At 39.7% G+C, this 55,092-nt stretch carries 49 protein-coding genes and 4 tRNA genes; 30 read left to right on the plus strand and 23 right to left on the minus strand.

Annotated elements, in window-relative coordinates; genetic code table 11:
* Positions 1-240: 240 nt before the first annotated feature.
* Positions 241-1,404, plus strand: a complete 1,164-nt coding sequence (locus tag AC1M83_RS13430) for an acyl-CoA dehydrogenase family protein (RefSeq protein ID WP_481590888.1) — start codon at positions 241-243, stop codon at positions 1,402-1,404.
* Positions 1,405-1,456: 52 nt separating this feature from the next.
* Here the strand turns inward: AC1M83_RS13430 and AC1M83_RS13435 are convergent, their stop codons facing one another.
* A complete protein-coding gene (locus tag AC1M83_RS13435) occupies positions 1,457-2,059 on the minus strand; it encodes a TetR/AcrR family transcriptional regulator (protein ID WP_481590889.1) in 603 nt (200 codons plus the stop codon).
* A gap of 160 nt (positions 2,060-2,219) precedes the next feature.
* Between AC1M83_RS13435 and AC1M83_RS13440 the strand changes: the two genes are divergently transcribed.
* From AC1M83_RS13440 to AC1M83_RS13465, 6 genes are all read left to right on the plus strand, one after another.
* A complete protein-coding gene (locus tag AC1M83_RS13440) occupies positions 2,220-4,019 on the plus strand; it encodes an acyclic terpene utilization AtuA family protein (RefSeq protein WP_481590890.1) in 1,800 nt (599 codons plus the stop codon).
* A gap of 72 nt (positions 4,020-4,091) precedes the next feature.
* Positions 4,092-4,973 (plus strand): SDR family oxidoreductase, encoded by an 882-nt coding sequence (locus tag AC1M83_RS13445; RefSeq protein WP_481590891.1) that lies wholly within the window; start codon positions 4,092-4,094, stop codon positions 4,971-4,973.
* Between the two features lie 31 nt (positions 4,974-5,004).
* Positions 5,005-6,618 carry an acyl-CoA carboxylase subunit beta gene (locus AC1M83_RS13450; protein WP_035269519.1) on the plus strand — a complete coding sequence of 538 codons (1,614 nt, stop codon included), beginning with the start codon at positions 5,005-5,007 and terminating at the stop codon, positions 6,616-6,618.
* Positions 6,619-6,756: 138 nt separating this feature from the next.
* The gene (locus tag AC1M83_RS13455) at positions 6,757-7,914 is read left to right on the plus strand and encodes an acyl-CoA dehydrogenase family protein (RefSeq protein ID WP_035269512.1); all 1,158 of its coding nucleotides are present in this window, start codon (positions 6,757-6,759) and stop codon (positions 7,912-7,914) included.
* 14 nt (positions 7,915-7,928) lie between these two features.
* On the plus strand, positions 7,929-8,759 hold the full coding sequence (locus tag AC1M83_RS13460) for an enoyl-CoA hydratase/isomerase family protein (protein WP_035269505.1): 831 nt from the start codon (positions 7,929-7,931) through the stop codon (positions 8,757-8,759).
* A gap of 83 nt (positions 8,760-8,842) precedes the next feature.
* Positions 8,843-10,792, plus strand: a complete 1,950-nt coding sequence (locus AC1M83_RS13465) for an acetyl/propionyl/methylcrotonyl-CoA carboxylase subunit alpha (protein ID WP_035269495.1) — start codon at positions 8,843-8,845, stop codon at positions 10,790-10,792.
* Between the two features lie 45 nt (positions 10,793-10,837).
* On the opposite strand, the gene AC1M83_RS13470 is transcribed toward AC1M83_RS13465, so the two are convergent.
* The 5 genes from AC1M83_RS13470 to rplM form a co-directional block, all read right to left on the minus strand.
* The gene (locus AC1M83_RS13470) at positions 10,838-11,488 is read right to left on the minus strand and encodes a hypothetical protein (RefSeq protein WP_035269490.1); all 651 of its coding nucleotides are present in this window, start codon (positions 11,486-11,488) and stop codon (positions 10,838-10,840) included.
* 19 nt (positions 11,489-11,507) lie between these two features.
* The gene (locus AC1M83_RS13475; RefSeq protein WP_035269488.1) at positions 11,508-11,942 is read right to left on the minus strand and encodes a ClpXP protease specificity-enhancing factor; all 435 of its coding nucleotides are present in this window, start codon (positions 11,940-11,942) and stop codon (positions 11,508-11,510) included.
* 21 nt (positions 11,943-11,963) lie between these two features.
* Positions 11,964-12,617, minus strand: coding sequence for a glutathione S-transferase N-terminal domain-containing protein (locus tag AC1M83_RS13480; RefSeq protein WP_035269487.1), 654 nt, complete (start codon positions 12,615-12,617; stop codon positions 11,964-11,966).
* A gap of 870 nt (positions 12,618-13,487) precedes the next feature.
* Complete coding sequence (gene rpsI / locus AC1M83_RS13485) at positions 13,488-13,874, minus strand: 30S ribosomal protein S9 (RefSeq protein WP_035270019.1); 387 nt, start codon at positions 13,872-13,874, stop codon at positions 13,488-13,490.
* Positions 13,875-13,886: 12 nt separating this feature from the next.
* On the minus strand, positions 13,887-14,315 hold the full coding sequence (gene rplM / locus AC1M83_RS13490) for a 50S ribosomal protein L13 (protein ID WP_035270016.1): 429 nt from the start codon (positions 14,313-14,315) through the stop codon (positions 13,887-13,889).
* Positions 14,316-14,526: 211 nt separating this feature from the next.
* On the opposite strand from rplM, the gene AC1M83_RS13495 reads away from it, so the two are divergent.
* From AC1M83_RS13495 to AC1M83_RS13510, 4 genes are all read left to right on the plus strand, one after another.
* A complete protein-coding gene (locus AC1M83_RS13495; RefSeq protein WP_035270015.1) occupies positions 14,527-14,949 on the plus strand; it encodes a hypothetical protein in 423 nt (140 codons plus the stop codon).
* A 117-nt stretch (positions 14,950-15,066) separates the two neighbouring features.
* On the plus strand, positions 15,067-16,035 hold the full coding sequence (pdxA, locus tag AC1M83_RS13500; protein WP_481590903.1) for a 4-hydroxythreonine-4-phosphate dehydrogenase PdxA: 969 nt from the start codon (positions 15,067-15,069) through the stop codon (positions 16,033-16,035).
* 30 nt (positions 16,036-16,065) lie between these two features.
* The gene (gene rsmA, locus AC1M83_RS13505; protein WP_035270009.1) at positions 16,066-16,878 is read left to right on the plus strand and encodes a 16S rRNA (adenine(1518)-N(6)/adenine(1519)-N(6))-dimethyltransferase RsmA; all 813 of its coding nucleotides are present in this window, start codon (positions 16,066-16,068) and stop codon (positions 16,876-16,878) included.
* Positions 16,879-17,730, plus strand: a complete 852-nt coding sequence (locus AC1M83_RS13510; RefSeq protein WP_481590892.1) for a symmetrical bis(5'-nucleosyl)-tetraphosphatase — start codon at positions 16,879-16,881, stop codon at positions 17,728-17,730.
* A 75-nt stretch (positions 17,731-17,805) separates the two neighbouring features.
* Here the strand turns inward: AC1M83_RS13510 and AC1M83_RS13515 are convergent, their stop codons facing one another.
* From AC1M83_RS13515 to hflX, 3 genes are read right to left on the minus strand one after another with little or no spacing between them, the layout of a single operon-like run.
* Positions 17,806-18,483: an LrgB family protein gene (locus AC1M83_RS13515; RefSeq protein ID WP_481590893.1), complete on the minus strand. Its 678-nt coding sequence runs from the start codon at positions 18,481-18,483 to the stop codon at positions 17,806-17,808.
* Between the two features lie 9 nt (positions 18,484-18,492).
* Positions 18,493-18,864 (minus strand): hypothetical protein, encoded by a 372-nt coding sequence (locus AC1M83_RS13520; protein WP_092768555.1) that lies wholly within the window; start codon positions 18,862-18,864, stop codon positions 18,493-18,495.
* A 42-nt stretch (positions 18,865-18,906) separates the two neighbouring features.
* On the minus strand, positions 18,907-20,238 hold the full coding sequence (gene hflX, locus AC1M83_RS13525; protein WP_092768502.1) for a ribosome rescue GTPase HflX: 1,332 nt from the start codon (positions 20,236-20,238) through the stop codon (positions 18,907-18,909).
* 378 nt (positions 20,239-20,616) lie between these two features.
* On the opposite strand from hflX, the gene AC1M83_RS13530 reads away from it, so the two are divergent.
* The gene (locus AC1M83_RS13530; protein ID WP_481589550.1) at positions 20,617-21,411 is read left to right on the plus strand and encodes a lysophospholipid acyltransferase family protein; all 795 of its coding nucleotides are present in this window, start codon (positions 20,617-20,619) and stop codon (positions 21,409-21,411) included.
* A 40-nt stretch (positions 21,412-21,451) separates the two neighbouring features.
* Here AC1M83_RS13530 and AC1M83_RS13535 read toward each other — a convergent pair whose 3' ends face one another.
* A complete protein-coding gene (locus AC1M83_RS13535; RefSeq protein WP_481589561.1) occupies positions 21,452-23,014 on the minus strand; it encodes a phospholipase D family protein in 1,563 nt (520 codons plus the stop codon).
* A 171-nt stretch (positions 23,015-23,185) separates the two neighbouring features.
* Between AC1M83_RS13535 and AC1M83_RS13540 the strand changes: the two genes are divergently transcribed.
* Positions 23,186-24,196, plus strand: coding sequence for a metallophosphoesterase (locus AC1M83_RS13540; protein ID WP_035270000.1), 1,011 nt, complete (start codon positions 23,186-23,188; stop codon positions 24,194-24,196).
* A gap of 42 nt (positions 24,197-24,238) precedes the next feature.
* Here AC1M83_RS13540 and AC1M83_RS13545 read toward each other — a convergent pair whose 3' ends face one another.
* Positions 24,239-25,549: an MFS transporter gene (locus AC1M83_RS13545; protein ID WP_035267948.1), complete on the minus strand. Its 1,311-nt coding sequence runs from the start codon at positions 25,547-25,549 to the stop codon at positions 24,239-24,241.
* 141 nt (positions 25,550-25,690) lie between these two features.
* Entirely contained in the window at positions 25,691-26,329 is a 639-nt protein-coding gene (gene trhA / locus AC1M83_RS13550) for a PAQR family membrane homeostasis protein TrhA (RefSeq protein WP_092768508.1), read from the minus strand.
* A 103-nt stretch (positions 26,330-26,432) separates the two neighbouring features.
* Here trhA and AC1M83_RS13555 point away from each other — a divergent pair, with 103 nt between their 5' ends.
* Complete coding sequence (locus AC1M83_RS13555; protein WP_092768511.1) at positions 26,433-27,644, plus strand: class I SAM-dependent methyltransferase; 1,212 nt, start codon at positions 26,433-26,435, stop codon at positions 27,642-27,644.
* 21 nt (positions 27,645-27,665) lie between these two features.
* Positions 27,666-28,094, plus strand: coding sequence for a GNAT family N-acetyltransferase (locus tag AC1M83_RS13560; RefSeq protein ID WP_481590894.1), 429 nt, complete (start codon positions 27,666-27,668; stop codon positions 28,092-28,094).
* Positions 28,095-28,131: 37 nt separating this feature from the next.
* Here the strand turns inward: AC1M83_RS13560 and AC1M83_RS13565 are convergent, their stop codons facing one another.
* The 4 genes from AC1M83_RS13565 to AC1M83_RS13580 all read right to left on the minus strand — a co-directional run bounded on the left by AC1M83_RS13565 (position 28,132) and on the right by AC1M83_RS13580 (position 33,729).
* A complete protein-coding gene (locus tag AC1M83_RS13565) occupies positions 28,132-28,461 on the minus strand; it encodes a hypothetical protein (RefSeq protein ID WP_092768515.1) in 330 nt (109 codons plus the stop codon).
* Between the two features lie 113 nt (positions 28,462-28,574).
* Complete coding sequence (locus tag AC1M83_RS13570; RefSeq protein WP_481590895.1) at positions 28,575-30,707, minus strand: 3-hydroxyacyl-CoA dehydrogenase NAD-binding domain-containing protein; 2,133 nt, start codon at positions 30,705-30,707, stop codon at positions 28,575-28,577.
* A gap of 11 nt (positions 30,708-30,718) precedes the next feature.
* A complete protein-coding gene (locus tag AC1M83_RS13575) occupies positions 30,719-31,924 on the minus strand; it encodes an acetyl-CoA C-acetyltransferase (RefSeq protein ID WP_035267939.1) in 1,206 nt (401 codons plus the stop codon).
* A gap of 794 nt (positions 31,925-32,718) precedes the next feature.
* Positions 32,719-33,729 carry an AraC family transcriptional regulator gene (locus tag AC1M83_RS13580; protein WP_092768523.1) on the minus strand — a complete coding sequence of 337 codons (1,011 nt, stop codon included), beginning with the start codon at positions 33,727-33,729 and terminating at the stop codon, positions 32,719-32,721.
* Between the two features lie 210 nt (positions 33,730-33,939).
* On the opposite strand from AC1M83_RS13580, the gene AC1M83_RS13585 reads away from it, so the two are divergent.
* Both AC1M83_RS13585 and AC1M83_RS13590 read left to right on the plus strand, forming a co-directional pair.
* Entirely contained in the window at positions 33,940-35,058 is a 1,119-nt protein-coding gene (locus AC1M83_RS13585) for a CaiB/BaiF CoA transferase family protein (RefSeq protein ID WP_180028605.1), read from the plus strand.
* A 131-nt stretch (positions 35,059-35,189) separates the two neighbouring features.
* On the plus strand, positions 35,190-36,185 hold the full coding sequence (locus AC1M83_RS13590) for a DUF2804 domain-containing protein (protein ID WP_180028606.1): 996 nt from the start codon (positions 35,190-35,192) through the stop codon (positions 36,183-36,185).
* 53 nt (positions 36,186-36,238) lie between these two features.
* On the opposite strand, the gene AC1M83_RS13595 is transcribed toward AC1M83_RS13590, so the two are convergent.
* Positions 36,239-37,108 carry a metal-dependent hydrolase gene (locus AC1M83_RS13595; RefSeq protein WP_180028607.1) on the minus strand — a complete coding sequence of 290 codons (870 nt, stop codon included), beginning with the start codon at positions 37,106-37,108 and terminating at the stop codon, positions 36,239-36,241.
* 157 nt (positions 37,109-37,265) lie between these two features.
* The gene (locus AC1M83_RS13600; protein ID WP_035267930.1) at positions 37,266-38,141 is read right to left on the minus strand and encodes a metal-dependent hydrolase; all 876 of its coding nucleotides are present in this window, start codon (positions 38,139-38,141) and stop codon (positions 37,266-37,268) included.
* Positions 38,142-38,282: 141 nt separating this feature from the next.
* On the opposite strand from AC1M83_RS13600, the gene AC1M83_RS13605 reads away from it, so the two are divergent.
* The gene (locus tag AC1M83_RS13605; RefSeq protein ID WP_481590896.1) at positions 38,283-39,338 is read left to right on the plus strand and encodes an AraC family transcriptional regulator; all 1,056 of its coding nucleotides are present in this window, start codon (positions 38,283-38,285) and stop codon (positions 39,336-39,338) included.
* A gap of 62 nt (positions 39,339-39,400) precedes the next feature.
* Here the strand turns inward: AC1M83_RS13605 and AC1M83_RS13610 are convergent, their stop codons facing one another.
* Positions 39,401-40,738: a Na+/H+ antiporter NhaC family protein gene (locus AC1M83_RS13610; protein ID WP_481590897.1), complete on the minus strand. Its 1,338-nt coding sequence runs from the start codon at positions 40,736-40,738 to the stop codon at positions 39,401-39,403.
* Positions 40,739-41,089: 351 nt separating this feature from the next.
* On the opposite strand from AC1M83_RS13610, the gene trpA reads away from it, so the two are divergent.
* From trpA to AC1M83_RS13630, 4 genes are read left to right on the plus strand one after another with little or no spacing between them, the layout of a single operon-like run.
* Positions 41,090-41,893 (plus strand): tryptophan synthase subunit alpha, encoded by an 804-nt coding sequence (trpA, locus tag AC1M83_RS13615; protein WP_481590898.1) that lies wholly within the window; start codon positions 41,090-41,092, stop codon positions 41,891-41,893.
* A complete protein-coding gene (gene accD / locus AC1M83_RS13620) occupies positions 41,890-42,786 on the plus strand; it encodes an acetyl-CoA carboxylase, carboxyltransferase subunit beta (protein WP_035267924.1) in 897 nt (298 codons plus the stop codon). Before trpA ends, accD begins: the two co-directional genes overlap by 4 nt.
* Positions 42,783-44,072, plus strand: a complete 1,290-nt coding sequence (gene folC / locus AC1M83_RS13625; protein WP_092768531.1) for a bifunctional tetrahydrofolate synthase/dihydrofolate synthase — start codon at positions 42,783-42,785, stop codon at positions 44,070-44,072. Before accD ends, folC begins: the two co-directional genes overlap by 4 nt.
* Positions 44,059-45,021, plus strand: coding sequence for an SPOR domain-containing protein (locus tag AC1M83_RS13630; RefSeq protein WP_481590899.1), 963 nt, complete (start codon positions 44,059-44,061; stop codon positions 45,019-45,021). The genes folC and AC1M83_RS13630 overlap by 14 nt, the downstream gene beginning before the upstream one ends.
* 142 nt (positions 45,022-45,163) lie before the next feature.
* On the opposite strand, the gene AC1M83_RS13635 is transcribed toward AC1M83_RS13630, so the two are convergent.
* Positions 45,164-45,805, minus strand: coding sequence for a peroxiredoxin (locus AC1M83_RS13635; protein WP_092768535.1), 642 nt, complete (start codon positions 45,803-45,805; stop codon positions 45,164-45,166).
* Between the two features lie 330 nt (positions 45,806-46,135).
* Here AC1M83_RS13635 and secA point away from each other — a divergent pair, with 330 nt between their 5' ends.
* The 8 genes from secA (at position 46,136) to AC1M83_RS13675 (ending at position 52,470) form a co-directional block, all read left to right on the plus strand.
* Positions 46,136-48,850, plus strand: coding sequence for a preprotein translocase subunit SecA (gene secA / locus AC1M83_RS13640; protein ID WP_481589533.1), 2,715 nt, complete (start codon positions 46,136-46,138; stop codon positions 48,848-48,850).
* Positions 48,851-48,984: 134 nt separating this feature from the next.
* Positions 48,985-49,335, plus strand: coding sequence for a hypothetical protein (locus AC1M83_RS13645; protein WP_092768561.1), 351 nt, complete (start codon positions 48,985-48,987; stop codon positions 49,333-49,335).
* A gap of 169 nt (positions 49,336-49,504) precedes the next feature.
* Complete coding sequence (gene argJ / locus AC1M83_RS13650; RefSeq protein ID WP_481590900.1) at positions 49,505-50,725, plus strand: bifunctional glutamate N-acetyltransferase/amino-acid acetyltransferase ArgJ; 1,221 nt, start codon at positions 49,505-49,507, stop codon at positions 50,723-50,725.
* Between the two features lie 113 nt (positions 50,726-50,838).
* Positions 50,839-51,906 (plus strand): quinolinate synthase NadA, encoded by a 1,068-nt coding sequence (gene nadA / locus AC1M83_RS13655; RefSeq protein WP_481590904.1) that lies wholly within the window; start codon positions 50,839-50,841, stop codon positions 51,904-51,906.
* Between the two features lie 156 nt (positions 51,907-52,062).
* A tRNA-Pro gene (locus tag AC1M83_RS13660) sits at positions 52,063-52,139 on the plus strand.
* A gap of 47 nt (positions 52,140-52,186) precedes the next feature.
* Positions 52,187-52,263: transfer RNA gene (locus AC1M83_RS13665), tRNA-Arg, on the plus strand.
* Positions 52,264-52,300: 37 nt separating this feature from the next.
* Positions 52,301-52,376 (plus strand) — tRNA-His (locus AC1M83_RS13670).
* A gap of 17 nt (positions 52,377-52,393) precedes the next feature.
* Positions 52,394-52,470, plus strand: a tRNA-Pro gene (locus AC1M83_RS13675).
* Positions 52,471-52,580: 110 nt separating this feature from the next.
* On the opposite strand, the gene yfiB is transcribed toward AC1M83_RS13675, so the two are convergent.
* From yfiB to yfiR, 3 genes are read right to left on the minus strand one after another with little or no spacing between them, the layout of a single operon-like run.
* Positions 52,581-53,060 (minus strand): outer membrane lipoprotein YfiB, encoded by a 480-nt coding sequence (gene yfiB, locus AC1M83_RS13680; protein WP_481590901.1) that lies wholly within the window; start codon positions 53,058-53,060, stop codon positions 52,581-52,583.
* Between the two features lie 24 nt (positions 53,061-53,084).
* The gene (gene dgcN, locus AC1M83_RS13685; protein ID WP_481589531.1) at positions 53,085-54,302 is read right to left on the minus strand and encodes a diguanylate cyclase DgcN/YfiN; all 1,218 of its coding nucleotides are present in this window, start codon (positions 54,300-54,302) and stop codon (positions 53,085-53,087) included.
* On the minus strand, positions 54,295-54,810 hold the full coding sequence (yfiR, locus tag AC1M83_RS13690; protein WP_481590902.1) for a regulatory sequestration protein YfiR: 516 nt from the start codon (positions 54,808-54,810) through the stop codon (positions 54,295-54,297). Before yfiR ends, dgcN begins: the two co-directional genes overlap by 8 nt.
* Positions 54,811-55,092 lie beyond the last annotated feature (282 nt).

The raw sequence follows: 55,092 nt of genomic DNA on the forward strand, positions 1-55,092 counted from the left end.
GGGTTACCCATGTGAGAGTAAGTCATCGCCAGCTCATTATTCTAAACACCCCCTTCAATACAAGGGGGTGTTTTTTTATATATATATAAATCGAATTTAAAATAATTAAACCCTTGTAACTGAATAAGAAGCTCCAATCAGTTAATTTATGCCAAAAGATTGATGATTCTTGCAATTAAAAAAACAACAATAAATGTCAGTATGCCTATGAGGATTTAAATAATTTCAGGGACATAGTTGATGCAATACAATCCGATCTATTACACAGATGAACACTTTGCATTTGCAGATGCAGTAAAAAAATTTGTAGAAAAAGAAATTATTCCCTATGTAAATGAGTGGGACGAAGCTGAAACTTTTCCACGAGAACTCTACAAAAAAGCTGCAGAAGTTGGATTGATGGCATCAGGTTTTGATGAAAAATACGGTGGTATCCCAGATACAGATGCATTCTATACTTTATTGGGATGTGTGGAGTTGGCAAAGGCGGCATCAGGTGGGTTAATCGCTTCATTACTTTCACATATGATCGGTGCGCCACCAATTAATAGCTTTGCAAGTGAAGAGGTGAAAGCAGAGGTTTTGCCACAAATCTTATCAGGTGAGAAGATTTCGGCATTAGCAATAACAGAACCGGGAGGGGGGTCTGATGTTGCAGCACTTAAAACAAAAGCAGTAAAAGAAGGTGATTACTATGTAGTCAGTGGCGAAAAAACATTTATTACTTCTGGTATTCGTGCTGATTACTATACCGTTGCCGTTCGAACTGATCCTGAAGGAAAAGGACCCAATGGTATCTCAATGCTACTGATTGATGCCCATACACCAGGTATTACAAAAACGAAGTTAGATAAAATGGGATGGTGGGCTTCTGATACCGCTCATCTACACTTCGATCAAGTTAAAGTGCCTGCAAGAAATTTGATTGGTCCTGAGAATATGGGTTTCTTTGTTATCATGAATAACTTCAATATGGAACGTTTTTTCTTGGCTGCGAGTAGTTATGGTTATGCAAAAGTTTGTTATGAAGAAGCTTTAGATTGGGCTCAACAGCGACGTACTTTTGGTAAACGCTTGGTAGATCATCAAGTTGTTCGTCATAAATTGGTAGATATGGCAACACGTTTACAAACGACTCGCACTTTACTTGAAGATACGGCATATAAAATGGGTCGTCCTGAACTTCAAGGGAATGAAATGATTGCACAAATTTGTATGCTTAAAAACGTAGCAACGCAAACTATGCAATTCTGCGCTGATGCAGCCGTTCAAACACTAGGTGGTATGGGCTTTATGCGTGGCATGAAATCTGAACGTATATATCGCGAAGTTAAAGTGAATATGATAGGCGGTGGAGCTGAGGAAATTATGAAAGATTTGGCAAGCCGACAGCTGGGCTTCTAAAAGAAATAAAAAGGTGGATTAAGCCACCTTTTTTAATTGATCAGATATAAAGTTAAGCATTCATTGCCATATCCCAGACGATATTGGTTAACTCATCAAGTGACATTTTGCCTTCTGGATTGTACCAAGTTACGGTCCAAGCGATTGAACCACCAATCAGTCTTCGCCAAATAAAAGGATCGTGCTTAATTCTGCCTTTGTCATGTAATACCTTGATGACACTCAGCCATATCCCTTCATAATCATTTCTTAATTTTAATAGTTTCTTCTGATTTTCCTCAGAAAGTGAAAACCATTCATAGACCAATACAGCCATAGCGGAACCTGTATCCCCAGAGATCGCATCGAGTTCAGCTTTAATCAGAGCCTTGAGTTGTTGCTCTGGATGGTCTGAAGTGGATATGGCACTTTCAAGGCAAGCGTGATTGTAAATGATGGTTTGTTCCATCACATGCGCCAAAATATCGTCTTTGGTTTTGAAATGATGAAATAAACTTCCAGATTGGATACCAATAAACTGTGCGAGTTCACGAACAGTGGTTTTGGCATAACCTTGTTTATGGAATAAATAAGCTGCCCCCAAAAGTAAACGACCACGTGGTGTATCGTCAAAGCAGGCTATCGGTTGAATTTGGTCAATAGAGGTCGCAATCATCTTGTTATTTTATCCTATTTTGTTTTCTAAACGCGTTGCTTCCATGCAAATTTTAGCGCAATAAGCAGATTTGCAAATAATAATAACATTTTGCACTTTACAAACCAAGCGCTTGCTTGGTAGATTAAGCTTAAATTCTAAACAGAATAATGAGATGGTTATGACAAATATTCAGGATGAACAAAAAATTGTAAAAATTGGATGTGCTTCAGGTTTCTGGGGAGATACCAACACAGCTGCATTTCAATTAGTACATATGTCGGATATTAACTATTTAGTATTTGATTATCTTTCAGAAATCACCATGTCTATCATGGCAAAAGCCAAAATGAAAGATCCTTCTCATGGATATGCATTGGACTTTGTTAGTCGTGTCATGACACCACTCATCAAAAAAATTGCCGACAAGAAAATCAAAGTTGTAAGTAATGCTGGCGGTGTAAATCCATTGGCATGCAGTGATGCACTTCAAGAAGTGATCAAAAATGCTGGTTTAGATTTGAAAGTAGCGGTGGTACTTGGTGATGATTTAATGGATCAGCACACTGAACTTCAAAAACAAAATATAAAAGAAATGTTTAATGGTGAGGATCTTCCTCCACATGTCGCAAGTAGTAATGCTTATTTGGGTGCCGTAGGTATTCGTGATGCTCTGGATTTAGGTGCAGACATTGTGATCACAGGTCGAGTGGTGGATTCGGCTGTGGTGATTGGGCCTTTATTGCATGAATACAAATGGGATTTAAACGATTACGATAAATTAGCACAAGCTGCACTTGCAGGTCACGTGATTGAGTGCGGTGCACAATGTACTGGCGGTAACTTCACAGATTGGCGTTTGGTTGAAGGCTTTGACAACATGGGCTTCCCAATTGTTGAAGTGAAAGCAGATTCATCATTTATCGTCACTAAACCAAATGGTACAGGTGGTTTAGTTTCTAAAGGTACTGTGGGCGAGCAAATTGTGTATGAAATTGGTCATCCACAAGCTTATTTATTGCCTGATGTAACTGCTGACTTTAGCCAAGTCAAACTTGAGCAAGTCGGTGAGCACCGTGTATTGGTTACAGGTGCAAAAGGTACAGCACCAACACAACACTACAAAGTAAGCACGACCTATCCTGATGGTAACCGTGTATTGGTGAGTTTCTTACTTGCAGGTCAGGATGCTGAAGAAAAAGCGTATGCAGTATCAAATGCCATTTTAAATAAAGTTGAGCGTGTAATGGCACTGCGTTCGATTCCGCCATTTACTGAAAAATCAATTGAGATTTTAGGTACAGAAACGACTTACGGTGCAAACCGCCGTGTGCAAAAACCACGTGAAGTTGTGGTGAAAATTGCCGTTAAACATATGTTTAAAGAAGCATGTATGTTCTTTGCCTCTGAGATTGCACAAGCATCTACAGGTATGGCACCTGCATTAACAGGGATTGTGGGGGGGCGTCCAAAACCATCTCCAGTGATTAAATTATTCTCGTTCTTGGTAGAAAAATCTCAACTAAATGTTGAAGTAGATATCAATGGTGAGCGTCATAAAGTTGATGTACCACAGGGTGAGCCGCTTGCAGAGATTCCAACGATTCCTACAGGTGAAGTGGCAACTTTAACAGGTAATGAAATCGAAGTGCCATTGGTTGAAGTTGCACATGCACGTAGTGGTGATAAAGGTAACTACAGCAACATCGGTGTACTTGCACGTAAACCAGAATTCTTACCTTGGATTCGTGCATCTTTAACGGAAGCCAATGTTGCTGAATATATGAAGCATGTATTTGAAGGCGGTGAAGGTGGCGAAGTTCGTCGCTATGAATTACCGGGTTTAAATGCACTTAACTTCTTGTTAATTGATGCACTTGGCGGTGGTGGTGTAGCGAGCTTACGTATTGATCCACAAGGTAAAGCCTTTGCACAGCAATTGTTAGATATGCCAGTGAAAGTGCCAGCAGATTTACTGTAAGCACAGATTTAGGCATCGAGACGGTGCCCAATTCAAAATAATTTACATCAATTAAAAATGGAAGTACGCGCAATGGGTTATCAATCAATTTTTAGAAATGATGCATTCGCTGGCAAAGTCGTGATTGTGACAGGTGGTGGCTCGGGCATTGGTCGTTGTACGGCGCATGAGCTTGCATCACTTGGTGCGCAAGTGGTGATTACAGGTCGTAAGATCGAAAAACTGGAAAAAGTAATTGCTGAAATCACTGAAGATGGCGGACGTGCACATGGCATCGTGTGTGATAACCGCGAAGAAGAACAAGTTAAAAATATGATTAGCGAAGTGATCGAAAAATTTGGTCGCATCGATGGTTTAGTCAATAATGCAGGTGGTCAGTTCCCATCAACATTAGAAAGTATTTCTGCCAATGGTTTTGATGCGGTCATCCGTAATAACTTACATTCGACCTTCTATCTTATGCGTGAAGCCTATAACCAGTGGATGGCAAAAAATGGTGGTGCCATCGTCAATATGGCAGCAGATATGTGGGGCGGTATGCCGGGTATGGGGCACTCAGGTGCAGCACGTTCAGGTGTTGATAACCTGACCAAAACGGCTGCGGTGGAATGGGGTAAATCGGGTGTGCGGGTAAACTGTGTGGCACCGGGTTGGATTATCTCATCAGGTATGGATACCTATTCAGGCCCTGTCGCAGAATTCATTATCCCTAACCTTTCTAGCAATGTGCCTTTACAACGTATGGGAACAGAGTCGGAAGTATCTTCGGCGATTGTTTATCTATTATCTGACGCTGCTAACTTTGTTTCAGGGATGACAGTACGTATTGATGGTGCGGCTTCACAAGGTACACGCGTATTCCCATTATCATCTGCAGAAAATAGTGAGTCTTATAACGGCTTCCACCGTGCATTTATTCCAGATGTACTAAAGAAAAAAGACGAAAAGAATTAATCGAGATTATAAGGAACAAGGAGGAAACGGAATGGCAGTGATTCAGTCCGAAGTTGCAGTAGGAAGCGAAGTATTTGAACAGAATAAAGCGAAATTGCTCGAGCAAATCGAAGAGATTCGAGCGATTCAAAAAAGTGCGCTAGATCGTTCTTATAAAGCTAAGCCTAAGTTTGATAAAAAAGGAAAGATTTTACCGCATGAGCGTGTACGTATGTTGCTCGATGCAGATTCTCCATTTGTAGAGTTGTGTGGTCTTGTGGGTTACAAGATGCATGATGATAAAGATGGTTCAGAGGCAGGTGGCGGGATCATTGCAGGGATTGGTTTTGTAAATGGTACACGTTGTATGGTGGCTGCCAATAACAGTGCGATCAAAGGCGGTACGATTGCCCCAATGGGTGTACACAAAAGCCTTCGTTTACACCAAATTGCCTTAGAGCAAAAATTACCAATCATTACTTTGGCAGAAAGTGGTGGTGCAAACTTAAACTATGCAGCAGAAGTATTTACTGCCGGTGGTACAACATTTGCCAACCAAGCACGTTTATCTGCAAAAGGGATTCCACAAATCTCTGTAGTACATGGTAACGCAACAGCAGGTGGAGCATACCAACCGGGTTTATCTGATTACGTAATTACGGTACGTAAGCAAACCGAAATGTTGCTTGCAGGGCCGCCATTGTTACTTGCTGCAACAGGTGAAGTCGCAACTGCTGAAGAATTGGGTGGTGCAGAAATGCATGCGCAAGTGGCAGGTACAGCAGAATACTTGGCAGAAAATGATGCTGATGGTATCCGTATCGCACGTGAAATATTTAAGCATTTAAACTGGAAAGAACAAGTGAAACTTGATATTCCAGAATATAAAGAGCCACGTTACTCGGCAGATGAGTTACTTGGCATTATTCCATCAGATCCAAAACAACCTTTGGATATGAAAGAAATCATTGCTCGTATTGTTGATGATTCTGATTTCTTCGAATTTAAAAATGAGTATGACTCACATACGGTATGTGGTTGGTCGCAAATTGGTGGTATGCATTTAGGCATCATTACCAATAATGGCCCAATTACCCCACAAGGTGCAGCAAAAGCAGCGCAGTTTATTCAGTTATGTGAACAAACACGTCGCCCAATTTTATTCTTGCATAACACCACAGGCTTTATGGTGGGTACAGATGCAGAACAAAATGGCATCATCAAACATGGTTCTAAACTGATCCAAGCGGTTGCCAACTGTACAGTGCCGAAGATATCAATCATTGCCCATGGTTCATATGGTGCAGGTAACTATGCGATGTGTGGTCGTCCACTTGGCCCACAATTTATCTTCTCATGGCCGAACTCTCGTGTTGCGGTAATGGGTGGTGCGCAAGCTGGTAAAGTTCTTCGTATTGTTGCAGAAGCAAAACAGCGTGAATCTGGCATGGAGCCAAATGAGCAAATGTTAGATTTCTTAGAACAATCGACAGCAATGAAATTAGAGTCGCAATCGACTGCATTATTCAACACAGCGATGTTGCATGATGATGGCATTATCGACCCACGTGATACACGTAAATTGCTAATTTTCTTATTGCAAACGATTAATGAATCACAAGCACGTGAGTTGAATCCAACACGTTTTGGTGTGCCAAGATTCTAATAAATCCCTCTTGCGGAATATATTCCTCATCCCTGTGAAAAGTGAGGAATTCCCCCTCTTTTTAAAGTGGTGAGAAGCATGGCTTCGCAAGGGAGATTAAAGATTAAAAAAAATATTGAAATTTTAAGGAAGACAAAAATGAAATTTACTGAAGAACATGAAGCGCTACGCCGTACAACACGTCAATTTGTAGAAAACGAAATCAACCCATTTACAGCAGAATGGGAAAAAGCGGGTCGATTCCCAATTCATGAAGTATTCAAAAAAATGGGTGATTTGGGTTTATTAGGTATTTGTAAACCTGAAGAAAACGGTGGTTTGGCACTCGATTACTCTTATAACTTGGTGGTTGCAGAAGAGTTAGGTCGTATCAACGTGGGTGGTGTTGCACTTGCGATGGGTGTACAAACTGATATGGCAACACCTGCGATTGCTCGTTTTGGTTCTAAAGAATTACGCGATGAGTTTTTAACACCAGCAGTTGCAGGTGAAAAAGTTGCAGCGATTGCGGTATCTGAAGTCCAAGCAGGTTCTGACGTTGCAGCACTTAAAACTACAGCTGTAAAAGATGGTGATGACTACATTATTAATGGTCACAAAATGTGGATTACGAACTCGCTTCAAGCAGACTTTTTCTGTTTGTTAGCGAATACCTCTGACGGTAAGCCACACTTTAATAAGTCAATGATTGTGGTTCCAGCAAACACACCGGGGATTACATTCTCTGAGCCATTAGATAAATTAGGTATGCGTTCTAGTACCACTGCACAAGTATTCTTTGACAGCGTACGTGTGCCACAACGTAACTTAGTGGGTCAAGAAGGCATGGGATTTATGATGCAAATGCTTCAGTTCCAAGAAGAGCGTATGTGGGGTGCTGCAAACGCAATGGGTGGAATGTTGCAATGTATCGAAAAAACAATTCAATACACGAAAGAGCGTACCACATTTGGTCAGCCGTTAATTGACAACCAATATATCCATTTCCGTTTTGCCGAATTAATGACTGAAATTGAAGCGCTGAAAGCATTAACCTATCGTGCTTGCCAATTACATATCGAAGGCGAAAACGTAACGCAAATGGCGTCTATGGCAAAACTGAAAGCAGGTCGTTTAACACGTGAAGTTGCAGATAGCTGCTTACAATTCTGGGGTGGTAATGGCTTTATGGCAGACAACCCAGCAGCACAATTCTACCGTGATGGTCGTTTAGTTTCGATCGGTGGTGGTGCAGACGAAATCATGCTTGGCATTATCTGTAAGATGATGGACATCCTTCCTGGTAAGAAAAAATAAGCAGGAGATCTGATATGACATTATCAAGCTCAATTGCCAATTTAGAAGTTGATGGCAGCATCATCCTAGAGCAAGACGGTGGCATCTTAACTTTATGGTTAAACCATCCTGAAAGTCGTAATGCGATGAGCCTAAAGATGGTCCAATCGATGCAAGCGGTATTTGCTGCGATCAAAGATGATGTATCTGTACGTGCAGTGATTTTGCGTGGTAAAGGCGGTCACTTCTGTGCAGGTGGTAACATTAAAGATATGGCAGCGATCCGTGCTAAAGCAATGGAAGTGGGCAACAACACACCTTATACCGAATTTAACCGTACGTTTGGTGCGCTGATTGAGCAAGTGGATCAAGCACCACAAACCGTAGTTGCTGTACTAGAAGGTGCGGTACTCGGTGGTGGTTTTGGTTTGGCATGTGTGTCTGATGTGGCACTTGCGCATGCAGAAGCACAATTTGGCTTACCAGAAACTGGTCTAGGGATTTTACCTGCACAAATTGCACCATTTGTAGTGACGCGTGTTGGTTTAACTCAAGCACGTCGCTTAGCATTATTAGGTATGCGCTTTAAGGGTCAAACCGCTTTAGAGGTGGGGATTGTGCATCAAGTGGTTGCAGATGAAGTTGAACTTGCATCAGCACTTGAAGAAACCATTACCCAAATTAAACGCTGTGCGCCATTGGCATCGCGTGCAACCAAAGCATTATTACATCGTACCACCAAAGAAGAATTGGGGCCGCTACTTGATGATGCAGCACGTCAATTTGCAGATGCCGTGGCAAGCGCAGAAGGGATGGAAGGCACAATGGCGTTTATTCAAAAACGCCAACCAAGCTGGGCAGAATAAACCACATTCCAACGCCTGTATGAATGTGAATTAAAAAGGATACGCTCCTCAAAACAAGAGGAGCCTAAAAAATTGGTGGAACTATGGCGTTTACAAAAGTATTAGTTGCAAACCGTGGTGAAATTGCTGCTCGTGTGATGCGTACAGCAAAAGCCTTAGGTTACGAAACCGTTGCTGTGTATTCTGATGCCGACAAAAATGCGCGTCATGTAAAAGTAGCAGATGAAGCGGTTTATATTGGCCCTTCAAAAGTATCAGAATCTTATTTATCGATTCCAAATATTATCGAAGCGTGTAAGAAAACGGGCGCAGATGCTGTGCATCCGGGCTATGGTTTCTTATCTGAAAATACAGATTTTGCCGCAGCATGTGCAGAAAATGGTATTACCTTTATTGGTCCCCCAGCAGGTGCGATTGAGCTCATGGGTAGCAAGCGTTTGTCTAAAATCGCCATGATTGAAGCAGGCGTACCATGTGTACCGGGTTATGAGGGCGACCAACAAGACATCGACTTTTTAGCAGATCAAGCGAAAAAAGTAGGTTTCCCATTGATGGTGAAAGCATCAGCAGGTGGTGGTGGACGTGGTATGCGTCTTGTACATCAAGAAGCTGAATTGCTTGAAGCGTTAAAAACAGCACGTTCTGAAGCAGAAAATGCATTCGGTTCGGGTGAGCTGATTATCGAGAAAGCAGTGATTGCACCTCGCCATGTAGAAATCCAAGTCTTTGGTGATACACATGGCAACTACGTGTATTTATTTGAACGTGATTGCTCGATTCAACGTCGTCACCAAAAAGTGGTTGAAGAAGCACCATGTCCAGTATTGACACAAGAAACACGTCAAGCCATGGGTGATGCAGCAGTTGCAGCAGCCAAAGCTTGTAACTATGTGGGTGCAGGTACGGTTGAATTCTTACTAGATCAATCAGGTGAGTTTTATTTCTTAGAAATGAACACACGTTTGCAAGTAGAGCATCCTGTAACAGAGATGATTACAGGTCTTGATCTTGTGGAATGGCAGCTTCGTGTGGCAAACGGTGAAACATTACCGCTCAAGCAAGAAGAATTGACTATGAATGGTCATGCCATTGAAGTGCGTTTATATGCAGAAGACCCACGTCAAGACTTCTTACCACAAACAGGCAAAGTATTACGTTGGCAACCTTCGGATTTAGAAGGCGTACGTATCGATCACGGTATGATGCCAACTGATGAAGTTAGCCCATTCTACGATCCAATGGTGGCTAAAATCATCGTACATGGCAAAACACGTACCGATGCGATTCGTTTACTTGCACGTGCTGTAAATGATTCTGTACTGTTAGGTGTAAACAGTAATAAGGAATTTTTAGTTAACTTATTACGTCATCCACTTGTGGTGGAGGGTGATGTGAACACTGGTTTTATTCAACAGCATTTCCAAAGTGATGTGAGTTTGAATAAACAGAGTCTAAATTTAGAAAGCTTAGCATTGATTGCAGCGTTGTTGATAAATGCATCTGCGCAAACAGATTGGAACACAGGAGTTTCTTCAGCATTACCACTGAAACTTCGATATGATGATCAAAAGTTAGATCTCATTGTGCATCGTGATGGTCGTTCAGTGAGTGTTGAAACCTGTGGTGAAAGCCAGTCGATTGAGGTTGTAGCGCAAAATACACAGCAATTGATTTATAGCATTAATGGAATTCGACGTCGAATTGACTATGTTCTTGATGGTAATTTTGTTTATTTAGATCGCGCGAATGGCAACGTCATGGTGGAAAATATTACCTATTTACCACCTGAGACTGCCGATGTGGCAGGGGATGGTAAAATTCGTGCCCCAATGGATGGTGCAATTATAAATGTCATTGCTCAACCTGGAGAGCGTGTAACTAAAGGGCAAACATTATTGATTCTTGAAGCGATGAAAATCCAACAGCAAATTAAGTCAGATGTCGACGGTGTTGTGGGTGAAATCGTAGGACAAGTTGGTCAGCAAGTGAAAAAACGTCAAATCTTGATGAATATTGAGGTTGATGCTGAATAAGCAATAAAAAAAGCCATCTAACGATGGCTTTTTTTATGACCGGATTTATGCAAATACTGTTTGTACGGCACAGTAAAGCACCCAAAGAATTGCAATCGCAACTACAGGTTCTAAAACTTTTGCCCAAGTTGGTGTAGCCACTACTTCTGGCTCAGCAACATCGTGGTGATCATGTTGAACTTGATTGACCATGTCATGAAACTCCTTCATCGTTTGGTCTAATGATATCTCTTCTTGAATGACAGGTTGAGAACCAATCAACTCATTTAGGTTATTTGTTAGCCAAACCCAATCTTTTGCTTTACCAGAGAGATGTTCAACTTGACCCTGAAGTAATTCATTCATGCCTTGTAGTTGATAATGACCTGTTACATCAAGTTGTTTAAGTTCATTAAGCTGTAAGGTCAAAATCTCTGATGTCGCAGTTTCAAGTTCTTGATGAGACAGCGTAGACTGATTATGTTGAGATGTCGTCAAATGCCGTGCGACTTCTTGAATATAAAGTTGGTCAGCGGCATGAATTTCTTGGTATATTTTTTTTTCGTCTTTACGCCATAGGCTGATGAGTTTACCTAAAGCTAAGATATTTAATTCATTGAGATATTCATGCCGTTGTTCAGCTGGATACTGTTTCAACAGCTGAGGCTTTTGAATTTTGGTCTGCTCAACAAAATATTGTACTAAATCAAAAGCCATTCAACTCTCCTGTAAGTTTTTAATCCAAAATTCTTAAACTCGGTTTTTTCTTTGGTGCTTCATTTTCTTGATTTTGTTGCTGTTTAGATTCTATCGGATTTTCATCCGTTTGTGCATTGGCATATTCATCAGGATCAAAGAATAATCCTTGACCATTTTCTTTTGCATATAACCCGAGTACAGCATTGATTGGCACATAAATATCTTTGGAAACACCACCAAAACGTGCAGAAAAGGTAATCGCTTCATTGCTCATGTGTAGTTGATGCACAGCATGTGGCACGATATTTAAAACAATCTGACCGTCTTGAACGAACTGTGTAGGTACATCGGTATAAGGCTGTGTGGCATCTACCAGTAGATATGGGGTGAGATTGTTATCGCAAATCCATTCATAAATCGCACGTGCTAAATACGGGCGAGTTGGACTTAATTTGATTTCTTGATCAGACATGTGACTCACTCTTTTGCTTTTTTAAGCGGATTTTAATTCAGGACTATAACGATTTTTTTCCTGAACCGTCATGGACTTAATGAAGGCTGGACGACTGAAAACACGCTGGCAATATAAATAAAACGGGCGGCATTGTTGCTTTGGAAGCTCAATACCCATCGTTCTTAACCGTATAAAAATCGGTGCCAACATGCAATCTAAAATTGTAAATTGTTCAGACATGAAATAAGGATAGTGCTGAAACAAAGGTGTCAGCGAGATAAGCGTATCTTTTAACTTTTTTTGGGCTGCCTTTTGTGCGTCAACATCAAGTGTGTCTGGGTGGCGCAACATATCATCTGCAAGTTTTAACCAGTCATTTTCAAAACGCCATATATATTGGCGTTGTTCTGCACGTGGAGCAGGAGCATCTGCATATAACTTATTCTGACGATAGCGATCATCTAAATATTCAGAAATGATGGATGTATTGAAAAGTTTTAACTCATTTTCAATCATCATCGGGAGTCGATTGTATGGATTTAAACTCGCAAGATCCTCGTTGTCTTCGTCGACAATAAATAAATTATGTTTAATTTGTTTTTCTGCCAGTAAGAAGCGAATCCAATGCGATCGAAAGTCATCTGCATGACTATAAACGGTGATGCCTTGTAAGGGGGTGGTTTCGACTGACATATTCCAATCAAAGTATTAATGAATAGATAAGGATACTAAAAATGCACGCTAAAATCATCGTTTAATGAGCGATGCCTATTAAAACACTTGAATTTCATATTGAATCGTATTTATGTCTGTAACGTGGTTTTTTAAATTTCTATCCTTGTATTGTTGAAATTTAATCTTTAGCTTTTTATCCAAAGCGATATAAAAAGCCGATCTTTAAATCGGCCTTGTGCACTAATGTATGATTCCACTCCACCATTGACGGACGTCGCGATTGTTAGTTAATGCACTTGTGTCGCCTGGTCTAAGTTTATAGCTACACTTGTAAACCACTGAGAATTTTTGACCTAAAGATCGATGTACCAGACTGTTATTTTGTACAGGGTATCCATCTGAGCATCCAACTAACTCTAATGCTTTATTTATGTTTTCATATGAAGACATTAATCTTTGTATGGGTCCATCACAAACATGCTTACCCGTATTGGATTGCCAACACACGGCTAAAGCATCTATCGATTGTGAGTTATTTGCTTGTGCAATATTGGATGTACCTAATATTGTAGCGGCTACGGCGAATGATAAACATATTTCCCTATTTAACATTTTTATCCCTTTAATTTAAAAAACTGCATGAAAGTATTTTTTAATAAAGTTGTAAAAAGTTAACAATCCTCAAATTGGGATAGATGATTAAGCATATATTTGTTTAAGTCAGTCAAAATAGAGCAATAAAAACTAGCGTCTTTTTATTGATATCAGAGTTTAATATTCATTTTAAAGTATCGTGTACGACTGATTTTCATGAGTAAGGGAAAATATAAAGATGAAAAAAAACCTTGGCATAAGCCAAGGTTTTTTTGTCCGAATTCGGAAAACAAATTAACGTTTAGAGAATTGTGGACGTTTACGAGCTTTACGTAAACCAAGTTTCTTACGTTCAACTTCACGAGCATCACGAGTAACGAAACCAGCTTGACGAAGAGCAGGTTTTAAAGTTTCGTCAGCAGCGATCAATGCACGAGTAATACCGTGACGGATTGCGCCAGCTTGACCACCGATACCACCACCAGCAACAGTGATGTAAAGGTCATATTTCTCAGTAGCATCTAAAAGCTCAAGTGGTTGACGTACAACCATACGAGCAGTTTCACGACCGAAGTATTGTTCTAAAGAACGGTTGTTAATAACGAGTTTACCAGTACCAGCAGATAGGAAAACACGTGCAGTTGCGGTCTTACGGCGACCTGTACCATAGTTAGTAGCCATGTGCTGTATCCCTTAGATGTCCAAAACTTGTGGCTGTTGAGCTGTGTGAGGATGCTCAGCACCAGCATACACTTTCATTTTCTTGATCATAGCATAACCAAGAGGACCTTTTGGCAACATGCCTTTTACAGCGCGTTGGAAGATTTCTTCTGGCTTGTGAGCAACTAATTTTTCAAAGTTAGTTTCACGGATACCACCAGGGAAACCAGTGTGGCGATAGTATTTCTTATCAAGTGACTTGTTACCAGTTACTTGAACTTGCTCAGCATTGATAATTACGATGTAATCACCAGTGTCAACGTGAGGAGTATAAGAAGTTTTGTGCTTACCGCGTAAACGACGTGCGATTTCAGTCGCAAGACGACCTAAAGTTTTGCCAGAAGCATCAACAACGTACCAGTCGTGTTGAACTTCAGCTGGCTTAGCGCTGAGAGTTTTCATTAACCACTACCTATTATAGTTGGTTTGGACGGTGGAATCTGTCCAAACAAAAAGGAGAGCGAATTCTAGCGGAAAAACACTAGAACCACAATCAAAATATTAAGATTTCGAGGGGCATATTCTATTTAATTTAGATTGAAAAGTATAGCGGTTTATTTAATCAATTTCTTTTAGAATGAGGAAATAATCATAATAATAGCTCGGAGTTTTGATGAGTTCACAAAATAATAATGATCGTTTCTCTCATTCTGTTCATCATTCAGATTTATCTTCACGCCATGATCAAATTAAAGTGAGTAAAGTGACGAAATTTTTGACCGGATTTTTATTTATTTTTCTCGGAATATATTTAGCGTTAGGCGTGGTGTTTGGCGCTATTTATGGAATCGATGTTTTGAGTGTCATTCTTATATATTCAATGTATGCACATTTTATGATTTTCCCTTGGTTTATTTATTCAATCGGTGGCTTTGGTTTCTTGTGCATTAAAGACTCAGCGTTTTATTCAGTGCGTTCAACGATTGGACGGATTCTTTTGTTAGGTTTGTTCCTCGTTATCGTGATTGTATGTGTATCCGAGATGGCTCATGCAATTGGTCTATTAGATGCAAGATTTCGTATGGATTGGCGCTAAAAGACTCAAAAGAACGATTAAAAAATCAGAGGGCTAAGATTTTACCATTTTGGGATTGTTGAACATCGCACATTCGATCTGTATTAAAATAATAAAAATCCTTGAATGATGATCGTTATGCTTCCTTTGTATGTCACCAGCGGTGAGCCTGCTGGAATTGGTCCTGATATCTGTTTAAGCCTTGCGCAACGTCTGGATGAGCGTCCACTCGTCGTGCTTGCTGATATACAAATGCTCAAGCAACGTGCAGAAATACTTCATCTTGAAGTTGAAGTGATTGAGTATCAAGGGCAACAAACATCGTCAAAAGTGGGTCAGCTTTATGTGGAACATATTCCTTTAAATGAAAGAGTAGTACTGGGTGAGTTAAATGCTCAAAATGCGAGTTATGTCTTAGAGCAACTCCGCCGTTCTGCAGATTATGCGATGTCAGGTAAAAGCGTTGGCGTGGCGACAGCACCTGTACAAAAGTCAGTGATTAATGAGGCAGGTATTCATTTCAGTGGTCACACTGAGTTTTACCAAGAGTTTGCTGGTGTGTTACGCGTGGTCATGATGCTGGCAACCAAAACCTTACGTGTTGCACTTGCAACCACGCACTTACCCCTTCGTGCGGTTGCGGATGCGATTACAGCTGAGCGCTTGCATCAGGTCATCGACATTCTGATTCATGATTTAAAATCAAAATTTAAAATCGAATCTCCCAAAATTTTGGTGTGCGGTTTAAATCCTCATGCAGGTGAAGATGGTTATTTAGGAGTGGAGGAGATCGAAGTGATTAATCCTGTACTTGAACGCTATCGTGCGCAAGGGATAGACATGAGTTTATGTCTGCCTGCAGATACCTTATTTACACCAGAAAATTTAAAAGATGCCGATGCAGTTTTAGCCATGTATCACGATCAGGGATTACCTGTGTTAAAATCGCAAGGATTTGGTGAAGCCATTAATATTACTTTGGGCTTGCCGTTTATTCGCACCTCTGTCGATCATGGCACAGCACTCTCCCTCGCAGGTACTGGACTTGCGAAAAGCTCGAGCTTACATGTGGCTGTGGACTTAGCGCTCGATTTAGCGCGTCAGTGATCTTGTCTTAATTACACGTTGGAAATCTTTATGTATCAGATTAATGCCTTAAACCCGAAAGATGAAGGGCATCACACGCGTAAGCGTTTTGGTCAAAACTTCTTACATGACCAACGTGTCATTGCCAAAATTGTGCGTTCGGTGAACCCGCGTACTGGTGACAATATTGTTGAAATTGGTCCAGGTCTTGCTGCTTTAACATCGCCTTTAATTGGTGAATGTGATGCTTTGACTGTCATTGAATTAGACCGTGATTTAGCAGCTGGATTACCCGGTCGTGTACCGCATCCTGAACGTTTAACTATTGTGGAAACTGATGCCTTACGCTACGATTTCACTGAATTGTTTGATGGTCGTCCGTTGCGTGTTGTCGGTAACTTACCTTATAACATTTCTACGCCTTTGTTATTTCATCTCTTAGAGTTTGGTGACAAGGTCAAAGACATGCACTTCATGTTGCAAAAAGAAGTGGTCGATCGTATTACGGCATCACCAAATACCAAAGAATATGGTCGTTTATCAGTCATGATTCAGTACTACTGTAAACCGACATTCTTGTTTGAAGTGCCACCTGGTTCGTTCAACCCACCACCCAAAGTAACTTCTGCGGTATTTCGCTTAGAGCCGTATGATGTAAAACCAATAGTGGCGAAGAATGAAAAAGCCTTGGCACGTTTAGTCTCCCATGTATTTACACAACGCCGTAAGACACTTCGCAACAGTTTAAAAGGCATGTTGCAAGAGGAAGGATTTGAAAAAGCTGGTGTTGATCCAATGGCGCGTCCAGAAACATTAACACTTGCTCAATTTGTTGCACTTGCAGATCAAATGGTAGATGCATAAATGGCTGGTGAAAACATTCGATATAATTACGTGATTGGTGATGTTCAGGGCTGTTTTGAAGCTTTGAAAATGTTACTCAAGGAAATCAAATTTGATCCTGATCAGGATTTTTTATGGTTTGCGGGTGATTTAGTCGCACGTGGTGAAAACTCGATTGGCGCTTTACGTTTTATCAAGAAACTGGTCGATCGAGGCGTTGCTGCGACAGTCTTGGGTAATCATGATTTGACCTTGTTAGCGTGTGCAAGGGGCATTAAAGAGATTAAAGAGAAAGACAATACTCGTGATGTGATTGATGCGATTGACAGTGATGATTTAATCGACTGGTTACGCAAACAACCCTTATGTTTATGTCCAAATGAAAATATTGTCATTACACATGCGGGTATTCCACATATTTGGACAGTAGAGCAAGTGAAACAGTTTGCTCAAGAAGTTGAAACGGTTATTGCGCATGATGATTTTGATGTTCTGGATGCATTTTTGAAAGAAATGTATGGTAAAGAACCTACATTATGGTCAGATGATTTAACAGGACATGAGCGCTTACGATGTATCGTGAATTATCTAACCCGTATGCGTTTGACTGATCCAGAGGGTCAACTTGAATTTAGTTTTAAAGACGCTTTAGATGAGCCGATGCCAGCTGGCTATCAGCCATGGTTTGAATATGAGTCAAAAGCTGCTCAAACTCATCAAGTCATTTTTGGACATTGGGCTGCCTTACAGGGCAGAACAATATCTGCGCATATTCAGAATGTTGACGGTGGTTGTGTCTGGGGCAATCAATTAATGGCGTATCGTCTTGAAGATCAGCAAATGTTTGCTGTTGATAATCCTATGTTTGCATAGAATCTACTTTTGGTCGTTTTCGTCTAATAAAAAAGCCACTCATCAGTGGCTTTTTTATTTTCAGTTGTGGGTATATCAAGAGGTCGCTTTTAAAAAGTAAATAAAAGTAGGGAGCCAAACGGCTGTAAACGTTGCATTTACCGCCATACCAAATGCAGCATAACGACCAGCTACACTGCCTCGTTGCCAAGCTTGAGCTGTCCCAATTGCATGGGCTGCTAAACCGAGTGCTAAGCCTGAGGCACGCTCATCATTAATATGACGTAGTATGAATGGTGAAAAAGCTGCGCCGATAACACCAGATAAAATGACGATTAAAATGGCTAAGCTAATTGGTGCATGGAGTAAGGTCGCAATATTAATTGCGATTGGTGTCGTCACTGCACGTGTAGCGAAAGCCATAATGGTCGAATCCGCCATATGCAGTAAATAGGCTAAGCCCATAGGCAATGCGACTGCACTGACACTGGCAAACACTAATATTCCTAAAATGCCTTTTAGTGGTAAATCGTCATAACGCATTGCTGCAAGTGGGATCGCGAGAGCCACTGTGACGTATCCTAATAAATGATCAAAAATCGGATTGACATCTTTCATATAGTGATCATAAGGAATACCAACAATCAGTAAGATGACGATCACAAAGAACATCCCGAATACAATGACAGGAATCTGTGGTACGACACGGTTACAAGGTTTTGAAATTAAATAGGCGAATAACGTAATAGCAAAGCCGATTAAAATTGCGAGCATATTTCTCTCCTATAACCAGCGTTTTGCCATTTTGGCGTAAACCCAAAGTGGAATAAGTGTACTTAACGTGAGTACGAGTAAAAAAAGAGGAATTTCTTTACCCATATGAACCAACATAACCAATGCCCCAGCACTAATCGGTAAAAATGCGAAAGCACTTTCTTTCATGATTTTATTATTTACATCGACAACTCTGGTTGGAAGAGTGCCAAATCTACGCCAAGCAAACAGTACAAGTAGTAGAGAAAGCAACCCGACAAGATTGCCCAGTTCAGGATGATTCAATTGAGTCATGAGCCAAACTGAACCTTCTCGGAAGCCAATAATAAGCACTATGGTGCCAATCCATGCTGGCCAATCTATCGTTTTCATCCACTGCATCATGATTATACTTTTAACATTATTTATCACGTTTTAACTGATTTATGATTTGATTTCAAACTCTTCTAAAGGTCTTTTAAATTGTTGCGCCTTATCACCAAGAATTTGATCAATTGGTAAATGTGCTTGTTTTATAAGTTGCTCTAATTTATGTGGCGCAATTTGAATATTTAAAATCAAATGACCTAGATCATCATAATGTTCAGACTGAATCACATTTAATTCATACAGTTGATTGCGTAATTTGCCATATTCAGGTCTGAGTGTGAGTTCAAATTGTTGTATTTGCCCCATTAAACACTCTTGAACGGCTTGTCGCAGTAAATCTAAACCTTGACTTGAGTGTGCTGAAACATAGACTCGATCAGGCAAATTGGGAGAAGCATAAATGATTTTAGGTTCTTCTCCCGTTTGATCAATTTTGTTGTATACGCGTAGTATTGGCACTTGAGCCCCAATTTCTTTTAGGACTTTTTCAACAGCATCAATTTGCTCAAGCTTTTCTGGACTATTTGAATCGATAACATGTAAAAGCAAAGTCGCCTCAAGTGTTTCTTCAAGGGTTGCTTTGAATGACTCTACTAAGGAGTGTGCAAGATTGCGAACGAATCCCACTGTGTCAGCCAAGACCAATGTTCCAATGCCATCCCAATTTAATCTTCTTAAAGTTGGGTCAAGAGTTGCGAACAATTGATCTGCTGCATACACATCACTTTCAGCAAGAATATTAAATAGGGTGGATTTTCCTGCGTTGGTATAACCGACTAGAGACACTGTTGGAATAGACGCTTTTTGACGCGCTGCACGACCTTGAATTCGTGTTTGGCGGACTTTTTCAAGTTTGTCTTTGAGCTGGGTTATGCGGAGACGAAGTAAACGACGATCTGTTTCTAATTGTGTTTCACCTGGACCACGTAAACCAATACCCCCTTTTTGGCCATCTAAGCCCATGCGACCACCCACTAAACGTGAAGCGAGATGGTCTAACTGAGCCAATTCAACTTGTAGTTTACCTTCATGAGTGCGTGCGCGTTGTGCAAAAATATCTAAGATAAGGCGAGTACGATCGATGACACGACATTGAATAACACGCTCGAGATTACGTTCTTGAGATGGTGTGAGGGAATGATCGAAAATGACAATATCAGCTTCTACCGCTGCAACAAATTCGGCGATTTCTTCAGCTTTACCCGAACCAATAAAAAATTTAGGGTCAGGTTTAATACGTTGAGCTTGTATATGTTCAAGAATCTCTGCACCAGCAGATTTGGCCAATAAACGAAATTCTTCTTGATCAAGATCTTCTAATATTTGGACATTAACACTCACCAAGACCGCACGTTCATTTGCTTGATTTTGTCCAGTAACTTCCACTCAGCTAATACTCCACATCAAAACTCTAGTGTAGAGGAAATTGAACAATTGAGGGAAATAGATTTAAATTAACCTAAAGCAGTTTTGAACATAAGTATAAACCCCAGCATAAATAAAAAGACGCCACCGACAATTGATGCCAATGAGAAGAGTGCCGACCAGATGGGAATGACTTGATTTGATGGTGATTGAGTTGTAGTTTGCATAATTTTTAAATCTATAAACTCGATTTAAAAATTATATTTTATTGGGTATTTGAATTGAAATTGAATTTTCAAATCTATGTATACGGTTTTTATAATCAATGCATCTCTGGTGAGCTCAGTATAGAATGGAGCTATAGTGGATAACGCCTGTTATTATTTAGTGAAATAATTTATGACAACATTAAAGCCTAAAAAACTCAATTTATTTTCAAAAACAGCGCTATATAGCCAAAAAATCATCTCAGGTACTGCTGCTGTCACTGAAGGGTTTTATTTAATTTTTAGGCATCAAATGTATAAAAATCCGAATAATCCAAACAATACTCGCTATGTACAACATTTTTGCCGTCGCTTATGCAAAGTTTTTAATATCGATTTACAAGTACATGGCAACATTCCTCGTGAACCCGCATTATGGGTGAGCAATCATATCTCTTGGTTAGATATTCCTGTATTAGGTTCGAGTGCGCGTGTATTTTTCTTAGCAAAAGCAGAAATTGAAAATTGGCCGATTTTTGGGAAACTTGCCAAGGGTGGTGGAACACTGTTCATTAACCGAGGTTCAGGAGATTCGGTCCGTATTAAAGAGCAAATCACAGAATTTTTGAAGCAAAATATTCCTGTCTTATTTTTTCCAGAAGCAACCACGACTGATGGAACTAAAGTCAAAAAAGTGCATGGAAGACTTTTAGCTGCAGCTATCGAGGCTCAAAAACCAGTGCAAGTTTGTTTAATCTGTTATGTCAATCAAGAGGGGGAGTTAGATCAGGTTGCTCCCTTTATCGGAAATATTGGATTTACAGTGCATCTCAAAGCAGTATTGGAAATGCCTCAAGTCGTTGCACATTTAACAGCTTTGCCCACGATTGATGTTACTGGACATACAGTTGAAAGCTTAACGAGAGAAGTGCAACTCAGAATGCAGGAAGGATTGGAAGTATTACATCAAAAAGTACTCAAAGCTTAATCAGTAGAAGCAAAGCAGGGATCATGATGATCCCTGCTTTTTACATGAATCCTTCTATTGGCAACCACGAGATAACTTTCAAGCTTGCTTTTTGCCACCATTTCATTTTTGGTTCTTTGGTATAGATTTTAATACCTTCAGGTGTCGCTTGTTTCCAATTAATATTATTTTGTGAATCTAGAACTAATTTATAGGCATATTTTTTTAGGTTCTGATCCATGGTTTTATGCACAGCTTGCGCTAGGGGCTGGCTGTTTAAAATGACGCCAATTTCAGTATTTAAATTGGCTGAACGTGGATCAAAATTAAATGATCCGATAAATACTTGCTTATCATCCAAAGCCATCATTTTTGCATGCAGGCTTGAGCGACTCAGCCCTTTAAGGCTCACTTTGGACTGCTTAGAAATTTCAATATTATTTTTATTTTGGAATTCTTCTGGCAAAGCAGGGAGGAACTCATATAACTCTACGCCGTTTTGCAGTAAATCCTGACGATATTTCGCATAAAATGCATGTACAAGCGCAACATCATTGGCTTTAAAAGAGTTGGTCAGTACGCGAACTTTAACGCCATCTTGTGCGATCGCACTTAAGCGTTGCTCACCCTTGCGTTCAGGAACGAAGTAAGCGGAAATGATATCGACACTTTTTTCTGGTTTCTCTAAGCGTTCAACCAGTTGAAAGTTGAGATGTTCTTCTTTCTTAGCTTTCGCTTTGATTTTTTCAGGAGAATCTTTGATGACTTCTGCTTTCACCCAATCCAGCTTAATTTCTTGATTGAGCCAACGATCAAAATCATGAGATTCACGAGTAATTTCAACATAACTACGTACAGCACCATCATCAAAGTGCTCTTGCAGTTGCTGTTTTAAACCATCATAGCGCAATGTATATTGTTGATGATTGACAATATTTTTAACTGGATAGGCATATTCATGATTCCAGTACTCATCAAATGAGTGTGTAATATCACTTACTGCATGACCGACAAGCATGACATCAACATCTGAAAATTGATATCGGTCACTGACATTGTAATATTGATTACTCATATTTCGGCCGCCAATCAGGGTAATTTGATTGTCAGCTGTAAACGTTTTGTTGTGCATCCGTCGATTGATACGTTTCAGATCCAAAATCATATCAACGGGTCTAAGGCGTCGGAATTTATAAGGATTGAATAACTTTACGTCAATGTTTTGATGTTGATCCAGCGCGAGATAAATACTTTCCATCGTCTTAGCGTTATTGTCATCCATTAACAATCTGACTTTTACACCACGATCAGCAGCTTGAATGATTTTATAAAGAGCCAATGCACCTACACGGTCGTTATCCCAAATGTAATATTGAAGGTCGAGTGTTTTTTCGGCTTTCTCAATTAATTGAAAACGTGCAGCTATCGCTTCGATTGGATCATATAAAACATGAAAACCTGTTAATTCAGGATTCTTAATTTTCAAAGGTTCGACAATTTGCGCCAATGAAGTGTCATGAGTGTCGATGTCATACGCATATTGAGGTGCAACAGCTTGTTGAGTGGGTAAAGTTGAGCATGCGGGTAAAGCAAGAATCAAACATGAACTCATGATGAAGCGCATTTTAAAAGATGTTTTCTTTTGGCGATTCAATTGTTGAGATTGATTCTTTTCCATGTGATTTGCTTGCATAATCTATTCTTTGAACTCAATGTGCTAAAGTATAAAGAGCACCATTTAAAAGATAAATGAACCACTCAGATTATTCGTCTGATTTAATGAAAGAGATTGAATATGTGGACAACAAATAACATCCTTGCTGCGTTCTATATTATTTTCTCGCTCTTCGCTATTTGGGGAGTCACGCAAGCATGGATGAGCCAATCTCGAACTGAAACCATACATCCATTTAAAGCCTTTGTTCATCTCTTGGCATTTTATCTTTCTTATTTACTTGTTCCGTTGTGGTTTTTTAGTATTTTTGCTACTTGGCAAGGTATATTTTCATTGCATGAAGGTGTGTTTATTTTCTTGTTGAGCAGTGTATTGATTTATGCACGTTTCATTGAGCCACATCGTGTAGTAGTGAATAACCTGAGTTACAAGTTAAGTTCGGCGCAACCCTTTAAACATCCGATTAAAGTGGCATTAATTGCAGACTTACATATTGGATTGTTTTCTGGGCATGAAAGACAACTGAAAATTATCGTGAATAAGATTAATCAAGCTCAACCAGATTTAGTGGTTGTGGCAGGTGATTGGACCTATGAACCAGAAAATAAGCTGGCAGAAGAGCTCCGAGTATTAAGAGAAATTCAAGCGCCTGTCTATTCTGTGAATGGTAATCATGATGAGCAATATCCAGGTCCACCGATTCAGGCATTATTAAAAGATGCGCTAGCTTCAAATCAGGTGATGGATATTGAAGGTAAGATTGTTGAGTTTGATGAGTTTAGATTGATTGGTGTGGGGGATTTGTGGGCAGGTAAGGCTGACATGCGGGATATGCCTGATTTACCACAAGATAAGCCGTGGTTAATTCTGTCACATAATCCGGATACGGTGGATATGGTGCCAAAATTGCCAACTCATCCGTTGATGTTGTCAGGGCATACTCATGGGGGACAAGTGGAGCTTCCGTGGTTGACAGATTACATCATGAAAAAAGTGTCTATCTTGGGTCATAAACGTGGTTTATATAAGCATGAACATGCCAATGTTTATGTGTCCGTAGGTACTGGCATGGTAGGTGTCCCATTCAGATTCAGAGTACCACCGATGATTGATATCATTGAGCTCAGCTAATAAAAAAACCGGCTTAAGCCGGTTTTTTATTAGCTGAAAGCATCAAATTTGATTATTCACATCATCATGTTTCGTTTCGCGAATCATGAGGAAAGCAATCAGCGAAAGGATTGATGCAGCCGTCAAATAATAGCCTACTGCAGACAAACCATATTCAGTTGCCAATTTCGTTGCAATCAAAGGTGCGAAAGATGCACCAAAAATACCAGCAAGGTTAAATGTTAACGCCGAACCAGTATAACGCACCGATGTCGGGAAGATTTCTGAAAGTACTGTACCGATTGGACCATAGGTTAAGCCCATAATCGCAAGACCAATACATAAGAATAAGAACACAATCAGTGTGCTTCCTGACTCCAACATGTCCGCAAAGAAAATACCAAAAATAGCAGAAATTACACACACCGCGATCGAAGTGGTTTTACGACCGAACTTTTCCGCAAAAATTGCAGAAAGGGGAATAAATGCTGCAAAACAAAGCGTTGCAACCAACTGAAGTTGTAGGAACTCTTCACGAGAGTAACCTAATTGTTTTGTACCCCATTGCAAAGCAAATACAGTGGTTAAGTAAAAAACTACGAAAGTACAAATGGCTGCAATCGTTCCGAGTACAAGCATTTTTGAATGCTTTTTAAAAACTTGTACAAAAGGAACATTCACTTCTTTTTGTTTATCAAGCACGTTTTGGAATGCTGGCGTTTCATGCAACTTTAAGCGAATCCACAAGCCTACAATCACCAATAAGGCACTTGAAATAAATGGAATACGCCATCCCCATGACATGAATGCTTCTTCACTCATGAATGCCCCAAGCGTAAGGAAAGAACCTGTGGCAAGGATGAAGCCGATAGGTGCACCAAGTTGAGGGAACATACCGTACCAAGCACGTTTGCCTTCTGGCGCATTTTCAGTTGCGAGTAGAACTGCACCTGACCATTCGCCACCTAAACCTAAGCCCTGACCTAATCGGCACAAAGCTAAAAGTAAGGGTGCCACAATGCCAATTTGCGCATAGGTTGGAAGTAAACCAATCGCAACGGTAGAAAGTCCCATGGTTAGCAAGGCTGCCACTAAGGTTGCTTTACGACCGATTCGATCTCCCAAATGACCGAATAGTGCGGCGCCGATAGGACGTGCGATGAATGCGATTGCAAAAGTTGCTAATGATTGAATCGTTGCTGTCATAGGATCTGTGCTTGTTGGAAAGAACAAGTAGGGGAAAATTATGACCGCAGCTGTTGCGTAAATATAAAAATCGAAGAACTCGATGGTTGTACCAACGAGGCTTGCAGTTAATACCCGAGTTTTAGAGTTTGCGGGCTGAGCTTGTTGTGATGCTGTATTAGACGCCATGAGAGACCTTACACTTACTAAAAATAAAAAACTTAGATTTAATAGCGTAATCTTTTTAAAAAAGGCGTAATTTCTTAAAAAAATACGAAATACCAGCTTGCTCTACGGTGTTAGGGTTGCTAGACGATGTAGTTAAAGTGGTTATAGCACGTAAAGATAAATAGACAGGAAATGTGATCCTGCACCTATCAATACAAAAATATGCCAGATAGCGTGAGTGTATCTTACCTTTTTTAAGGCATAAAACAATGCGCCTATGGTGTAAGCAAGACCACCAACAATAAGGAAGGTTAAACTTTGATCAGATAAATATGTGCGCATATCATCGATCACAAGTAATGCTAACCATCCCATTGCGAGATAGGCAAAAAGCGATATTTTTTGAAAATGGTGAATAAATACCAATTTAAATAAAGTGCCAATCGCCGCAATTACCCAAAGTGCAATTAATAAATAGTGAGCTTTTTGCGTTGGTAAAGCTATAGATAGAAAAGGCGTGTATGTTCCTGCGATGAGATAATAAATAGCCGTGTGGTCCAATTTTTTAAACCAACCCCGACGCTCAGGTGTTTCCGCAAAATGATAAAGACTAGACGCCGTAAAGAGTAGAACTAAACTAAGTCCATAGACCCAAAGCCCGATCCATTGTGCCATAGGATAAGCAGCACCTTTTATAATCAATAAAATGGCACCGATGACGGCCAAGACAGCACCAATGGCATGACTGATGAAATTAATTTTTTCTTCTAATGGATCATACGAAGCAGGAGATGCTTTCATTGTTCACTTACACATTTAATTATACATCTGTATCGTAATTGAATTTTGCTTTTCGCGTAAGACGCATTAAAATTTAATAGCATTTCTTTTTTTGGCACTGTTTATGACCGTTTCGGCATCCTCCACACCGCAAGAGCAACAATTTCTTGAAGCATTTCATCAAGCATTAGCTTCTCAGCGTTTTGATCGTATGATTCTGAGTCAGTATCAGGGCGAGATAGAAGCTTTAGAGAAGATGACTTTACGCATGATTCGATTACAAGATGAATGGATGCTGAATGTTCTGTATCGCTTTAAAACTCAAGATGTGACCAAAAATTTTCCAATTGATGAAGCTGATTCGTTGGTGAGTAAATTGGTCAGTGAATGCAAACAAGCCAATCTTTTTACATTGGACAGCGAGTTACAGCTCAAGAAAAATAAGAAAAAAGCGATCTTAACTCAAAGTAAAAAGGCTTCAGTCTCCAAGATCATTGAAAAATCACACGACCGTCAAAAACACCGTTTTGTTGAGCAAGAAAGTTATTTTCTTCAACCGTTGGGTATTACGGATCAAAAAGAACAAATTATTCCAAGCATGGCGCGTAAGTGGAAACAGATTAATAAATTTGTTGAGATTTGCTCAGGCGCATTAAATCAAATTCAAGTTGATCAGCAGCTCAACGTTGTCGATTTTGGCTCAGGTAAAGGTTATCTCACCTTTGCACTGTATGACTACTTACAAAAAAATGATTATAATCCTTATGTTACAGGTGTGGAACTGAACGAGAAAATGGTTCAATTCTGTCAAGATGTTGCCCGTAAATCAGATTTTAAGCATTTAGATTTTTTCCAAGGAGATGTACGAACTTACTCGCCTGAAAAACTCGATGTCATGATTGCGTTGCATGCCTGTGATGTAGCAACTGATTTTGCGATTCATACCGGTATTCGATTGAATGCGCAAATGATTATGTGCGCGCCGTGCTGCCACAAAGAGTTGAGACCTCAAATGCAAAGTCCCTCTGTATTAAAACCAATGTTGCAGTTTGGTATTCATGAGGGGCAACAAGCTGAAATGCTGACAGATACAATTCGAGCGCTATTGTTAAAAGCCTATGGTTACGAGACTAAAGTTTTTGAATTTGTGGCTTTGGAACATACCAGCAAAAATAAAATGATTTTAGCCACCAAGCGCAAAGATTTGAACGCACCAGATCAGCAAGTGTTAGATCAAATAATTGCATTAAAAAATATGTATGGTATTCAAAAGCACTCATTAGAGTTGCTTCTAAAAGGAGAGTGGGAGCAACAAAATATTGGTGAAAAGTGCTAACACACCTTTGGGAATTAACACATGGGTAATGTCTTCGATGTTCAAGTAGGTTCATGGTCGCAATTAAAGTGCTACGCGATGCAGATACGAGAGCAAGTATTTATTCTGGAACAACAAATTTCACCTGAAGACGAATGGGATATGGAAGATGAGACATCGATTCATTTCGTTGTTTTCCATGAAGGTGAGGCAATCGCCACGGCTCGACTACTTCAAAACCATAGTATTGGAAGGGTAGCAGTCATAAAGGCTTATCGAGGAAAAGGTGTTGGGTTTGAGCTCATGAAATTTATAATTGAGTTTGCTCAAAGGGAAAAGCGACCAACCTTGAATCTTTCTGCTCAAGTTCATGCATTACCATTTTATCAACGTTTAGGGTTTGAGCCCCAAGGTAAGGAATACTTAGATTGTGGTATTCCTCATGTTTATATGACGATGCAGCTTGAATAAAAAAACGGAGCCAATGCTCCGTTTTTTCATCACAAAATCAATGACTATGTGAACTTGATTCACCATCATGTGTATGACTATGTTCGCCCATTGCTGCGTGTTCTTCTTCAGTCATATTGTGTCCAGTTGCACTAGCTTGAGCAGCTTTGTTGGCTTCGATTTTTGCTGCTGCTTCTTCAGACATCACAGGTGATGCTTTGAATGCATGATGTTCACTGGTTTCTGTTCGTTGTTTACTTGGCATATAGTCAGGTTCATTTTCAATGGCTACATAGAAAATCACCATAAATATAATACTTAAAATGATCGCGATAATTAGCGCTTTCCAACCCCAAGGAGATTTTTCTGGTGAAGAATGATCAGTCATAATGCTATACCAAGTTGGGTAAAATGAATCTGAGAATATGTTACTTTATAACACATATTTATCGACAAGACCGAAAAAAACCTCTCCGAAGAGAGGTTTTTAGTTTATATCAATCAAATCGACTGACCAGACTGAACTTTGTCCTTGAGGAGTTGAGGTGCTTTAAAACGCTCACCATACTTCGCTTCAAGCTGATTCGCGCGGTCAAGCGCTTGTGCGAGTCCATATTGATTGAGGAACTGTAAAGCGCCGCCAGTCCAAGGGGCGAATCCTATGCCAAAAATAGAACCGATATTTCCATCAATGACAGACTCTAAAACACCCTCTTCAAGACAACGTAAGGTATCTAAAGATTGCACAAACAAGAAGCGATCAATCATTTCTTGCTCAGAAATATCAGTCTCTTTCGTCCAATGGTTTAAACCATCCCAAAGGTATTTTTTACCACTTTCAGGATATTCATAAAAACCAGCACCAGCAGCTTTCCCTTTACGCCCAAACTCATGGATCATTTGCTTTAAAACATCTTCAGCAGGGGAGTGTGGTAAATCTTTGCCTTCAGCCTGAAGCGCTTTACGCGTTTCGTTGGTCACATGCTCAGACAAGGTTAATGCGACTTCATCTTGGATTGCTAATGGACCGACTGGCATACCTGCTTTTAAAGCAGCCATTTCAATTTTGGCTGGATGTACTCCCTCAGCTAGTAAACGCAAACCTTCGTTGACAAAAGTACCAAATACGCGGCTGGTGAAGAAACCACGACTATCATTCACAACGATAGGTGTTTTTCCAATTTGTTGAACATAATCATAGGCTTTAGCTAGTGTCTCAGCTGAAGTCTCTTTACCTTTAATAATTTCAACCAACTGCATTTTATCAACAGGACTAAAGAAATGCAGTCCAATAAAGTTTTTCGCATCTTTACTTGCTGTTGCAAGACCTGTGATCGGTAAGGTGGATGTATTAGAAGCCATCACACCGCCGTCAACTAAATATTGCTCAGCTTCTTGAGTTACTTTGGCTTTGAGTTCTTGATTTTCGAATACAGCTTCAATGATTAAATCACAGCCTTGTAGATCAGATGCATTCGCTGTAGGGGTAATGAGAGATAAAATTTGTTCGCGTTTTTCAGCAGTCATTCGACCTTGTGAAACACGTTTATCTAACAGTTTTTGACTATACGCCTTACCTTTTTCTGCATTTTCAATCGATACATCTTTAAGGACGACTTGAATCCCCTTAATCGCTGTCGAGTAGGCAATGCCAGCCCCCATCATTCCAGCGCCTAAAACACCTACTTTGGTCGCTTGCCATTTTACAGGCTCTTTAGGGCGGCTTTCACCTGATTTGATTGCATTCAGTCCATGCCAGAAAGTACCAATCATGTTTTTCGCAACTTGACCAGTTGCCAAATACGTAAAATAGCGAGATTCAATGGTTAATGCAGTATCAACATCTACCTGAGCACCTTCAACGGCAGCAGCCATAATGGCTTCAGGGGCTGGATAGCAACCTTTTGTTTTATCACGCAGCATCGCTGGTGCAATCGCAAGGACTTGAGCCACTTGAGGTGATGATGGCGTACCACCTGGAATTTTGTATCCTTTAACATCAAATGGTTGTTGAGATTTTGGATTTGCTTTAACCCAAGCAATTGCTTTATCCATGAGCTCTTGTTCAGAATCAGCCGTATCTTGAATTAAGCCTAGAGATTTTGCTTTTTCTACACCAAATTGTTTGCCTTCCATCAGGAAAGGAAAAGCATTCTGTAAGCCGAGCAGTCGCACCATACGCACGATACCACCGCCACCTGGTAACAATCCTAAGGTAACTTCAGGTAGACCAAATTTCGCTTTAGGATCATTTAATGCAATACGAGCATGACAGCCTAATGCGATTTCCCAACCGCCACCGAGAGCTGTTCCATTTAATGCAGCGACAACAGGTACACCCAAGGTTTCAATATAGCGGAATTCTGCTTTCATTTTTTGGATCATGCCAAAGAATTCAGTGGCATGTTCTGGTTGAGCTTGAATCAACTCATCCAAATCACCGCCTGCAAAAAAGGTCTTCTTTGCAGATTTAAAAATGATACCTGTAATGCCAGATTCGGCTTTCAGTTTTGTTACCGTCTCTTCCAAAGCAACTCGGAAATCTGCATTCATGGTATTGGCAGACTGATTAGGTGAGTCTAAGGTGAGAATAACAATGCCATCAGCATTTTTTTCAAATTGAATTGCACTCATTATTATTCTCCTTATACCAATTCAATGATCGTTGCGATACCCATACCACCACCTACACACAGTGTAGCCAAGCCACGTTTTTTACCTTGACGTTCAAGTTCATCGAGCAACGTACCTAAAATCATGGCACCTGTCGCACCGAGTGGATGACCCATTGCAATTGCACCACCATTTACATTGACTTTTGCAGGATCGACATTGAGTTCATTAATAAAGCGCATTACTACAGCCGCAAACGCCTCGTTCACTTCAAATAAATCGATATCATCAATGGTTAAGCCAGCTTTTTCCAAAGCTTTGCGTGCCGCAGGTGCTGGACCAGTTAACATGATTGTTGGATCAGTTCCGACAAGCGCAGTTGCTAATACTTTGGCACGTGGTTTTAAGCCTTGTTCTTGAACCGCTTTTTCAGATGCAAGTAGAACAACAGCAGCGCCGTCTACAATGCCTGAAGAGTTTCCTGCATGGTGAACGTGATTAATCTTCTGAGCTTCTGGATATTTTTGTAATGCGACTGCATCAAATCCCATACCACCCATCATTTCAAAGCTTGGATTTAATTTGGCTAAGCCTTCAACGGTAGTCGTTGGTTTGATGAACTCGTCTTTATCTAAAACGACAACGCCAGCTTTATCTTTTACTGGTACAACTGATTTATTGAAGTAACCATTCGCTTGAGCCGCTGCTGCTTTCTTTTGTGAATCTGCAGCAAAAGCATCTACATCAGCACGAGAGTATCCATCTAAAGTTGCGATTAAATCAGCACCAATCCCTTGTGGAACAAAGGTAGATTTCAGGTTTGTTTCTGGATCGAGTGCCCATGGCCCGCCATCGGAGCCCATTGGAATACGCGACATTGACTCTACACCACCTGCAACGACAACATCTTCCCAGCCTGAACGAACTTTCTGTGCAGCAAGATTGACAGCTTCTAGTCCTGAAGCACAAAAACGGTTGATTTGAACGCCTGCTACATCATCATTCCAGCCTGCAGCAATTGCAGCAGTTTTAGCGATATCACCGCCTTGATCACCAATTGGAGTTACACAACCCAGCACGATGTCATCGACTTTAGAAGTATCGAGTTGATGGCGAGTTTGAAGTTCATTTAACAGCGTTGTGAGTAATGTGATTGGTTTTACTTCATGTAAAGAACCATCTTTTTTTCCTTTTCCGCGTGGTGTGCGAATGGCATCAATTATGTAAGCCTCGCTCATAATAGTTCCTTTTTTATAGGTTGAAATTGTTATGGTGTTTTGAGTGTAGATGATCTATGTGATTGTGCAATGACGAGAACGGATGAGTCGTTTGATATTTTTGGTCACTGAAAAATTAAGTGTTTTAAATTGTGAAATGAAAGTTTTTGACGAATAAAAAAAAATTGTATTGCGAATGCTTTGATTATAATTTTGCTATATCAAATCTTTGGCGCTTGATATGGCAAGCTTTACACCATAAGAACCTTCATCATCTTTATCAACATACCAACCACCGTTAATTACAGCGGGCACTTTTTTATTGATAATCTGCCCTTTCAGCTTTTCAGCTTCTCAGCTTCTCAGCTTCTCAGCTTCTCAGCTTCTCAGCTTCTCAGCTTCTAATTTACTTAAATAGCCAACTGTTAATCCGTTGATTTCAACTTTGATTGCATTTGGATGGTATTGGTTAAATGGTTCTGACAGAACATGAGCAGTACATTCATGAAATTTAGATACAGCTTTTTTTGACCAGCTATTTTAAGTAAATTTTTTTTGATATGCATTTTCTCCGACAATATTATAAGTGTACTGTATATCAGCTTGAGGTCGAGAGCTGTGCGATTTTACACTGTAAAAATAAATTGCTATTCCAATCAAAATTGAGATTAAGATTGCAGTAAGTGTCATCTTATTATTCCTTTAAATATTACGAATATTTTAATTTCAACTTGAATATTTTTGTTAAATAAGCACTTAAATCCATATGTAAAAAAAAGCCTGAACAATGTCAGACTTTTTTATGTTTGAATAAATTAATGATAACCATGTAATTGACGATACAGTCCTGGTGTTACCCCTGTCCACTTTTTAAATGCTCGGTGGAAGGTACTGGTTTCACTAAAGCCGACTTGTTGTGCCACATCTTCTAAAGTTAAAGATGGGTTTAACAGTAAGTGAATTGCAGCGTCTCGACGTAAGGCATCTTTTACACCTTGATAGCTCTTACCTTCAGCAGCTAAGCGACGGCGAAGCGTCTGTGGTGATAAATAAAGCATGGCTGCAACATCATTTAATGTTGGCATTTCTTCACCAATTTGGCTCTTCAATACTTCACGAATACGTGATGTGAGCGAATTGGTATTTTTGAATTTCACCAACAGTTTCGCTGGAGCACCTTTTAGAAACTCTTCCAAGGTGTTTTCATCTTGGCGAATTGGAAGATCTAAGTAGTCTGCAGCAAATGTGATTTCAGTACGAGCTGAATCAAATTGGATTACTGGCGCAAAAAATAACGCATCATATTCATCTGCATGTTGTGGGCGTGGATATGAAAAATGTACACGCTCTAACGGAATACGACGCTCAATGAGCCACGATGCCAAACCATGCCAGATCATGAGCATACTTTCAGTAATGAAATGGTCAGGATCCATTGTTTTTGGAATGAGTGGAACTAAGCGTGCTTCATGCTTATCGCGCTCTAAAGTCACAGACCACTCATCACCAAATAACTTGTAGAACTGTGATGATAACTCAAGCGCATCACCTAAAGTTTTGGCATGTATGATCAATTGACACATGATCGCAAAGGTCCCTAAGCGACGTGGCTGGATATCAAAACCAACGTGTTCATCTTGGGTGACCATCCACAGCATTTTAACAAAGCGTGTGTACTGCTCAGGAGAAATACGTGCTTTAGGTTGGCGGAGTAGTTCAGCTTCAATGCCGACATGTGAAAGTAAAGTGTCAACATCCATCCCTAGACGTTTTACCCCAGTCAGGGCTGCATTCACAAAATGGATACTTATCGTATCGCGACTCATGTTAAATCCTTCAGTCTCTTTGATGTTCACTGCTACTTGACCTAAATGACACAAAAAATAATTTAATTGGCAATTATCACTAGAGTAATTGCTCTTTTACATCATAAATTGCCGAAATGATCAAGGTAAATGGCTGAACATGACATTGTTAATCTTGTTTTATATTTCTATTATGGGTGAAAAATCAACATATTCTTGGTGAAAATAACAATGACAGCTGCATTAAAGGGATTGAAAGTTTTAGATTTTTCCACATTATTACCCGGACCCTTTGCGACCTTGTACTTAGCAGATCTAGGGGCAGAGGTGGTCCATATAGAGTCACCAAATCGACCAGACCTTGTCAGAATGTTGCCACCTTATGCAAATGGTCAAGCCACGGCGCACAGTTATTTGAATCGCAACAAGCAGTCGATTGCTCTAGATTTAAAAGATAGTCAGAGTATTGAACTCATTAAATCAAAAATTTCAGAATACGATATCGTCATTGAGCAGTTCCGTCCTGAAGTGATGCGACGTTTAGGACTCGACTATCAAACTTTATCTGAAATAAACCCACGTCTGATTTATTGTTCAATAACAGGATATGGGCAAACAGGTCCTTATAAAGATAAAGCGGGACATGACATTAATTATGTATCGCTCTCAGGGATTGCTGGGCATTCAGGTCGGCAGGAAAGTGGACCACCACCTATGGGGATTCAAATTGCTGATGTCGCAGGCGGTTCTTTACACGCAGTGATCGGCATTTTAACAGCCGTGATTGAAAGGCAACGGAGTGGTTTAGGTCAATATATTGATATCTCTATGACGGATTGTGCGGTGACCTTAAACAATATGGCTGCGGCAGCTGTACTTGCAGGTGGACAGAATCAACACCCTGAAAATGAACATCTGAATGGGGGAACATTTTATGACTATTATCAAACGCAAGACGGGCGCTATATCTCAATTGGGAGTCTAGAGCCCCAATTTATGACAGGTCTGGCAACTACATTAGAACTGCCTATATTATTGGAAAAAGGAACCTCATTTGATGTTGAAGATCGAAAAGCAGTCAAGGCTGCGATCGCTGATAAAATCAGGGAAAAAAGTTTTGATGTATGGCGTAAAACATTTTCTGAATTAGACGTATGTGTAGAACCTGTGTTAAATCTAGACGAAGCTCTGACGTCAGATTTGGCTCAACAACGTGCTTGGACAGTAGATGTACCTCTAAGGAAAGATGCAAATGAGGTAGAAAAACAGTTGGCTTGCCCAATTAAATTTTCAAGATCCAAGGCACAGTATCATTATATCGGCCAAACACTGGGTGAAGGGAACTGGTAGTCAAAGTATTGAATATATGAAAAAAAAGAACCGATCTGTATCGGTTCTTTAATCTATGTTTTCATACAGTAAATGAAATACTTTAGACTAAAGTCTATAATTGTCATGGAATGAAATTAGGCTGAGTCCCAATGGATTTAATTCAAGTAAATGGTCAACCGCGCTATGGGCGTTTTACAGAATTGCCAAGTGCAATTTCTGTCTCAAAATATATTTATAAAACGCCATATGGCAAAGTGCTCAAAGGATGGAGAAAAAAACTTAAATATAAGAAATTTAAGTTTTGTAGTATCCAACATGAGCATTACAGCATTGGGATGGCTATCGTCGATATCGCTTGGGCGGGACATGGTTTCATCTATATTTATGACCATAACACCGGACAAGTCGTCGAGTGGAATGCGATTAATGTATTGGCACACAGTACGGTTCTAGATGAACAGCCACTATTTAATCATAGCCATTTTCAACATGGAAAAATCCAACTCGATATCCAACATGCCAATGGTGTTCGTTATATCAAAGTGATCAAACATGGTGAAGAAAAACTGTCTGCACGAATCTTTTGTGCTGGAACAGATCCTTTGTCGATGTGCAGTCCTACTGGTATAAATGGTTGGACCTATACTCAGAAACTAACTACATTGGCCGTTGAAGGGTATTTCATTAATAAACAAAAAGAAAAAATTGAATTTAACTCACGAACTTTTGCTTCGCTTGATGATACTTGCGGTTTTTTAAGACCTGAAACGGCTTGGTTTTGGCTATCTTCTAATTTTTGGGATGCGCAAGGAAACCGTGTGGGTTTGAATCTTGCCTCTGGCGTGAATGAAAGCTTTGGCAATGAAAACTGTTTGTGGATTAATGGGCGCCTTTATGCGTTGACGGATGTTCTTTTTGAAATGCAAAATGATCAGATGTGGACCATACGATCTATGGATGACAAATTACAATTGACCATTGAAACAGGCTGGCGCCGTTATGAAAATCTTAATCTTAGAATGGTAGGCAGCCAGTTCAGTCAGTGGCAATCTAAAATTACGGGTTTTATTATTTCAGATGATGGTCAGCATATTGAGCTTAATCAAGAGTATGGACTATTAGAGCAACATTACGCTAAATGGTAATGGCGTCATAACAACAAAAAAGTCCGATTGATCGGACTTTTTTACATTCTTTTTTATATCGCAGCTTGCCAAAAAGCTTCACCTGCTTGAATTGGATCTTGAGTTTCAGCGAGCGTATCAACCCAAACTTGGTATTGATGAATAATAGGGTGTTGGTTTGGGTGGAAATCAGCTTTAAACCAGTCTAAATATTCTCGTTTTTTTGCCGTTAAAATGCCATCTTTTCCAAGCAACCATTTCAAGCCTTGAGCAAACATTTTTAACCTTTCAATTCGAGTAAAGCCATCTTGTTTGAGAAGTCCATGTGTTCTTTGCATGGTAAATCCAAACATCATAAGCGTAACTAAAACCAAGGCGGTATAACGTGTAAGGTTTGAAGTCTGCGCCACTTCGATCATGACATCATAAGCTACATCGCGATGTTCCATTTCTTCAATACTATGCCATGCAAATAAACCACGGACAAAAGGATGTGCATGGGCCATCGTACTTTTATGACTGAAAAAGGTCGTTGCCATTAAAGCGGTTAAGTGTTCGCATGAAGCGGTAATCGCAATATTAAAACGATCAGGATACCTTTTTAACGCATGTTTGAAACGTTGATTGACTTGATGAATATATTTTTCAATTGGCATACCTTGCTCAATTAAAATTTTATTCATTTTGTCATGGGCAATACCGTGTTGCGCTTCTTGTTGAATAAAGTCTTTCACACGTTTGGCTAAGATAGGATCTTGAATATGCGGTTGAAATAGTCGGACACACTGTATGAAATATCGTTCTCCATCTGGAAATGTCAAACTCAAAGCATCAAATACACGTGTTTTAAAAGGATCGTTGTTAAACCAAAATCGTGGTACTTCGTTGAGTCGGAAATCAAGGTGCTTACGAATCACTGGATGGTATGTGGTAATTGCATTCATTTTATTTTTATCACTTATGCAGAAAGAACAAGTATGTAAAAAAATCACATTAAGGTCATTATCTCTACAGGACAAAAGAAGAGAGAAGGAGATTAAAACTGTAAGTAATGTCGGCTAAATCATCCGAATAAAAATGATTTAGCCAGTAATAGAAATACTATCGAGCTGCTTGCCAGAATGCTTCACCAGCTTGAATTGGATCATTGGTCTCGGCTAATGTTTTTACCCATACATCATATTGGGCAATCACAGGATGTTGGCTTGGATGGAAGTCTTTTTTAAACCAATCTAGGTATGGACCTTTCATTCTCGTTAACATGCCATTTCGACCGATAAACCATGGAAGTCCTTTGACGGTCATTTTGAAACGGTCTAAACGACTAAATCCGTCATACTTCAACATGATATTGGCACGATAAGTTGTAAATCCAAGCATCATGAAAGTTGTAAATGCCAAAGCAAATTGTCGAGTAAGTTCTGGAACATCACCGACTTGTTTCATGACATCAAAAGCCACATCACGATGCTCCATCTCTTCGATAGCATGCCATGCTAAAAGCGCGCGCACATAGGGGTGAGCATCTTCAAGGGTTGCTTTTTGACTATAAAAAGTATCAGCCATTAATGCAGTTAAGTGTTCGGCTGCAGCAGTCATGGCAATATTATATTGAGGTGAACGACGTGTCAGTTCGAATTTAAAAATTTTGTTAAGAACCTTAATAAATTGATCGACAGGCATACCTTGATCTTTCATGACCTGATTCATCTTGTCATGCGCAATTCCATGCTGTGCTTCTTGTCGAATAAAATCTGCGACGCGTTTTTGTAATTCAGGGTCTTTGATTTTATCTCTAAATAATCGAACTGATTCTATGAAGTAGCGCTCTCCGTCTGGGAAAGTTAGACTCAATGCATCAAACATACGGGTTTTGAATGGATCTCCACCAAACCAAAAACGAGGAATTTCTGAGAGCTTGAAATTGAGATTCGTGCGTACGACAGGATCAACCTGATATTTTACCAATGCGTTCATCTTATTTTCATTCATCCGCTTTAGATCGTTTAAGTATGTATGGCATTGGTCTGATTGTTTTGACAGTACTTGCCATTTTTTATACATTTTACGACAAATGAAAATGAATAAAGTCAATTTTGCCTAAAGGAATAGTGCATCGTGAAAGATATTCAAATACCCAATGGATATTTCCATTTATGGCAAACATTTATTCAAGTGAAACAGCTCGATAAAGAGATAAAGACTGCGTTAAATCAGGATGTTGATACGCTGAATAAAATTTTGGCAGCACCGATTGCCATGCAATCATCATATTCTTTTTTCTTAAAACTTAACTCTCTCACGCAGGTTTATTTGAATCGCGCCAATTATATTTTTGAAATGGCTCAATATGTGAAACCTGAGCATTTTGGTGTGCTTGGATATATGGCGACACGAAGTGAGACGGTGGCGGAAGCACTGAACTATATTTTAAGATTTAGCCGCTTGGTGATTGATGGTGAAGAGATTACACCCATGCAGATTCACCAGAACGGTGAAATACTGATTTTAAGCTGGCCGTTTATTTGTGATGACTATAATTTTATCAATGAGCTGACGAATGCCATGATGGTTTCATTGGCAAAGCAAATATTAGTGCATGATACCTTTCCACTGTATAAAGTGATCATGGCGCATGAAGCTATCGCACCATTGTATGAATATCAAAAGTTCTATGGTTGTCAGGTAGAGTTCAGCCAAGTTGAATATCAGTTTCAAATTCGCACTCAGGGGTTGCAGCTAAAACCCCAACAAGCAGATCCTTCACTTATGCAATTGTTGGTTCAACAAGCGGAAGAGGCGATTGCATCAAAACCCGTGCAATCGAGTCTTGATCGGCAACTCCACTTAATTATTGCTGAGTATTTGCGTATTCGTCACGAAGCGCCAAAGATTGAAGATATTGCGACAGAATTATGTTTGTCGGTGAGGACTTTGCAACGACAATTAAAAGATCGCGGAACATCATTTAAACGCATACTTGAGCAAGAGCGGATGTCACAATGTGAGCGCCTATTAAATCAGGGGCTAGAGTTAACGGATATCGCAGTGCAACTCGGTTACTCAGATCAGTCTGCGCTTGCTAGAGCATTTAAAATGTATAATGGAATAACGCTGTTGCAGTTTAAAAAACAACTTAAACAACGACCAACTCACCACCATAATCTAAGTTAGATTATGGAAATAAAAAAGGTAAGCATGTAGCTTACCTTTAAAGACTTAATTTTTATGCCAGTCTAAAATTGATTCATCTGTATTTTGGGATATCTAAAAGCAATGGAGAGTATAGCAATCACCGCTAAGATCCAGCAGTAAAAAACGTTTTGGATCATTTCCATTGGCGATAATTTTGCAATTGAACACGCCAATAATAATTGTGCGCCAAACGGAATTAAGCCTTGAACAACACAAGAAAAAATATCCAACAAAGCAGCCGAGCGTTTTGGGTCAACACCATATTCTTTAGCAACTTCACGTGCCATATCGCCAGATAGAATAATGGCAACCGTATTATTTGCCACAAAGAAATTAGACAAGATTACCAGAAGACAGATTCCGATTTCACCAGCTCTTTGCGTTCCCACTTTGAATAAACGCGTAAGTTGATAAATGCGTTGTATTAGCCACTCTAAGCCACCTTCTTTTCGCATAAGGGCAGAAATACCACCGAGTAACATTGAAAGCAATGCGACTTCAAACATGCCCAAAAAGCCATCGTAAATCGCAATATTTAATTTAAGTAGGTTAAAGTCGGGGGCTTGAATCAGACCGACGAGTCCAGACATAACAATGCCCAGCATAAGTACAGCCAACACATGTAATCGGGTAAAAGCCAAAGCAAATACAGCTAAATAAGGCAAAATCAGCCAAAAATTATAGTCATTGAAAGAAATTTGTTGCGTATCACGACTCATCACAAAATAAATCAAAATCGTGAAAAGTGCTGCTGGTACTGCAATCCATACATTGACTTTAAATTTATCTTTTAGTTCTACACGTTGGCTACGAGTTGCGGCGATAGTGGTATCTGAAATCATCGACAAGTTATCACCAAACATGGCTCCTCCAACCACAGCGCCAATCGCAACAACAGGATTTATATCGGTGACTTGAGTGAAGCCAAATGCGATCGGCGCACAAGCAGCGATAGTACCCATCGAGGTGCCCATCGCAGTAGCAATAAACGCTGAAATAACAAAGAGCATTGGCAGGACAAAAGCCGAAGGAATGAGAGATAAACCTAATTGTACTGTTGCATCAACACTACCAATGGCACTACTAATACTGGCAAAAGCACCTGCCAGCATAAAAACCATAAACATTAAAATAAGATTAGGATGGCTTGCCCCACGGAGAAACTCATCTATACCTGTATTTAATTTGCCACGATAAAGTAATACCGCAAGAATGAGGGCAGGGATAGCAGCAATGGGTGCTTTAATTTGGTAGAAGGCAAACTCAGTGCCAATCAGAGTGTGATAAATACCGCTGCCCAAAAAAATGGCTAAAAACACAATAAGCGGTAGAAGGGCAAGCGCTCGCGAAGAAGCTTTGCCTGAGGAGATTGTGGTCATAACATAAGAAATAAAAGAGTAAGCATGTATAGTATAGAACAGCTTTGGCTAATTCAGAAAAGTTAAAATGTAAGTGCTAAGCTATTTGTTTTTAAACATTTTTAATCAATAAACATAAGTTCATATAAATATTCATGAATTAGAAAAAACAGAAAAAATCGAGCTTTTTGATCATTGTTAAAAAAATCAAAACATTGATAAATATGCACTTGGAATACTTAACTGAAAAGAGTGTTTGGTGCTTTTCATCACACTCTGTTCAATGAGTAAAAAATAGCGTTACAATGGGCCGTCTTGTATTTTACAAAACCAACTCCTCAATTCTATACAATTCAAGGAAAGTACATCCCTATGTCACGTTTAGCCACACGATTTGCACAGCTTAAATCTCAACAGCGTAAGGCTCTAGTTTCTTATGTCATGGCAGGTGACCCTCATCCACACGTAACGGTTCCTTTGTTACATCAAATGGTGGAAGCAGGTGTGGATGTAATTGAACTTGGCTTACCATTTTCAGATCCAATGGCCGATGGTCCAGTGATTGCACTTGCGGCTGAGCGTGCATTGGCAGCCGGTACAAATACATTGGATGCATTGGAAATGGTCAAGCAATTCCGTGAAAAGGACACAGATACACCAGTGGTGTTGATGGGTTATTTGAATCCTGTAGAAGTCATTGGATATGAAAAATTTGTATCAACTGCTCATGACTGTGGTGTGGACGGTATTCTGTTGGTGGACTTACCACCTGAAGAAGCACAAGCGCTCGATGTTGTCTTGAAAAAGTTTGATATGGATCAGATCTTCTTGTTGGCGCCAACATCTACAGATCAGCGTATTCAACATGTCGCTAATCAAGCGAGTGGTTTTATTTATTACGTGTCTTTGAAGGGTGTAACAGGTGCAGCGACTTTAGATGTGAATGAAGCTGCTCAACGCATCGAAAAAATCAAGTCGATGACGGATGTACCTGTTGGTGTAGGTTTTGGTATTAGTGATGCAGCCTCTGCAAAAGCAATTGGAAGCGTAGCGGATGCGGTCATTGTTGGTAGTGCTTTTGTTAAACCATTTGCACAGACAACTCCTGATCAAGCAGTTGAACAGGCGGTCAATAAAGTCAAGGAGCTTCGAGCAGCGCTCGATGAGTTAGTATGAATCAAGAAGTTAAATCAGGGAAAACTTTAGCACCTGCAACACCTTGGACAGATCGTTCAGTACCAGGTATTCAAATCCCTGATCAACAGCAATCGTTAAAAGCGACGTTTACTGAGCCTACGATTGAATGTCCAGAATGTCATGCTCTGGTGACTCGTACGGCGATGTCTTTCAATGCTTATGTATGTCCTCAATGTGATGAGCATTTAAAAATGAAAGCACGTGACCGCTTAAATTGGTTCTTTGATCAAACCGCAAAAGAATTAGGTCAAGAGTTTGTTGCAAAAGACCCACTCAAGTTTGTCGATAGCAAAGCTTATCCTGTGCGTATGAAAGAAGCACAAGAGAAAACTGGCGAAACTGAAGCACTCGTGGTGATGGAAGGGCAAATCAAAGGTTTATCATTAATCGCTTGTGCATTTGAATTTGATTTCATGGGCGGTTCAATGGGTACGGTAGTTGGTGATCGATTTGTACAAGCAGCAGAGCGTGCGATTGAAACCAAACAGCCAATGATTTGTTTTGCTGCCTCTGGTGGTGCTCGTATGCAAGAAGGAATGCTTTCTTTAATGCAAATGGCACGTACATCAGCTGCGATTCAAAAAATGAAAGATGCTCGTATTCCGTACATTGTTGTACTAACTCATCCAGTATATGGTGGTGTGACCGCATCTTTAGCCATGTTGGGTGATGTGCATATTGCTGAGCCTAAAGCAATGATTGGTTTTGCTGGTAAACGTGTCATTGAACAGACTGTACGCGAAAAGCTAGAAGAGCCGTTTCAACGTGCTGAATTCTTGCTTGATCATGGTGTAGTCGATCAAATTGTTCATCGTCACGCATTACGTGATACAGTTTATCGTATCGTAGCGAAATTGATGAATTTGCCTTGAACCTCACTGCTCCACTCAGTACAGATAATTTACAAACATGGCTCGATTATTGGAGCCATGTTCACGTTACAGGAATTGATTTAGGGCTTGAACGCGTCATTCCTGTGGCTGAAAAATTGGGAGTTACACACCCGCAAGCGAAAGTCATTACCGTCGCTGGTACGAATGGTAAGGGTTCAACAACTACAACCTTAGCTTCAATTCTGAATGCTCAAGGATATCAAGTCGGTTTGTATCAATCTCCGCATATCTATCGTTTCAATGAGCGTGTAAAACTCGCAGGTCAGGAAGTTTCAGATGAGCTTCTGATCGAAGCATTTGTTCAAGTTGATCAAGCACGACGTGAATGTGATTTAAGTTTATCTTTTTTTGAAGCAACAACCCTTGCAGCTTTTGTCATCTTCAAACAACAGAAATGTGATGTTTGGGTATTGGAAGTTGGACTAGGGGGACGTTTGGATGTTGTGAATGTCGTTAATCCAAATGTTGCGGTCATTACCAATATTGGATTGGATCACACAGATTGGCTGGGTGACACCATTGAAAAAATTGCTTTTGAGAAAGCGGGTATTATTCGTCCAGATATTCCAGTCATTTTTGGTGGGCAACAAATACTTCCAACATCAATTCAGGATAAAGTCATTGCATGTAATGCGACGCTGTCATGTCTAAATCAGGATTATTTTTATCAAGCAAATGGTGATGGTAAAACTTGGACATTTTCAAGTTCAGCCCTGACCTTAAAATTACCATGTGGTCAGTTGGCCCTAGATAATGTTTCTACTGCCGTGGCTGCATTATTGGTCAGTGGATTGAAAATTTCTCAAACTGCACTAGAGCAGGGCATTATTCAAGCACATTTACCAGGTCGATTTGAAATAAGGGAAATCGCAGGAAAAACAGTGATTTTCGATGCGGGACATAATCCGCATGGTGTAGAATTTTTGTTAAAGCAATTGCGAAATTATTTAGAATACAATAAACAGTACACAGAAGTTATCGCTGTGTTTTCGATGTTAGCGGATAAAGATATAGATTCAGTCGTTAATTTATTGAAAAACACGGTATTTATGTGGAAAATTGCGCCGATGGATGTGCCTCGTGCAGCACCATTACAACAATTAGAGTCAGCGCTTCAAGGTGAGACAGTACAACAGTATTCAAATGTACAGGTCGCATTTAAATCAGCACTTGAAGAAACAAAAAATAATCAGCTGATTTTGGTGTGTGGTTCGTTTCATACCTTAGAGGCGGTCTGGGAGTATTTAGAGAATGTCAATGAATAACAAACAACGCTGGATGGGTGGTGTTGTTTTATTGGGTGGTGGTGTTTTATTGGCAGCATTACTTCTAAAAGGCAAAGAAGAGATCCACCAAAATAATGTTGAACAACCGGTTGAAGCTGTTCAACAAAAAAAGAATGAACCTGAAGCAGTACAACTTCAACCTCTCACAGTTGATGTGGAAACTGAAAAGCGTTTACTTGAAGAGCAACGACGTGCTCGTGAGAAAGCTGTGGCAGAGCAAGAGGCTCGTGCTGCTGAATATTTAAGAATGCAACAAGAGGCCGAAGCTGAAGCCGCACGTCGCGCTGCTGAAGAATATGCTGCAATGAATGCTCGTCGAAACGCTGCTCAGCAAAGTTCAGACAATATTCCTCCTGAATTGGTTGAGGATGAAGCTGAAAAGCAAAAGCGTTTGGCTGAAGAAAAACGCATAGCTGAACAGAAGCGTTTAGCTGAGCAAAAAGAACAACAGGCGAAAGCCTCAGAAGAACAAAAGCGTAAAGCCGAAGCAGAAAAACGTGCAGCTGAAAAGAAAGCAGCAGAGCAAAAAGCTGCTGAGGAAAAACGTAAAGCAGAAGAGGCGAAGAAGAAAGCTGAAGCTGATAAAAAAGCTGCAGAAGAGAAAAAACGCAAAGCTGCTGAAGAAGCGAAGAAAAAAGCTGAGGCAGAAAAAGCTCGTGATCTGCTGGAAAATGGAGATCGTCAATGGATGGTTCAAGTGGCATTGGCTGCGAATGAGGCGAATGCAGATGCGCTTGCGGCTAAGCTTCGTGCCAAAGGATATAAGGTAACGAAGAGTCCAACGTCGAAAGGTATTCGAATTATGGTTGGTCCATCTAAAGATCGTGATTCGGCAGATGCGTTACGTAAGAAAATTAACAGTGATGCAAGTTTAAATATGAAATCAGCATGGGTGATTGATTGGGTACCACTGGATAAGCGTCAATAGTTTCTTGCTTTGTTTTAGAAAAAAGGATTCAAACTATAATTTGAATCCTTTTTTAAATTAATATGTTAAAGAATATAAGCCATAATCAAAAAAAGCCTATCTGAGGATAGGCTGAACGCTGAAACTTGATGGCTCGTCAAAATTAATCAAGATCAGGTTGAGGTGTTAAACGTAGATAAGGTGTCACTGCCTTGTACCCTTTAGGGAAGCGTTGTTGAATTTCATTTTCGTCTTTAATAGAGGGAACAATCACAACATCTTCACCATGCTGCCAGTTTGCAGGGGTTGCCACTTTATAGTTATCTGTTAACTGTAATGAATCTATAACACGTAAAATTTCATGGAAATTGCGACCAGTTGACGCTGGATACGTAATAATCAAGCGTACTTTTTTATTTGGATCAATGATCACAAGAGATCGGACGGTTAGGGTCTCGCTGGCATTGGGATGGATGAAATCATATAAAGTCGAAACTTTACGATCCTGATCAGCAATGATTGGGAAATTTACCGTGGTAGACTGAGTTTCATTGATATCTTTAATCCAACCATGATGTGATTCAACATCATCTACAGAGAGAGCAATCGCTTTAACATTACGTTTTTCAAACTCGTCTTTTAGTTTTGCTGTAAAACCTAATTCCGTCGTACATACGGGAGTGTAGTCGGCAGGGTGTGAAAATAAAACTCCCCAATGATCTCCTAGAAAATCATAAAAATTAATTACTCCTTCACTTGATTGCTGTTCAAAGTCTGGAGTGGTGTCACCTAAACGTAATGCCATATATACCTCTATTCTTATCAAAACCTTAATGTGCTGAAATTAATATGGCGGAAACTATTTATAATTAAAAATAGTGTTTTTTTATTTAGTTATGAAAAAAACAGATTTATTTGAATGTCTGAAGGCAAATAAACGCTCATAAAATTGAATTTGAACGATATATATTTTTGATCAAATTTGCTACATTAACTCGCCGTTGCTCATGCGTCATGGAAAATAATCCAGAAATTTTTTGATTGCATTTGTTTAAAACCCTTGTACTTCAAATTTCTAGCACCATAATAACGTTTGAGAAAAATCATTTTGATAAGTAAGTTTTAGAGAGTCTATATGTTGGCAAGTCTGATCGGAGGAATCTTCGGTACTAAAAACGAGCGCGAATTGAAGCGTATGCGTAAAATTGTCGAGAAGATCAATGCGCTCGAGCCGACGATATCTGTGTTAAGTGATGCAGACTTATCTGCAAAAACAGAAGAATTCAAACAACGTTATAAAAACGGCGAAAGTCTTGATCGCTTGTTACCAGAAGCTTTCGCAGTATGTCGTGAAGCTGGTAAGCGTATTATGGGTATGCGTCATTATGACGTACAGTTGATTGGTGGTATTACCCTACATGAAGGTAAAATTGCAGAAATGCGTACAGGTGAAGGTAAAACCCTAATGGGTACTTTGGCTGTATATTTAAATGCAATTAGTGAACAAGGTGTTCACGTTATTACTGTCAATGATTATCTGGCGCAACGTGATGCTGAGTTAAACCGTCCACTTTATGAATTTTTGGGATTATCTGTTGGGGTGATTTACTCCATGCAAAATCCTGTCGAAAAAGCAGAAGCTTATCGAGCAGACATTACCTACGGTACAAACAACGAATTTGGTTTCGACTATCTTCGTGACAATATGGTGTTCTCGTTAGCCGAGAAAAAACAACGTGGTCTTGCCTATGCGATTATCGATGAGGTTGACTCAATCTTAATTGACGAAGCACGTACTCCACTTATTATTTCGGGTCAAAGCGAAGATTCCTCACAACTTTACGCGGCAATGAATGCGATTCCGCCAAAGTTACATGCTCAAAAAGAAGAAAAAGTTGCAGATGGTGGGCACTTCTGGATCGATGAAAAGCAACGTTCAGTCGAAATCACAGAAGCTGGTTTTGAAGCCATTGAAAGTGAACTTATTGCGATGGGATTATTGGCAGAAGGTGAGAGTCTATATTCTGCAGCCAACTTAAATCTTGTTCATCATGTGACAGCTTCTATTCGCGCACATTACTTGTATCAACGTAACGTGCATTATATTGTCCATGACGGTGAAGTGATTATTGTCGACGAAAATACAGGTCGTACGATGCCTGGTCGTCGTTGGTCTGAAGGTTTACATCAAGCGGTAGAAGCGAAAGAAGGTTTAGAAATTCAACCTGAAAACCAAACGCTTGCAACGACCACATTCCAAAACTATTTCCGTTTATACCGTAAACTTTCAGGTATGACAGGTACAGCAGATACTGAAGCTGCTGAAATGAAAGAAATTTATGGCTTAGATGTGGTGTTGATTCCAACCCATCGTCCAATGATTCGTAAAGATCTGAATGACTTAATTTATTTGAATCGTAATGGTAAATACAATGCGATTATTGAAGAAATTAAGAAAATTCATGAAGCTGGTGTTGCACCGATTTTGATTGGTACGGCAACAATTGAAGCTTCTGAAATCTTATCGGATAAACTGAAAGAAGCGGGTATCGCACACGAAGTACTGAATGCCAAACAGCATGAGCGTGAAGCGGATATTATTGCACAAGCCGGCTCTCCACGTGCCGTGACTATTGCGACCAACATGGCAGGGCGTGGTACGGATATCTTGCTCGGTGGTAACTGGAAAGCGAAACTGGCGAAAATTGAAAATCCAACTCCTGAAGATGAAGCACGTTTAAAAGCAGAATGGGAACAAAATAACCAACTGGTGCTGAATTCTGGTGGTTTACACATTATTGGTTCTGAACGTCATGAATCTCGTCGTATTGATAACCAATTACGTGGTCGTTCAGGTCGTCAAGGTGATCCAGGTGTTTCGCGTTTCTTCTTATCGTTAGAAGATGATTTGATGCGTATCTTTGCAGGTGATCGTGTCGTCGCAATGATGCGTGCAATGGGTCTGCAAGAAAATGAAGCCATTGAACATAAAATGGTGTCTCGTTCGATTGAAAACGCCCAACGTAAGGTTGAAGCACGTAACTTCGATATTCGTAAGAACCTGTTGAAGTATGATGATGTAAATAACGAACAACGTAAAATTATATACTCACAGCGTGATGAAATTCTGGCAGAAAGTACATTGCAAGAATACATCGAGTCAATGCATGAAGAAGTGATGAAAGGGGTGATTGAAACGTATATCCCACCTGAATCAATTCATGATCAGTGGGATGTCCCAGGTCTAGAATCTGCATTACGCTCAGACTTTAATATTGATCTTCCTGTGCAGCAATGGTTGGATCAAGATCGTCGATTAGATGAAGAGGCATTAGCACGTCGTATCACTGATGAGGTTTTACAACGCTATCGTGCGCGTCGTGAACAAATGGGTGCTGAATCTGCAGCAGTGTTAGAACGAAACTTTATGTTAAGTTCTTTAGATCGCCACTGGAAAGATCATTTAGCAGCGATGGATTATTTACGTCAAGGTATTCATTTACGCGGTTATGCGCAAAAGAATCCTGAGCAGGAATATAAGAAAGAAGCATTCAATCTGTTTGTAAATATGTTAGCTGTCATTAAGTCTGATGTTGTGACAGATCTTTCATTGGTACGTTTACCAACGCCTGAAGAGCTGGCAGAAATGGAAGCACAGCAGCAAGCTCAAGCTGAAGCGATGCAACTTTCACTTTCTCATGCTGAAGTTGATGGTATAACAGGTGAGCAAACAGTTAATACTCAAGAATTGGATCAGAATGAAGTTGAGATTACGCCACCTCAAAGCCGTAATGCACCTTGTCCATGTGGTTCTGGTTTAAAATACAAGCAGTGTCACGGTAAAATCTAAATTTCATGAAGCAGAACTTAGGTTCTGCTTTTTTTATTTTATTATAGTGCTTGGTCAGTTCATGTGAATAAGCATTGCCAATTTTCTCAGTTAATGCTATTTAATTTTGCATGATTGAATATATGGAAGCGACAATGAAAAAAATACTAAAACCGGCTTTATTTGCAGTTTTTGCTTTACCAGCTTTTGCATTTGCCAATACTGATACAAAAACTGTACCTCTAGCGAAAGTTCAAGCAGCTGCGGGTGTTACTCAAGCACAAACTGAAGTTAAAAATGACTCCACAACGGTGATAAGTCCTCGCACTGGTATTCGTTACACACTTGGTAATACAGCTGGTCGACCAATCATTCTTCAAACAGCTGCAATAGCACCAGCAACTCCAGCTACAGCAAATCGTATTGTTGCATCAAATCCAGCTCTTTCAAGTTCAAGTCAAGAAAAAGCAAAACAAGCCTTATTGGAACAAACTGTATCTAATTAATTTTAGAATTTCGTACAAAAGCCAGTCTTTGACTGGCTTTATTGTTTTTAGGGATCGAGATTCATTTCAAATCATTCATTTCAATCAACCCTAATGCCTTATTCACTCGATTTTTTTTCTAATTTCTAATAAGCTTAGCCATCATTTTTTTTAATTCGGACAATCAAAAATGGCGGTGGGTGACGTATCAATGCCACAAATGCATGTGGTAAAGGGTGTAAGAATTGGCTCAGCAGAAGCGTATGTACGTTACCCAAATCGACGTGACTTGGTTGTATTTGAATTTGCACAAGGCACTCAAGTTGCAGGTGTATTTACCCAAAATGCTTTTTGCGCAGCGCCAGTACATATTTCAAAACTGCATTTGTCTCAAACAAATCCACGTTACCTTGTAATTAATACAGGCAATGCGAATGCAGGTACTGGTCCTACAGGTATGAAAAATGCAAAGGACACTTGTGCTGAATTTGCCAAAATTGCTGGTGTAAATGAGAACGAGGTTTTGCCATTCTCAACAGGCGTAATTGGTGAACAATTACCAATGGAGCGTTTGATTGCTGGGTTAAAACCAGCATTTGAGAGTCTTGAAGATGATGTATGGTCTCAGGCAGCATCAGGTATTATGACGACGGATACTTTACCTAAGGGTGCTTCTGAACAATTTGAAATTGACGGGGTTGTTTATACAATGACGGGGATTTCAAAAGGTGCAGGAATGATCCGTCCTAATATGGCAACAATGTTGTCTTTTGTAGCGACAGACGCGCCTATTGCTCGTGAATTGGTTCAAAAACTATTAAAAACCACGGTTGAACAATCATTTAATCGCATCACGATTGATGGTGATACATCTACTAATGACTCTTGTATTTTTGCAGCAACTGGTCAAGCAGGTGGTGCTGAAATTACATCTAAAGAAGATGCTCGTTACTCTGTTGTTTTAGATGTACTTACACGTGTCATGAAGCGCTTGGCTCAGTTGATCGTTCGAGATGGTGAAGGTGCAACCAAATTTATAACTGTTTCAGTTGAAGGTGGTGCAAATACGCAAGAGTGTTGTGACATCGCTTACAGCATTGCACATTCACCTTTGGTAAAAACAGCGTTCTTTGCTTCTGACCCTAACTGGGGGCGTATCTTGGCTGCAATCGGTTATGCTGGTGTCCTAGATTTAAATGTCGACAAAATCCAAGTATGGTTAGATGATGTCCAGATCTGTAAAGATGGTGGTGCAGCGGCAGATTACACAGAAGAGGCTGGTGCTAAAGTAATGAATCAATCAGAAATTACTATCCGCGTTGATTTGGGCCGTGGTTCTGCCAAAGATACGGTTTACACCTGTGATTTGTCATATGATTATGTCAAGATCAACGCAGATTATCGTTCTTAAATAAATTAAGCCTCCTGTTGAGGCTTTTTATTTATCAAATTTTAATGATTGGTCAAATCCAATCGGTGTGTAATTGCTTATATCGATAAGCGCTATGGATAGAGATGCAAATAATGAATGATGCAACCAATTTAATTGCAAATGATGCGAAAGCAATTGTTCAAGCTCATTTAGACCTGATTGGTGAATCTAACAATCAAGATTTAACACCAGAGTTAAAGCAGCAAAAATTTGCTGAGATCCAAGCCGAATTGGAAAAGCGTAATGCGGTATTGGTTGCTCATTATTATTGTGATCCAGTCGTACAGGAGCTTGCGGAGCTGACTGGTGGTTGTGTTTCAGATTCACTTGAAATGGCACGTTTTGGGCGTGACCATGATGCGACAACACTCGTTGTGGCTGGTGTGAAGTTTATGGGTGAAACTTCTAAAATTTTATCACCTAACAAAACCATTTTAATGCCTACCTTAGAGGCAACTTGTTCGCTAGATCTAGGTTGTCCTGTAGATGAGTTTACCAAGTTCTGTGATGCTCATCCTGATCATACTGTTGTGGTTTATGCAAATACCTCAGCTGCGGTAAAAGCACGTGCAGATTGGGTAGTGACATCAAGTTGTGCTGTCGAAATTGTTGAGCATTTAGATAGTTTAGGTGAAAAAATTATTTGGGCACCTGATCAGCATTTAGGGCGTTACATTCAAAAGAAAACTGGAGCGGATATGTTGCTCTGGGATGGTTCTTGTATCGTACATGAAGAATTTAGAGCACGTGGCATCGCTCAGATGAAAGCCATCTATCCTGATGCTGCAGTTTTAGTCCATCCTGAATCTCCAGAATCGGTGATTGATGTTGCTGATGCAGTAGGAAGTACTTCGCAATTGATTAAGGCTGCAAAAGAACTACCGCATGAAACAATGATTGTTGCGACCGATCGCGGTATTTTTTATAAGATGCAGCAAATGGTGCCGAATAAGACTTTGATTGAAGCTCCTACGGCAGGTGAGGGAGCGACTTGTCGTTCTTGTGCACATTGTCCATGGATGGCAATGAATGAATTGGATGGCATTTTGCATGTTTTACGACATGGTGATCAAGAAGTGCATGTTGATCCCGCTTTAGCAGAGCGCGCTAAATTACCATTAGATCGAATGTTAAACTTTAGTGCGTCATTAAAGCGTTAATATTAGTCAAAATGCTTGATAAATATACATTTGAAGTGTTTTTTTGATTTTTTTTGAAGATAGGTGTTGACGTTATCCAGCGTCACGCCTAGAATGCACACCGTACCGAACGATACATCAAACGATAAGTTGAACGGTACGAAAGCTGAGATGAATCGGAGTATAGCACAGCCTGGTAGTGCACCTGGTTTGGGACCAGGGGGTCGTAGGTTCGAATCCTACTGCTCCGACCAATTCTTCAAGGCAAAGGTTTTCCAATGATCTCGCAATCATGGGTAATGCGCCTGTAGCTCAGTTGGATAGAGCATCCGCCTTCTAAGCGGATGGTCACAGGTTCGAATCCTGTCAGGCGCGCCATTGGTCGCTTGATTTTATAGAACCAAATTTTGTGATGGTGGATGTAGCTCAGTTGGTAGAGCCCCGGATTGTGATTCCGGTTGTCGCGGGTTCGAATCCCGTCATTCACCCCAACACAAACCGATGTAATCGGAGTATAGCACAGCCTGGTAGTGCACCTGGTTTGGGACCAGGGGGTCGTAGGTTCGAATCCTACTGCTCCGACCATTTATTTCATTATAAATGGTCAGATAAAATATACCGCGTTAAGCGGTTTTTTTATGTCTGATTTTTGCTGTTAAAAAAAGATCCTATCAGGATCTTTTTTTGTTGAAGGTTTAAGGCACGATAATAACAGCAACGCGTCTATTTTCTGCATGAGCAGCGTCAGTATTTGCAGTATTAATAGGTTGGGTTGAACCGCGACCAATGGTTTGGATATGAGCAGGTTTAAAACCCTCTTCGATAAAAATAGTGCTTACGCTTCGGGCACGGCTTTCAGAAAGTTTAAAATTATAATCTGGATTGCCAATAAGATCGGTATGACCGACGATACGGACTTTCTTTAAATTGTATTTTTGTAGTTGTGCTGCGAGATGTTGAATCTGTTCACGATTTTTTTGAGAGATTTCAGCCTGATCGAAATCGAAAAGAAGTCGTTCGGGGAGTCCTAAACTCCAGCCTTCCTCTGTGAGGACGAAACCTTGTTGTTTTAACATTTTTACTTGTTTATAGCTTAAAGATCCCATACCCAAGCATGCACTTAATCCTATACAAAGAATGCTCATGATAAAAAGTTTGAAACTACGATTGAGCATAGCTATTAATCCTCAGTAAAAATTCTATTGTTGAAATATGTGCCAATGATGTTTTAGATTCTTCGCTTTGTACATCGCTTGGTCTGCTTGAGAAATTAAGTCCTCAGGGGTATGAGCTTCTTTAGCCAAAGCAATACCAAGACTAAAACTAAAATGGATTGATTGTCCGTTATATTTTAAGGGCTCATCAGAACATTTTATAAGATTTTCGGCAATCGAAATTAAGTGATCAACCTGGCTGACAGGACTTAGGATAATTGCAAATTCATCCCCGCTTAATCTTGCGACAAAATCATTTTGACGTGTGTTTTGTTTTAATCGTTTTGCCATTTCTTTCAACACTTCATCCCCCACTAAATGACCATATTGATCGTTAATAGACTTAAATTTATTGTTATCTATAAAAATCAAAACAGTATTTTCACGTTTATCAGGCTGATCGAAAAGGTTACACAAAACTTTATAAAAGTAATGTCGGTTTGGTAATTGTGTTAATTCATCATGTTGTACTTGATAATTAAGCTGCGTATTTTCAGACTGTAACTGATTGTGCCAAGATTGAATTTCTTCTAACAGTTGATTAAATACTGAGTTTAGATGATGAAATTCTTGAATATCATTTTTTGGAAAGCGGAGATTGTATGCTTTTTGTTGACTCACTAATTGTGCTGTATGAATAATTGGTGATATAGAATTCATAATATGACGATAGGTTGCATTAACCGACCACCATAAGGCGAAAATCATAAAAAGCATACCTAGGATCAAGGCTAAGCAAATCTTGATAATGAATAAAATGATATCTTGAGAACTGCCGAATAGATGAAGCTCACCGACCAGTTGTCCATTGTGAGTAACTTCAATTTGAATCGGCTTAGAAAAAAATAATCCATCAAACCAAGTTTGAAGTTCTGAATGGCGATCTATCAGTTTGCTGCTTTCAGTGATTTTAACTTTATTGCTATCCAATACTTGGATAAGGCGAATTGAATGTTGTTGTGTGTACTCGTGTAGAATATTGTCTAAAGTGTATTTATCTTGGAAAACAAGAGCAGGTTGAATGCGTTCCGCAATTGTGCGACTCACTAAGGTTAAGTTTTGATTGGCGTATGATTTCACCGTAAAGATTGAAATCGTTGTAAAAATTAAAGTGCAGATCAAAAAAGTGATCGCAAAAATTAAAAATTGTGATCTTCTAAATAGTGATTGAAGAGAAGTTAATCCAAAAAATTTATCAATCATCTGAATTACTCCATTTCTGTGCAAGAAGTAATACACGAGGATCAACGTGGATTTTGGTTTTTGCAAGACTGTCTAAATTGACTTTAAATTTTGTAATACCTGCTTTATTGCTATAGAGACAGAAAACACTTCCAACTTCGCAATCTTCATTATTTGTTGAAAATGAGAGAATTGACTTATTTAGTGATTCTCGGATGAGTTTTTGTTCGACTGTTGGAGAAGATTTAGAGAAAAATATAACATCACAATTGGTCTTGTTTAATTCAGAATCATGAATATTTTGTGCTTTGATATTTGAATTTTGCTTTTGAATAGTTTGATTAAACTCTGCTAATGCCACAGTGTTATCAATTAGACATAAATCTGGTTGTGGAGATGAAATTTTGGCATAGCTCAAAATAGATAGAGTCATTTGATAAATGTTCTGGTTGGAATTGGCATGGCTAAAGCTGCACATCAAAAGCAGTAGGGAGATAAATACGGCTTTTTTGATTTTAAATATAGCCATTTAGTAACATAGTTCTAGTCAGTTAAATAATAGTGACTATTCTAATCTAATTTTAATAAAGTTAAAGTGTTCGATTTTTTATCAATATCATACTGAATGATGTGAATTTGACTATTAAATGCCCACTCAAAACTCATAATTTAAAAAAATACTAAAATATTGAAAAAAGAGGTTGCATTGGATATGAAATACTGTAGAATGCACATCCATCGGCGGTGATGTTGATTAAAACTTGTTGAAAAACAAGGATTTAGCTGAATAGGTTGGATCTAAGTTTTGAGA

The sequence above is a fragment of the Acinetobacter sp. 25-47-130 genome (genome assembly GCF_056779705.1).

Bases quoted from the DNA above. Each gene is read 5' to 3' on its own strand.
- AC1M83_RS13430 (WP_481590888.1), top strand. From the start codon at position 241: ATGCAATACAATCCGATCTATTACACAGATGAACACTTTGCATTTGCA.
- AC1M83_RS13435 (WP_481590889.1), bottom strand. From the start codon at position 2,059: ATGATTGCGACCTCTATTGACCAAATTCAACCGATAGCCTGCTTTGAC.
- AC1M83_RS13440 (WP_481590890.1), top strand. From the start codon at position 2,220: ATGACAAATATTCAGGATGAACAAAAAATTGTAAAAATTGGATGTGCT.
- AC1M83_RS13445 (WP_481590891.1), top strand. From the start codon at position 4,092: ATGGGTTATCAATCAATTTTTAGAAATGATGCATTCGCTGGCAAAGTC.
- AC1M83_RS13450 (WP_035269519.1), top strand. From the start codon at position 5,005: ATGGCAGTGATTCAGTCCGAAGTTGCAGTAGGAAGCGAAGTATTTGAA.
- AC1M83_RS13455 (WP_035269512.1), top strand. From the start codon at position 6,757: ATGAAATTTACTGAAGAACATGAAGCGCTACGCCGTACAACACGTCAA.
- AC1M83_RS13460 (WP_035269505.1), top strand. From the start codon at position 7,929: ATGACATTATCAAGCTCAATTGCCAATTTAGAAGTTGATGGCAGCATC.
- AC1M83_RS13465 (WP_035269495.1), top strand. From the start codon at position 8,843: ATGGCGTTTACAAAAGTATTAGTTGCAAACCGTGGTGAAATTGCTGCT.
- AC1M83_RS13470 (WP_035269490.1), bottom strand. From the start codon at position 11,488: ATGGCTTTTGATTTAGTACAATATTTTGTTGAGCAGACCAAAATTCAA.
- AC1M83_RS13475 (WP_035269488.1), bottom strand. From the start codon at position 11,942: ATGTCTGATCAAGAAATCAAATTAAGTCCAACTCGCCCGTATTTAGCA.
- AC1M83_RS13480 (WP_035269487.1), bottom strand. From the start codon at position 12,617: ATGTCAGTCGAAACCACCCCCTTACAAGGCATCACCGTTTATAGTCAT.
- rpsI (WP_035270019.1), bottom strand. From the start codon at position 13,874: ATGGCTACTAACTATGGTACAGGTCGCCGTAAGACCGCAACTGCACGT.
- rplM (WP_035270016.1), bottom strand. From the start codon at position 14,315: ATGAAAACTCTCAGCGCTAAGCCAGCTGAAGTTCAACACGACTGGTAC.
- AC1M83_RS13495 (WP_035270015.1), top strand. From the start codon at position 14,527: ATGAGTTCACAAAATAATAATGATCGTTTCTCTCATTCTGTTCATCAT.
- pdxA (WP_481590903.1), top strand. From the start codon at position 15,067: ATGCTTCCTTTGTATGTCACCAGCGGTGAGCCTGCTGGAATTGGTCCT.
- rsmA (WP_035270009.1), top strand. From the start codon at position 16,066: ATGTATCAGATTAATGCCTTAAACCCGAAAGATGAAGGGCATCACACG.
- AC1M83_RS13510 (WP_481590892.1), top strand. From the start codon at position 16,879: ATGGCTGGTGAAAACATTCGATATAATTACGTGATTGGTGATGTTCAG.
- AC1M83_RS13515 (WP_481590893.1), bottom strand. From the start codon at position 18,483: ATGCTCGCAATTTTAATCGGCTTTGCTATTACGTTATTCGCCTATTTA.
- AC1M83_RS13520 (WP_092768555.1), bottom strand. From the start codon at position 18,864: ATGCAGTGGATGAAAACGATAGATTGGCCAGCATGGATTGGCACCATA.
- AC1M83_RS13530 (WP_481589550.1), top strand. From the start codon at position 20,617: ATGACAACATTAAAGCCTAAAAAACTCAATTTATTTTCAAAAACAGCG.
- AC1M83_RS13535 (WP_481589561.1), bottom strand. From the start codon at position 23,014: ATGCGCTTCATCATGAGTTCATGTTTGATTCTTGCTTTACCCGCATGC.
- AC1M83_RS13540 (WP_035270000.1), top strand. From the start codon at position 23,186: ATGTGGACAACAAATAACATCCTTGCTGCGTTCTATATTATTTTCTCG.
- AC1M83_RS13545 (WP_035267948.1), bottom strand. From the start codon at position 25,549: ATGGCGTCTAATACAGCATCACAACAAGCTCAGCCCGCAAACTCTAAA.
- trhA (WP_092768508.1), bottom strand. From the start codon at position 26,329: ATGAAAGCATCTCCTGCTTCGTATGATCCATTAGAAGAAAAAATTAAT.
- AC1M83_RS13555 (WP_092768511.1), top strand. From the start codon at position 26,433: ATGACCGTTTCGGCATCCTCCACACCGCAAGAGCAACAATTTCTTGAA.
- AC1M83_RS13560 (WP_481590894.1), top strand. From the start codon at position 27,666: ATGGGTAATGTCTTCGATGTTCAAGTAGGTTCATGGTCGCAATTAAAG.
- AC1M83_RS13565 (WP_092768515.1), bottom strand. From the start codon at position 28,461: ATGACTGATCATTCTTCACCAGAAAAATCTCCTTGGGGTTGGAAAGCG.
- AC1M83_RS13570 (WP_481590895.1), bottom strand. From the start codon at position 30,707: ATGAGTGCAATTCAATTTGAAAAAAATGCTGATGGCATTGTTATTCTC.
- AC1M83_RS13575 (WP_035267939.1), bottom strand. From the start codon at position 31,924: ATGAGCGAGGCTTACATAATTGATGCCATTCGCACACCACGCGGAAAA.
- AC1M83_RS13580 (WP_092768523.1), bottom strand. From the start codon at position 33,729: ATGAGTCGCGATACGATAAGTATCCATTTTGTGAATGCAGCCCTGACT.
- AC1M83_RS13585 (WP_180028605.1), top strand. From the start codon at position 33,940: ATGACAGCTGCATTAAAGGGATTGAAAGTTTTAGATTTTTCCACATTA.
- AC1M83_RS13590 (WP_180028606.1), top strand. From the start codon at position 35,190: ATGGATTTAATTCAAGTAAATGGTCAACCGCGCTATGGGCGTTTTACA.
- AC1M83_RS13595 (WP_180028607.1), bottom strand. From the start codon at position 37,108: ATGAATGCAATTACCACATACCATCCAGTGATTCGTAAGCACCTTGAT.
- AC1M83_RS13600 (WP_035267930.1), bottom strand. From the start codon at position 38,141: ATGAACGCATTGGTAAAATATCAGGTTGATCCTGTCGTACGCACGAAT.
- AC1M83_RS13610 (WP_481590897.1), bottom strand. From the start codon at position 40,738: ATGACCACAATCTCCTCAGGCAAAGCTTCTTCGCGAGCGCTTGCCCTT.
- trpA (WP_481590898.1), top strand. From the start codon at position 41,090: ATGTCACGTTTAGCCACACGATTTGCACAGCTTAAATCTCAACAGCGT.
- accD (WP_035267924.1), top strand. From the start codon at position 41,890: ATGAATCAAGAAGTTAAATCAGGGAAAACTTTAGCACCTGCAACACCT.
- AC1M83_RS13630 (WP_481590899.1), top strand. From the start codon at position 44,059: ATGTCAATGAATAACAAACAACGCTGGATGGGTGGTGTTGTTTTATTG.
- AC1M83_RS13635 (WP_092768535.1), bottom strand. From the start codon at position 45,805: ATGGCATTACGTTTAGGTGACACCACTCCAGACTTTGAACAGCAATCA.
- secA (WP_481589533.1), top strand. From the start codon at position 46,136: ATGTTGGCAAGTCTGATCGGAGGAATCTTCGGTACTAAAAACGAGCGC.
- AC1M83_RS13645 (WP_092768561.1), top strand. From the start codon at position 48,985: ATGAAAAAAATACTAAAACCGGCTTTATTTGCAGTTTTTGCTTTACCA.
- argJ (WP_481590900.1), top strand. From the start codon at position 49,505: ATGGCGGTGGGTGACGTATCAATGCCACAAATGCATGTGGTAAAGGGT.
- nadA (WP_481590904.1), top strand. From the start codon at position 50,839: ATGAATGATGCAACCAATTTAATTGCAAATGATGCGAAAGCAATTGTT.
- yfiB (WP_481590901.1), bottom strand. From the start codon at position 53,060: ATGCTCAATCGTAGTTTCAAACTTTTTATCATGAGCATTCTTTGTATA.
- dgcN (WP_481589531.1), bottom strand. From the start codon at position 54,302: ATGATTGATAAATTTTTTGGATTAACTTCTCTTCAATCACTATTTAGA.
- yfiR (WP_481590902.1), bottom strand. From the start codon at position 54,810: ATGGCTATATTTAAAATCAAAAAAGCCGTATTTATCTCCCTACTGCTT.